General features: G+C 43.5%; 41 protein-coding genes and 1 other RNA gene (1 of these 42 running past the window's edge). 38 read left to right on the plus strand and 4 right to left on the minus strand.

All coding sequences use genetic code 11. The features are described from left to right. The first annotated feature begins 366 nt into the window (after positions 1-366). From ACHUFQ_RS06160 to ffs, 5 genes are all read left to right on the plus strand, one after another. Positions 367-1,353, plus strand: coding sequence for a fumarylacetoacetate hydrolase family protein (locus tag ACHUFQ_RS06160; RefSeq protein ID WP_394173967.1), 987 nt, complete (start codon positions 367-369; stop codon positions 1,351-1,353). Between the two features lie 212 nt (positions 1,354-1,565). Next, on the plus strand, positions 1,566-2,207 hold the full coding sequence (gene maiA, locus ACHUFQ_RS06165) for a maleylacetoacetate isomerase (RefSeq protein WP_394174068.1): 642 nt from the start codon (positions 1,566-1,568) through the stop codon (positions 2,205-2,207). Positions 2,208-2,409: 202 nt separating this feature from the next. Further along, positions 2,410-3,273: a DUF3014 domain-containing protein gene (locus tag ACHUFQ_RS06170; RefSeq protein WP_394173969.1), complete on the plus strand. Its 864-nt coding sequence runs from the start codon at positions 2,410-2,412 to the stop codon at positions 3,271-3,273. Positions 3,274-3,325: 52 nt separating this feature from the next. After that, positions 3,326-3,916 carry a lysophospholipid acyltransferase family protein gene (locus ACHUFQ_RS06175; RefSeq protein WP_394173971.1) on the plus strand — a complete coding sequence of 197 codons (591 nt, stop codon included), beginning with the start codon at positions 3,326-3,328 and terminating at the stop codon, positions 3,914-3,916. 231 nt (positions 3,917-4,147) lie between these two features. Then, positions 4,148-4,244, plus strand: an RNA gene (gene ffs, locus ACHUFQ_RS06180) — signal recognition particle sRNA small type. A 71-nt stretch (positions 4,245-4,315) separates the two neighbouring features. On the opposite strand, the gene priC is transcribed toward ffs, so the two are convergent. Together priC and ACHUFQ_RS06190 are read right to left on the minus strand one after the other, a co-directional pair. Next, positions 4,316-4,924 carry a primosomal replication protein PriC gene (gene priC, locus ACHUFQ_RS06185; RefSeq protein WP_394173973.1) on the minus strand — a complete coding sequence of 203 codons (609 nt, stop codon included), beginning with the start codon at positions 4,922-4,924 and terminating at the stop codon, positions 4,316-4,318. A 15-nt stretch (positions 4,925-4,939) separates the two neighbouring features. Beyond that, positions 4,940-5,713, minus strand: a complete 774-nt coding sequence (locus tag ACHUFQ_RS06190) for a TSUP family transporter (RefSeq protein ID WP_394173975.1) — start codon at positions 5,711-5,713, stop codon at positions 4,940-4,942. A gap of 575 nt (positions 5,714-6,288) precedes the next feature. Between ACHUFQ_RS06190 and ACHUFQ_RS06195 the strand changes: the two genes are divergently transcribed. From ACHUFQ_RS06195 to tviB, 28 genes are all read left to right on the plus strand, one after another. Continuing rightward, the gene (locus ACHUFQ_RS06195; RefSeq protein WP_394173977.1) at positions 6,289-9,141 is read left to right on the plus strand and encodes a TonB-dependent receptor domain-containing protein; all 2,853 of its coding nucleotides are present in this window, start codon (positions 6,289-6,291) and stop codon (positions 9,139-9,141) included. A gap of 130 nt (positions 9,142-9,271) precedes the next feature. Further along, the gene (locus tag ACHUFQ_RS06200; protein ID WP_394173979.1) at positions 9,272-10,195 is read left to right on the plus strand and encodes a class I SAM-dependent methyltransferase; all 924 of its coding nucleotides are present in this window, start codon (positions 9,272-9,274) and stop codon (positions 10,193-10,195) included. Positions 10,196-11,372: 1,177 nt separating this feature from the next. Continuing rightward, the gene (locus tag ACHUFQ_RS06205) at positions 11,373-14,249 is read left to right on the plus strand and encodes a TonB-dependent receptor plug domain-containing protein (RefSeq protein ID WP_394173981.1); all 2,877 of its coding nucleotides are present in this window, start codon (positions 11,373-11,375) and stop codon (positions 14,247-14,249) included. A 927-nt stretch (positions 14,250-15,176) separates the two neighbouring features. Further along, positions 15,177-15,950: a DUF3450 domain-containing protein gene (locus ACHUFQ_RS06210; RefSeq protein WP_394174070.1), complete on the plus strand. Its 774-nt coding sequence runs from the start codon at positions 15,177-15,179 to the stop codon at positions 15,948-15,950. After that, positions 15,950-17,299, plus strand: coding sequence for a MotA/TolQ/ExbB proton channel family protein (locus ACHUFQ_RS06215; RefSeq protein WP_394173983.1), 1,350 nt, complete (start codon positions 15,950-15,952; stop codon positions 17,297-17,299). Before ACHUFQ_RS06210 ends, ACHUFQ_RS06215 begins: the two co-directional genes overlap by 1 nt. Beyond that, positions 17,299-17,823, plus strand: a complete 525-nt coding sequence (locus tag ACHUFQ_RS06220; protein ID WP_394173985.1) for a MotA/TolQ/ExbB proton channel family protein — start codon at positions 17,299-17,301, stop codon at positions 17,821-17,823. The genes ACHUFQ_RS06215 and ACHUFQ_RS06220 overlap by 1 nt, the downstream gene beginning before the upstream one ends. A 12-nt stretch (positions 17,824-17,835) precedes the next feature. Continuing rightward, complete coding sequence (locus ACHUFQ_RS06225) at positions 17,836-18,240, plus strand: ExbD/TolR family protein (protein WP_394173987.1); 405 nt, start codon at positions 17,836-17,838, stop codon at positions 18,238-18,240. 2 nt (positions 18,241-18,242) lie between these two features. Next, positions 18,243-18,869, plus strand: coding sequence for an energy transducer TonB (locus ACHUFQ_RS06230; protein WP_394173989.1), 627 nt, complete (start codon positions 18,243-18,245; stop codon positions 18,867-18,869). Then, a complete protein-coding gene (locus tag ACHUFQ_RS06235) occupies positions 18,869-20,131 on the plus strand; it encodes a hypothetical protein (RefSeq protein WP_394173991.1) in 1,263 nt (420 codons plus the stop codon). Before ACHUFQ_RS06230 ends, ACHUFQ_RS06235 begins: the two co-directional genes overlap by 1 nt. Before the next feature lie 220 nt (positions 20,132-20,351). Beyond that, entirely contained in the window at positions 20,352-21,251 is a 900-nt protein-coding gene (gene cysD / locus ACHUFQ_RS06240; RefSeq protein ID WP_394173993.1) for a sulfate adenylyltransferase subunit CysD, read from the plus strand. A 101-nt stretch (positions 21,252-21,352) separates the two neighbouring features. After that, entirely contained in the window at positions 21,353-22,759 is a 1,407-nt protein-coding gene (cysN, locus tag ACHUFQ_RS06245; protein WP_394174072.1) for a sulfate adenylyltransferase subunit CysN, read from the plus strand. Between the two features lie 169 nt (positions 22,760-22,928). Further along, positions 22,929-24,659: an SLC13 family permease gene (locus ACHUFQ_RS06250; RefSeq protein WP_394173995.1), complete on the plus strand. Its 1,731-nt coding sequence runs from the start codon at positions 22,929-22,931 to the stop codon at positions 24,657-24,659. Between the two features lie 121 nt (positions 24,660-24,780). Further along, on the plus strand, positions 24,781-25,386 hold the full coding sequence (cysC, locus tag ACHUFQ_RS06255; protein ID WP_394173997.1) for an adenylyl-sulfate kinase: 606 nt from the start codon (positions 24,781-24,783) through the stop codon (positions 25,384-25,386). 308 nt (positions 25,387-25,694) lie between these two features. Then, entirely contained in the window at positions 25,695-27,770 is a 2,076-nt protein-coding gene (locus ACHUFQ_RS06260) for a M13 family metallopeptidase (RefSeq protein ID WP_394173999.1), read from the plus strand. Between the two features lie 207 nt (positions 27,771-27,977). Beyond that, positions 27,978-28,205 carry a hypothetical protein gene (locus tag ACHUFQ_RS06265; protein WP_394174001.1) on the plus strand — a complete coding sequence of 76 codons (228 nt, stop codon included), beginning with the start codon at positions 27,978-27,980 and terminating at the stop codon, positions 28,203-28,205. A 53-nt stretch (positions 28,206-28,258) separates the two neighbouring features. Further along, a complete protein-coding gene (locus ACHUFQ_RS06270) occupies positions 28,259-29,578 on the plus strand; it encodes a hypothetical protein (RefSeq protein ID WP_394174003.1) in 1,320 nt (439 codons plus the stop codon). A gap of 143 nt (positions 29,579-29,721) precedes the next feature. Continuing rightward, a complete protein-coding gene (locus ACHUFQ_RS06275; protein WP_394174005.1) occupies positions 29,722-30,885 on the plus strand; it encodes a nucleotidyltransferase family protein in 1,164 nt (387 codons plus the stop codon). A gap of 135 nt (positions 30,886-31,020) precedes the next feature. After that, positions 31,021-31,434 carry a hypothetical protein gene (locus ACHUFQ_RS06280; RefSeq protein WP_394174007.1) on the plus strand — a complete coding sequence of 138 codons (414 nt, stop codon included), beginning with the start codon at positions 31,021-31,023 and terminating at the stop codon, positions 31,432-31,434. 61 nt (positions 31,435-31,495) lie between these two features. Further along, positions 31,496-32,938 (plus strand): O-antigen ligase family protein, encoded by a 1,443-nt coding sequence (locus ACHUFQ_RS06285; protein ID WP_394174009.1) that lies wholly within the window; start codon positions 31,496-31,498, stop codon positions 32,936-32,938. A 128-nt stretch (positions 32,939-33,066) separates the two neighbouring features. After that, positions 33,067-34,320 (plus strand): outer membrane beta-barrel protein, encoded by a 1,254-nt coding sequence (locus ACHUFQ_RS06290; protein WP_394174011.1) that lies wholly within the window; start codon positions 33,067-33,069, stop codon positions 34,318-34,320. 65 nt (positions 34,321-34,385) lie between these two features. Further along, positions 34,386-34,955 (plus strand): polysaccharide biosynthesis/export family protein, encoded by a 570-nt coding sequence (locus ACHUFQ_RS06295; protein WP_394174013.1) that lies wholly within the window; start codon positions 34,386-34,388, stop codon positions 34,953-34,955. 9 nt (positions 34,956-34,964) lie between these two features. Beyond that, a complete protein-coding gene (locus tag ACHUFQ_RS06300) occupies positions 34,965-37,253 on the plus strand; it encodes a GumC family protein (protein WP_394174015.1) in 2,289 nt (762 codons plus the stop codon). Between the two features lie 99 nt (positions 37,254-37,352). Beyond that, positions 37,353-37,895: a hypothetical protein gene (locus tag ACHUFQ_RS06305; RefSeq protein WP_394174017.1), complete on the plus strand. Its 543-nt coding sequence runs from the start codon at positions 37,353-37,355 to the stop codon at positions 37,893-37,895. Between the two features lie 284 nt (positions 37,896-38,179). Then, the gene (gene rfbB / locus ACHUFQ_RS06310; RefSeq protein WP_394174019.1) at positions 38,180-39,283 is read left to right on the plus strand and encodes a dTDP-glucose 4,6-dehydratase; all 1,104 of its coding nucleotides are present in this window, start codon (positions 38,180-38,182) and stop codon (positions 39,281-39,283) included. After that, positions 39,270-40,190 (plus strand): glucose-1-phosphate thymidylyltransferase RfbA, encoded by a 921-nt coding sequence (rfbA, locus tag ACHUFQ_RS06315; RefSeq protein ID WP_394174021.1) that lies wholly within the window; start codon positions 39,270-39,272, stop codon positions 40,188-40,190. The genes rfbB and rfbA overlap by 14 nt, the downstream gene beginning before the upstream one ends. Further along, on the plus strand, positions 40,162-40,707 hold the full coding sequence (gene rfbC / locus ACHUFQ_RS06320; RefSeq protein ID WP_394174023.1) for a dTDP-4-dehydrorhamnose 3,5-epimerase: 546 nt from the start codon (positions 40,162-40,164) through the stop codon (positions 40,705-40,707). The genes rfbA and rfbC overlap by 29 nt, the downstream gene beginning before the upstream one ends. Before the next feature lie 87 nt (positions 40,708-40,794). After that, a complete protein-coding gene (gene rfbD / locus ACHUFQ_RS06325; protein WP_394174025.1) occupies positions 40,795-41,694 on the plus strand; it encodes a dTDP-4-dehydrorhamnose reductase in 900 nt (299 codons plus the stop codon). Between the two features lie 255 nt (positions 41,695-41,949). Then, positions 41,950-43,224 (plus strand): Vi polysaccharide biosynthesis UDP-N-acetylglucosamine C-6 dehydrogenase TviB, encoded by a 1,275-nt coding sequence (tviB, locus tag ACHUFQ_RS06330; RefSeq protein WP_394174027.1) that lies wholly within the window; start codon positions 41,950-41,952, stop codon positions 43,222-43,224. A 156-nt stretch (positions 43,225-43,380) separates the two neighbouring features. On the opposite strand, the gene mutS is transcribed toward tviB, so the two are convergent. Continuing rightward, on the minus strand, positions 43,381-45,963 hold the full coding sequence (gene mutS, locus ACHUFQ_RS06335; protein ID WP_394174029.1) for a DNA mismatch repair protein MutS: 2,583 nt from the start codon (positions 45,961-45,963) through the stop codon (positions 43,381-43,383). Positions 45,964-46,319: 356 nt separating this feature from the next. Between mutS and recA the strand changes: the two genes are divergently transcribed. Further along, positions 46,320-47,348 carry a recombinase RecA gene (gene recA / locus ACHUFQ_RS06340; RefSeq protein ID WP_394174031.1) on the plus strand — a complete coding sequence of 343 codons (1,029 nt, stop codon included), beginning with the start codon at positions 46,320-46,322 and terminating at the stop codon, positions 47,346-47,348. Positions 47,349-47,678: 330 nt separating this feature from the next. Here the strand turns inward: recA and ACHUFQ_RS06345 are convergent, their stop codons facing one another. Then, positions 47,679-49,613: an alpha/beta hydrolase family protein gene (locus ACHUFQ_RS06345; protein ID WP_394174033.1), complete on the minus strand. Its 1,935-nt coding sequence runs from the start codon at positions 49,611-49,613 to the stop codon at positions 47,679-47,681. A 191-nt stretch (positions 49,614-49,804) separates the two neighbouring features. On the opposite strand from ACHUFQ_RS06345, the gene metA reads away from it, so the two are divergent. The 4 genes from metA to alaS all read left to right on the plus strand — a co-directional run. Beyond that, positions 49,805-50,749, plus strand: coding sequence for a homoserine O-acetyltransferase MetA (gene metA / locus ACHUFQ_RS06350; protein WP_394174034.1), 945 nt, complete (start codon positions 49,805-49,807; stop codon positions 50,747-50,749). Next, a complete protein-coding gene (gene metH, locus ACHUFQ_RS06355) occupies positions 50,749-54,426 on the plus strand; it encodes a methionine synthase (RefSeq protein WP_394174036.1) in 3,678 nt (1,225 codons plus the stop codon). Before metA ends, metH begins: the two co-directional genes overlap by 1 nt. A 124-nt stretch (positions 54,427-54,550) precedes the next feature. After that, the gene (locus tag ACHUFQ_RS06360) at positions 54,551-54,988 is read left to right on the plus strand and encodes a regulatory protein RecX (RefSeq protein ID WP_394174037.1); all 438 of its coding nucleotides are present in this window, start codon (positions 54,551-54,553) and stop codon (positions 54,986-54,988) included. A gap of 55 nt (positions 54,989-55,043) precedes the next feature. Continuing rightward, positions 55,044-57,671, plus strand: partial view of an alanine--tRNA ligase gene (gene alaS / locus ACHUFQ_RS06365; RefSeq protein ID WP_394174039.1) — the 5' portion only. The gene runs 3 nt beyond the window's last position; 2,628 of the gene's 2,631 nt are visible here — the first part of the coding sequence; it begins with the start codon at positions 55,044-55,046; the stop codon falls past the right edge of the window.

Consider the following 57,671-nt stretch of genomic DNA (forward strand, 5'->3'; position numbering starts at 1 on the left):
GTCGCATGTTCGGTGACAGACTGACGTCGCTGGGAACTTGGCAAACGCTATGGTGCGATGACGCCTCGTTATTGTTTGCGAAGGAGATTAGCATCGGATAAGAACATGCGCAGTTCGTCGCATGTTCGGTGCAAACTTGGCAATGCCTGAGTTTTTCAATTAATGTAAAGCTAAGTATACGAAAGTCTGTTTTTTTTCGTAAACAAATAAACACATTATTCGCAACTTCTCGCTTACTGTGGTTTTGGTCAACCCTGCTTTTTCACGTACACTTTGCCCCAACATCTACAATCATCATTAAGTTGATTAACGACGGCTTTGTCCCAATATTCAGGTTAATCAGTAATCCGTGGAAGAGATAACGAAATGAAATTTGCAACATTGAAAAACAATACCCGTGATGGACAGCTAGTTCTGGTTTCTCGTGATTTGAGCAAAGCCGTTACGGTTAGTGATGTCGCTAGCACAATGCAGGCGCTTATCGATAATTGGGTCGAACTGTCTGCTAAGTTGGAGTCTCGTTATGAGCAGTTAAATGCCGGACAGTTGACCGAGGCCATTGAGTTTGTAGAAGCGGACTGTGAATCTCCATTGCCCAGGGCTTACCAATGGGCCGACGGCAGTGCGTATGTTAATCATGTAGAGCTCGTGCGTAAGGCGCGCAATGCCGAAATGCCGGAAACCTTCTGGACAGATCCACTGATGTATCAGGGCGGTTCAGATTCTTTCATTGGCCCGCGTGATGACATTGAAATGGCATCTACCGAATGGGGCATTGATTTCGAATCTGAAATTGCCGTGATCACCGATGATGTGCCTATGGGCGTGAGTCCTGAAGATGCACAAAACCACATTAAGCTATTAATGTTAGTCAATGATGTGTCATTGCGTAATCTGATCCCGGGTGAGTTAGCCAAAGGGTTTGGCTTTTTTCAATCGAAACCTTCAAGTGCATTTTCTCCTGTGGCTGTTACCCCTGATGAGTTAGGACAAGCATGGGATGGCAAAAAACTTGCGTTACCTTTAGTGACACATTTAAATGATGAGCTTTTTGGCAGGCCGAATGCCGGGGTTGATATGACCTTTGATTTTCCGACCATTGTTGCCCATGCGGCGAAAACACGTCCACTAGGGGCTGGTTGTATCGTCGGTTCGGGTACCATTTCTAACTATGATCGCAGCGCCGGTTCAAGTTGCCTAGCAGAAAAACGTATGCTGGAAATCATTGCTGATGGCAAACCTTCAACTCCGTTTATGCAGTTTGGTGATACCGTTCGCATTGAAATGTTTGATGCTAATGGTGACACCATTTTTGGTACCATTGATCAAAAAGTCGTTGAATATAAGAAATAGTAGATAAAGTGTCTAGGTTACCTAAGTCATCCGCGGCGTTAAGTTGTCAAAGGTGACTAAGGGTGTCTAAGGGTGTAAAAAGGTGACTAGAGGTGTCAAAGCTGACTAAGGTTGCTAGAGAGCAATCGCAACACGCCGTTATGCTAATTTTATTTGGCACATTGCATCGTCGTCACGGTTTTTAATTCATTAATCAAACTGGGAATATTATGATCTCATTATACGGATATTGGCGTTCATCGGCGGCATACCGGGTGCGCATTGCTCTGAATATTAAACAGATTGAACATAAGCTTATTTCTGTTCATTTAGTTAAAGATGGCGGCCAGCAACACAGCGGTCATTATAAAGCATTGAACCCCAATGAGTTGGTGCCCACACTCGTGGACGGTGAATTCAAGCTGAATCAGTCTATGGCTATCCTGGATTATCTCGAGCAAAAATTTCCCCATCCATCGTTATACCCGCAAGATATGCAAGCGCGTAGTCAGGTGCAGGCACTTGCCAACGATATTGCCTGCGATGTTCATCCGTTGAATAATTTGCGGGTTTTAAATTATCTGAGTGATAATTTAGACGCGACAGCCGAGCAAAAGCAACGGTGGTACAAGCACTGGATAGAGCTTGGCTTTCAGGCATTTGAGCAGCGTTTGCAGCATGTATCAGGAACTTATTGCTATGGTGATACGGTAACCATGGCGGATCTTTGTTTAATTCCTCAGGTTTACAATGCCAGGCGGTTTAATATTGATCTCAGCCCATTTCCACAAATTGTCAGAATTGATGGTAATTGTCAGAAATTAACGGCATTTGCATCGGCACTGCCTGAAAACCAGACTGACGCGACGGTTTAGATCTAACCCGCCTCTTACAAACCGAAATTAGTCGTTAAACTATTGATTTTACAGCTTTGTGATAAATTCATTTTTCTTTTTTTACTCCGTTAACTAAGCTAATAAAATAGCGTAGTATGCTTTTAATAGCCTTAATTTTATTGGCCTAAATTTTGGTGGTCGGAATTTTATTGGTTCCTTTTGGGGTCGATAGGTAGGAAAAATGAACACAGAACAAAAACAATCTTCGTCATCTCAACAGTCTGCACCACTGAGTATCATCGTTTTCATTATCGCTCTGGTGATATTAGGGGCCGGTTATTACATGGTATTTATCGATAACCCGACAACTAGGCCACAGCCGGAAATTGTTGATCTTAAAGATGAAAAGTTGCAACCTGAGCCAGAAATTTCTGAGCCGGACGATATTGAGGTTAAGCCTGAAGCGCCAGTTCAGGTACCAGAGCAACCCGTAACAGAGCCTGAACCCGCTGCTGAGGTTTTATTGCCAGAACTGGATAATAGTGATGAACTAACGGTATCTTTAATTCGCGATTCTACTACCACACCGCAACTGCTCGATGTTTTGGTGCCGAGTGACATCATCCGTCGCGCTGTGGTTTTCGCCGACAACTTTGCCCGTGGCGATCTAGCCGTTAGAGATGCGCCAGTTTACCCGCCAGAGGGTAAGTTTGAGGCTTCACAAATCAACGACCAGGAGTACGTGATTAGCCCCGAGAATTACGCTCGTTATATTAACTACATTGATTTACTTGCCAGCTTTGAACCTGAACAATTAGTCGCGATTTATCAACAATTATCGCCGTTATTTGAAGAAGCATTTCAGGAATTAGGCTTTCCTGAACGCACCTTTGATGATGTTGCTAAGGACGTGTTTTCCCGCATTTTAGCCATCGAACACCCTGAGGACAGCCCGGTGTTAACTCAACCCGATATGATATATAAATACCAGAGTGATGAATTGGAAAGCTTGTCTGATGCCGATAAGTTACTATTGCGCATCGGTAAAGAAAACTTACTGCAATTACAGTCTGTCGTGCACCAATTGCAATTGAAACTGGACTAAGTAAACAAATATAACGATGGGTGTTTAGCAACAGTGAAGGAGAAATGGATTTATGAGTACGTCCTTTCCGGTTATTCCTGACAATGTGCCACAAACCAAGGGTGGTTTTACCCAATGGTTGGGAAAAAAAGCGTTAGCGGTTTGTGGTTGGCAACTATCTGGGACCTTCCCCAATGAACCTAAACTCTTGCTCATTGTTGCGCCCCATACATCTAATTGGGATTTTTTTGTTGGACTTGCGGCGAAATGGGCATTAAACCTAAGGGTCAGCTTTCTTGGCAAAGATGCCGTTTTTAAGGGACCTATTGGTTGGTGGATGCGAAAAATTGGCGGAATCGCCATTGATCGAAGTGCGCCACATGGGGTCGTAGGGCAAATGGTTGAGGAGTTTAACAGCAGAGACGAACTACTTTTAGTGATTGCTCCTGAAGGAACACGAAAGAAAGTACCTGAGTGGAAAAAGGGGTTTATGTTTATTGCCCGGGATGCGCAAATACCGGTTCTACCAGTGGAATTTGACTTTAAGCATAAGCGCATTGTGTTCTATCCAACCTGTCATATTGACTCAGACGTTGAGTCTCAGTTGCAAACAATCAAAGCACTGTTTAGCGCCGAAAAAGCAAAACGTCCCCATTGTTTTTAATCCCTGAACGAGGTTGAATAAAGCAAATAGAGGCCGCCAGATTTCTAATGTATCGGCATCTCAGTTTCCGCACCGGCAAAACAGCGAAGCACAAAATTGTTATTCGTTGGCAACCGGTAGGCTTTTTTGAATTTTTTCCCGTTCAGGGCTTGCATGGCAGGTTCTGATTGCGCATAATGCGCCTCGCTGTAATTCTTTGGCAAACATTGATTACCGCCTCTGAGGTGCCTCTCTCGGTCCTCCCGCAATGATACTCTGTGAACTCGGCCAGGTCCGGAAGGAAGCAACCGCAGCAGACGACTCATGTGCCGGGATGCGGCTGAGGGAGGGGCCACCAATCTCCTGATTGACTTACCCCGTACATATTTAACACCCCAAACCCATTATCACTTTACCAAGTTAGCGCTTTTCCTGTCTTTCTATATCACTTTCCAGGCGAGCGATCGCTTGTCTACAGCGGCCTAATCGTTGATGCAGGGTTAACACGGTCTGCTGAAGCCCTGCATCTTGTTTGCTCGCTCGGTTAAGCTTATCCTGCTCATCGAACAACATTTGTTCGAGGCGTTTTTCAAAACCTTGGTATTCGGCTAGTTTTTGATAAAGTTGTTGAGTCGGCTGGATAAGCGTCTGCGCAACTTTTTTTACTTGCTTGGTTGATAAACGTTTGCGTCGTTGTAAACGGTATTCAGAATCTTGATGGCGGCTCTCATTGGCTTTAATTGCGGTGATCAGCGAGGATATCTGATGTTGTAATTGTTCAAGCAGGCTAAAGCCCAATTCCTGTTGTTTGTTATCTAACAGGGTCTGCAGCTGGTCAAGCTTCCTTCGAATACCTGGCAGGTAATCGCTGTAGTTGTCGAAGGAGCGATTAAACAAACGATCGTCAAATAACGCCTGGCGTTGCAAATAGTAATGGGACTTTCGATTTTTATTTCTCTCGTCAGCCACTTTTGCGTCGTCAACCAGGCGCTCAAGTAATTGATGAAGTCGCTGTATTTCTACTCGCATGAATTTTCCTGCTGTCTAAAACCAGGCATCAATTGCCAGTTTTATCGCCATAAGCATGACGACGAGAATAAATATTGGTCGGATAAAACGGTTGCCAAATTTGATCGCAGAATGAGCACCAAGCCATGAACCTAAAATCATAAATAGTCCCATCGACAAACCAAGAATAAAATTGACTTGTCCAAGGTAAATGAATGTCAGTAACGATGTAAAGTTACTGACAAAATTCATTGAGCGGGCAAGGCCAGAACTTAACAAAATATTCATTTTGTACAGGGCCAGTGATGACACAGTCCAAAATGTTCCGGTACCCGGACCGGCAACGCCATCATAAAAGCCCAGCACCGATCCCTGTATCCATTGCATCACTTTTAGTCGGGTAGTGACCTGCGGTAGCTGGTTAATTTTTTCCGTCGCGGATTTTACGGTCATGGTGTATATGGCGCAAACCAAAATTACCAAAGGTAAAACCTTTTCCAATGACTCCGCACTGATTTGATTCACGACGATTGTGCCAATTAACGCACCAATGGCTGTCGCAATTGCCGCTTGTACCCAAAATAATGGGTTGAATAAGCGTTTTTTGAAAAACGTCATCGACGCGGTGAATGAGGCAAAGCTCGCGGATAGCTTATTGGTACCAAGGACAATATGGGGCGGTAAGCCTGAGGTTAGCAGGGCGGGTACCGTTAGTAAGCCACCGCCGCCGGCGACGGCATCAATAAAGCCGGCAAGCAGGCCGACAACAGATAGCGTTACTATTAATGTTGGATCGGAAAAAAATTCCAATGGTCACCCGTAATCTTTATGCAAACTGGATATGAGCAGAACTAAAAGTGTCAGCGGCACCCTTAAAAATCGTTCTGAGGTTTTGGACCTGAGAATTGTATCAGGTCTGATTCATTGGCCCAAATGAATTATTGTTATGTTCAATAATCGTGCAAATTTGTACAGTTTGACAATTATTTTACGCTGAATAGGTAATTATGGATGAAATATATTAAACCGATGCATTTATTTACAGTTCCTTTCGATTATATTGGTTTTGTTTCAGTGTCTTACCTCTGTTTTTAGCGCGTTTTGCTCGAACTGTAAGGATTGGTTAACACCTATAAAGCCTAATAAAAATGTCGTTTTGGAGGTTTTTTATGCAGTTTTTATGTGGTCAAATGTATCTAACTAGCTTCAAATTGTAAAAAATCTTGTCTGTTTGTTATTTAACTAGTTGACCTGTTTGAGTTGATCGGTTTAATATCGAGACCGACAGATCAGGTCGTATGGCCTAATTATAAAAAATAATTACAGAGCAATATAGCTCTGAATTCTAACAAAACGAATCACGTTAAGTGGTCCAGGGAGTAAACATGTATAGCAATAATAAACTTGCTAAATCAGTTCGTCTTGCCCTTATGTTTGGTGCAAGCGCAACTGCGGCAATCTCTGCAAATGCTTTTGCAGCTGACGAAGTAGTTGAAGAAGAAGAAGTAGAACGCATTGAAGTTACAGGTTCACGCATCAAGCGTACAGACCTTGAAGGTGCTTCTCCAGTAACAGTTATGACTGCAGAAGATATCAAAATTGAAGGTAACTTCACGGTAGCTGATGCGCTTCGAAGCTCTTCATTTAACTCTTTCGGTTCTTTCTCTGAGCGTTCTGGTAGCTCTGCTCAATCTCAAGCGACAGTTAACCTTCGTGGTGCTGGCTCAAACCGTACTCTAGTTCTACTAGACGGTAAGCGTATGCCTGGTTCTCCAACGCTTGGTGGTCAATCAGCTAACCTAAACTCAATTCCTTTTGCTGCTGTAGAACGTATCGAAATCTTAACTGATGGTGCTTCTTCTACATACGGTTCTGACGCAATTGCTGGTGTTGTAAACATCATCCTTAAGAAAAACTATGAAGGTCTTGAGTTCAATGTTGGTGCAGGCCAACGTTCTGAAGATGAAGGCACTACGTCAAGTGAATTCTCAGTTCTAGGTGGTTACTCTACAGATAAAGGTAACATCACCTTTGCATTCGATCATCAGAAGCGTTTAGGTATTTCAGACGGTGCTCGTTCATATACTGCCGCTAAAATGACTGATTTTGATGGCGACGGTAATATTCAGGCGTACGCTGAAACTGACGGTTGGTCAATTTACGGTTCAACTGTAGCCGCTCCTGATTTCTCAAGCGCAATGGCATCAACTACATGTGATGACAAAGTGTCTGAGTTTGGTGAAGGTACGTTTAAAAAAGTAAGTGCAGATAGTGACTGGTCACCTGGCTCTACATACTGTATGTATGCTTACGCAAACGTTTCATATAACACGGCATCTATTGACCGTAACACATTATTCGTAGACGCAAACTATGAAATCGCTGATGGCGTTGAGTGGTTTGGTCGTGCAATGTTCGTTCAGAACTCTTCTTTCGGTCGTTATGCTCCACCAGCTGCACCATGGCGTAACATGGGTTATGAAAACCCAGAGAACCCTTATGGTATCTCAAATGACGAAGCTGGCTTCTATGACGCGAAACTAGACGGTACTGCGTTTGAAGGTAATGCTTGGTCTCCTATGTTCCAGGATAATAATGGCGATTACCAATATTACAATTACGATAGTGAAGGTAAGCCGATCGATAGTGATATTCAGAGAGTTGACGAAGATGGCGCTCCTGTATTTGACGAAGACGGTAACCCAGTATACGTTCCTGCAGTAGGAGCTTATGACCCAATGAATGCATACCAAAATACAACGGGTTACTACCGTTGGACTGGTATCGGTACTCGTGACGGTAATGTTGACGATTATAGTCAGGATTATTTGACTGGTTTCCGTGGTGAGCTTGATTGGGGTAATGCGACTTGGGAAGTTTACTACCACAAGAATATCGCTGATAACAAATCAGTGGGCGAGTATTACTTGTCTTACGGTGGCCTAGCGCACAATATCGCTAACGATATTGATCTTGCGTCTGAAGAAGGTGTTGCAAACATGAAAGCAACAACGCTTCAAAACTCGGCTTCATCATTTGACCAGTATAACTTCGGTATCGGTTTCGATTTATTTGAATTACCTGCCGGCGCAGTTGCTCACTTCTTTGGTGGTGAGTACATGGAGCAAACTTATGCTGATATCTATGACGGTCAATCTGAAACAGGTCTAATCGGTGGTTCTGCTGGTAACTCTGCAAAAGGTGAGCGTGATATCACAGCATTCTTCTACGAAGCAGCGATTCCGGTCACTGATTCAATCGAAGTTAACTTAGCTGCTCGTTACGATGATTACTCTGACTTTGGTGATAACATTGCACCTAAAGCTTCTGTTCGTTGGGAAATCCTTGACGGTCTAGTATTGCGTGCATCTTACTCTGAGTCTTTCCGTGCTCCTGGTCTAGATGAACTAAATGCTGCAACTACGTTCTCTGCAGAATCTGCAATCGACTATGCAGCTGGTGATACTGCCGCTAAGCAGTTTGATACTTATTACAAGTCAAACCCTGACCTAGGTGCAGAAACTTCTGAGTACACTAACATCGGTGTTGCTTGGGATATCACTGATGACATGGGTGTTAAGTTCGATTACTTTAACTTAGCAATCGACGATGTTATCTCAACTAAGACTGTTCAGTCTCTATTGACTGATGAAGCTCAAGGTGAGATCAAAGCTGTTGCCCCAGGTACAGATGTTTCTGACGAGACTTTCTACCTAATCCGTACGCTAGATGGTAAGCTTCTAGAAGCGGGTACTGGTTACTTTAACGGTGGTACATTGAACATTGAAGGTCTAGATGTGACTTTCAACGCTGGTTTCGAAACTGGTTTCGGTGACTTCCGCTTCAATACCATTAACTCTTTCATCTTCGACTACGGTGATGAGTACAACTATGCTGGTACTGAAGGTGCTCCAGACTTCAAGTCTGTAACCACGTTTGGTTGGGCTTTAGGTGACTTCTCTGCAGCTTGGACTATGAACTATACAGATTCTACATATGAGAACAGCTATGTAGATTCTGATACTCTAGACCTTGTTAAAGAAGGTGAGTTAGATTCGTGGTTAATCCACAACGTATCTTTCACTTATGATGCAGGTGACTTCGGTGCATTGACTCTTCAAGTTGTTAACTTAACAAACGAAGATCCTGTATTGAACTCTTTCGGTCAGTGGACAGACCAAAACCTATACAACAACTTTGGTCGTGATTACCGCGCCAACTATACTATCAAGTTCTAAAAACTGGACTTCCTAGTGTAAGTAATAAAAGGCCGCTTTAAGCGGCCTTTTTTATTATTATCGCTAGCATAAGGGTAAGTTCATTGTTATTTTAAGGGGCATTTTGTAAATAGAGTTGTGGAACGTTTTTATGAGTAATTATTGGACTCAATATTGGCAACAAGGTCACTTGACTTCTTTTGGTTTAGACATTGAAGCAAATTATCAGGGGCCGTTGCAGGAAATTTGGGACGAATTTTTCGCGTCGTTAACAGCAACAGATACGGTTGTCGATATAGGAACCGGAAACGGCGCACTACTTGACTTATGCGTCAATGGCAAGCCTCCGAGCGAAGTGCCTTTCCTGACAGGAATCGATTTGGCTTTAGTCTCATTACCCGCAACGTTAGCTGGTTACGAAAATAAGGTAACGATGATTGGAGGTGTTAGCGCAGAAAACATACCGGTTGAAGACGGCTCGATAACCGCAGTAACGTCTCAATTTGGACTTGAATATTGTCCTCCTGCAGAAACGATAAAAGAAGTTACCAGAGTGCTCGACCATAAAGGGAAATTCCAGTTTGTTTGTCATCACCCCGAATCAATCATCGTAAAGCCCAATATCGAAATTTTACAGATGTCACGAGCACTCAAATCGGATAAAGGACCACTGAGTGTTCTTAAACTGTTGTGCAAAGAGCTTATTCGACATGGCAAATCCAGTGTTAAGGCTGAGAAATTGAGGAAAAAATTGAATCTCAAAGTGGCTAAGCTTAGCGAAGATAACAAAGATGCATTTATCGCAACTAATTTTCCTATGTTTGCCAAGGCCGTGTTGGGGTGTCGGGATTTAAATATGATAAACACGTTCTTCAATAAATTTGAAAACGAATTGGCGGGCTCTATGGTTAGACTTAGTGACCTCGGTAGTGCTGCCGTCGATGCAAATAGCATGCAAAAATTGATGGCGCTATTCGCTAATAATGGCCTGTTAGTTAAAGAGTCTGAGGTATTTTTAGATGACAAACAGCAACTAATCGGTTGGAAAATTATTGGAGAGAAAGGCGGGCACTAGAACGGAGATGTAAAGACAGCGACTAAAGCTGTTTAATTATCTAGCACTAAGATTCAGTAAGCGGGTTATTCTTCAAGGTTATTTTTGATCTAACTTATCTGCTAAAGCTAAGGTATTGGTGATTTTCAATGCTACAGTAACTTTACCATTGGCTAAGAGTATTAACGGCGAATATACTTTCTTAACCCTCGTTACGTTTATAACAGGGCTCATCTCTTCAGTTTCGTTTTTTGTCTTTTTAATCTATCCATTGGTTAACCTTGCCAGAAGGTGCCCACAGAATGCTTAATCCTATGGCCAAACTTAGTTATGGCCTTTTAAAATAAGAAATTTAGTCTCAAGCGGCTATTTTTGTAGGCACGCTGTTAAAGCGATAAAAAGCTATATTTCGTTGCAACTGCTGAGTTTAATATCCTGTCTTGACACTGATTTCTGTACTGACTCATAAAATATTCAAACCAAATAGCCTGAATTTATCGAACTCTTTCAAATCCATCCGTAAATAATTTGCAAAAGAAACCAGGTCAATTTTGCCTGGATATTTATACCAATCACATTAAAGTATTGCTCACTCAGTGAGAATTTAAAGGCTTTTAGGCAAAGCTTTTATTGCAGAGGATGGTCGCTCCATTATCTCAAAATCTGTCAAAATCGGTAACGCAGGATAAATGGCTTTAAAACTCACCCGTAGGGAGTTTATCTTAAGGTCCATTTACGGCCCTATATTTCATTAATATAGAATGACTATATCAATAAAATCTATGTTGTAAGTGAACCTTTGCCCTAACTCTGAGTTGTGCACAAACTTAATGTGATTGGTATGACAATCATTTCACCCAATTTCCCATTGTTTTTTAATAAACGAGCAACTCTATGTGTAAAGTGCGGGCCGTCGGCTTTGTGCTTCTGTTTCCGTGGCTAAAGTGATCAGGGAATTTACTGTGCTCATGGCTGTGGCAAGGGTGGGAATGCGCGAATAATCAGTAGGTTATGGATATGAAATTTATTTTTAAGGTTGGTGGTCTGATAAATGTACGGACTAGTTTGTAAAAATGGTTCTCGAACCAATAATTTGGTATTTAGCCGAAGCTTTACTATGTTCTAGTTCGTAACACTCTGTTTTATCGTATTTTTATTTAAATAAATTATAAGACCAAAAAAGGTCCGGGGAGAAACTATGAATACTAATTATATTAGTTTTCACGGGTGTTCTTTGACGATATTAAGTAGTGCTGTATTAATCGCGTTAAGTTCACTGTCAACAACTGCTTACGCTCAGGAAGATGAAGTTGAAGAAGTCGAGCGAATTGAAGTTACGGGTTCACGTATTAAACGAACCGATTTAGAAACACCAGTACCTGTCACAGTCATCGGTCGGGATGATATTCTTGAAACCGGTGCGTTAAACGTTGCTGATGTGTTAAACCAATCGCCAGTCGCCATTGCTGGTTCCGATCAATCCAACACCTCATTCACTACCGGTTCCGTGGGTTTGAATACAACGGCATTGCGTAATCTTGGTGAATCAAGAACCTTAGTATTAGTTAATGGTCGACGCTTTGTATCTGGTGTCTCGCCGTCAGTTGGCTATGCGGTTGACTTAAATGCGATACCTGCCTCAATGATTGAGCGCATTGAAATCTTAAAAAGTGCATCTTCCGCAGTGTATGGTTCAGATGCGGTTGCCGGAGTCGTTAATATAATTACTCGCAAAGATTTTGAAGGGGTCGAGTTAAACGCCCAAACCGGCATTTCTGCGGAAGGCGACCGAGAAAAGTATACGGTGAACATGACCGCAGGTAACAGTTGGGATACTGGTAGCGTGACCATGGCAATCGGTTACGATGACGATAAAGGATTAAAGTCGTCGGATCGGGAGTTCTCCGAATTTGATCAGGCTATCGTTCTTGACGAGGGTAATGAAGTTATCGATTTGTTTTTCTCTTCATTTCCCCCCGCTGGACGCGTTGGCGGCTTCAATACCGATGGTACGCCCTTTGATGGTGCCCATGAAACGGACAGTAATCGATTTAATCGTGCCGAATATCGACAGTTAGTAACTCCGATAGAACGAAAATATGCAGCTTTTAATATTAAACAAGAGCTGTCTGATAATGTGGAAATGTTCACTGAGGTGAACTGGAATACATCAAAAACTAATGACTCAACCATTGAGCCTGTCCCTTTTGATGCTATCACCGACGTATATCTGCCAGATCGCGGCGGGGAAGTGGGTTTATTGATTGGTAATCCTATGGTTCCTCTCGGCTTGCAAGAAGCCCTACTAGCGCAAAGTACGCCCGAGAAGCCGGTAACTCTGGACAGCCCTTTACCTGGCCTAGTAAGGCGAATGGTGGAATTCGGGCCGCGTTCAACCGATGTCGAACGTGATACCATTCGTATCGCTTCTGGGTTTGACTGGGATATCAGCGATAGTTGGGTTGTGAATGCCTTTGTTAGCTGGGGCAAAACAGACCAACGTCAGGAGAATGGCGGTCAGGTTAACGTTGAACGGGCAGCATTGGCGTTTGATGTCGTTGAAGATGGCATGGGCGGCCTGAAATGTCGAAATGATCTTGCTGTATTGCAAGGCTGTGTACCGTTAAATCTGTTTGGTGCTGGGACTATTACACCGGCAGCGGTAGATTACATTAAGGTACCGGCGAAAGTGTTTGGTCAGGCAGAGCAGTTCGTTACGGGTGCAAGTATAGCGGGAGAATTGCCGTTTGAATTGCCTGGTGGATACATGGGGATGGCAGCAGGTGTCGAACACCGACTGGAAAAGGGCATCTTTCAACCCGGAGATTTAGCTCAGACAGGCGCTTCCAGCACCAATAAAGCAGAACCGACCGACGGTAGTTTTTATACCAATGATATTTACGCCGAGGTCAGTTTACCGATCCTCGATGCACTGATTGTTGATGCGGCAGCGCGTTATTCAGATCATGAAATTGTTGGCGGTCAAACCACCTGGAATTTAGGTCTGGAATTCTCACCGTTTGAGGATTTGATGCTTCGAACGTCTTTTGCAACTGCAGTGCGTACGCCCAATATCGCTGATTTGTATGGTGGCAGGGGTGAAACGTTTGCAGGTGTCACTGACCCCTGTAATAACCTTCAGGCTGATGGTTCCGATGCGATAGACCCTGATATTCGCGCGAACTGTTTGTCCATTCCGGAAGTTGCTGCTCGGGTCGCCGCTACCGGAAGTTTTGAACTCACCCAAATTGAATCACAAGGTACTGGCGGGACGATAGGCGGGAACCCAGGTGTTCAGGAAGAAACTGCGGATACCTTTAGTGCCGGTTTTGTCTGGCAGATTATCGATAGTCTATCAATGACCGTAGACTACTACGATATTTCTATCGAGGATGCGATTGCCACGACCGTGCGTTCAACGGTTCTGTCACGTTGTTACGATGTTGACCCGAGTGTTTTTGACTCGACCTGTAGTAATGAAGCGGGTGAGGTGGGCGCGGTAAGAGATGGAAATGGTGCCTTGACCGAAGTTAACTCGGGTACATCGAATGAAAACAATCTGGACACTCAAGGGATTGATATCGAGCTGTCTTATCGACTGGAAACCGGGGTTGGTGATTTTTCTGCGGACCTCGTCTGGAATCATTTGATTGAGTACATAGAGACCGGAATCAAAGACGGTTCTGAGATAGACTTTACCGGTCAGGTATTTACGCCTGATAATCGTGCTAACCTAAATCTTGGTTATCAACTCGATAGCTGGGCATTTGCGTGGCGGATGCGTTATTGGGACTCTTCAGTAGATTCGACCAATGGTGATAATTTCAATTTTACGAATTTTGAAGCATTGAAAGAATCTAATGTATTTCCATCGGTGGTATACCATGACATCTTTGCGACATGGTATGTTACCGACTCTACAAACCTGACCCTCAATGTGCGCAACCTGTTTGATAAGAAACCGCCGTTTGCTGGTCAGGGTTTTGCTAGTGGCGGTACCGGGATTAATACGGTATCCGAAGCCTATGATGTAACGGGTCAGTACTTTCAGTTTAGTATTACGACCACATTCTAATGGTTTTATGGAATTAAAAAACGCCAGTTATTCTGGCGTTTTTTAATTTTTTCAAACGTTGTTACCGTTGATCTAAAGCCGAGGGTTCGTTTGTTGTCAACCTTTTAGCAGGCTATTTGCTCACAATACGATTACGTGGCAATGAGATTCGCCTTGTCTAATTCCCATTGTCGGACAACGACTCCCGGTTTAATGGGCTTTGCGTACTCTTTCGGATAGTAATCGCGATTGTTGAATATTGGCCTCCCATCTGGTGGTTTAATTCGGTTGTAACGTGATTATCGTCTTACCGTGGAGGAGCATTAAAATGTACAAACTGAACGTTTGACCAATAACATCTTTCCGTCGTCACTCAATGTCATTTTTCACTTCAATACTTTTTGAACCAGACTAAGTGTCTTTGCTTGCGATTCTTTTTACGGACAAGGTGAAAAAATCCCGGCTTCAGGCTTAGCAAAAGCCTATTTGTTAAACTAGAGTTAACCCCACCAGACGATAAAACCGGGTTATTTTCGTCCATAATTTACCTGATATTGTGAGAATTTAGACTACCAATATTCTATTTAAATTTGACTTACTACGAACAAGTTAGTAAAAAAGGTTTATGTCAATATTGTTTTTGTGTGTTTATTGACAGATTTTAATAAAAAAAAAGCGATAAAAGGTTAATTTTTAAGCGCTAACGGTGTGCTAAGCAAATTGTTTGACTTTAACGTCAAGCTATTGTCTTATATACAGCTGTAATTTTAAAAAAGCAGAATAGAAAGAACAATTTTGGCAACTTGGTCGCATTTATTTGTTGCGATTAGGTTAACAAGATTGTGTTTCTATTTTACAACAACTGAGCACTGAATTACCTAAATTCAGCACCACCATTTTTGGTAGTGATTAAAGTTAAATAGCAATTGGTTGGGAACTATGTCCAAAATAAGCAAGAAAAGCCTAATCGCTTCGTCGATTGTTGGCGCCATGGCTTTGGCAGGTAGCAATTTTGCTTCCGCAGCCAGCCTGAACGAACTACAAAACGGCGAAGCTGCCATCGTTAAAGCTTCTGCTAAATCTCAAACTAAGATCAATAACATTTACGATCAAACTCAAGAGTTACTTGCTGAGTATCGTACTGTTGTTGACGAAACAGAGAACCTGAAAGTTTATAACGATCACGTTCAACGTCTTGTTAATGACCAGCAAGCTGGTATTGATTCCCTAGTACGTCAAATCGGTACAATTCAGGAAACCAAGAAAGGTGTGGTTCCTCTAATGTACAAGATGATTGAGTCTTTGGAGCAATTCGTAGAGCTTGATATCCCTGTGAACCTGAAAGACCGTACTGAGCGTCTTGCACGTCTTAATGACGTTATGTCACGCCAGGGTATCTCTGTAGCTGAGCAGTTTCGTTTAGTACTTGAAGCGTACGAAATTGAAACCGACTACGGTTCAATGTTCTCTGCTTATCAAGGTGACCTTGAATTTGAAGGCACGAACATTACAGTAGATTTTGTTCATATGGGTCGTACTGTCTTAGTTGCTCAATCTCTTGATTTGAAAAACGCATGGATCTGGGAACACAGCTCGCGTGAGTGGAAAGCTTTGGAAGATGAATACCTAAGCCCAATCACTAAAGCAATTCGTATGGCGCGTAAACAAACTGCTCCTGATCTCGTTAAACTACCAGTATATGCAGCGGGGGCTGGTGAATAATGAAAACTATGATTAAAAGCGCAGTAATCACTGCAACTCTAGTATTGACTGCAGGTATGTCTGTAGCATCAGCTAACACGCTTGACGATTTGTTAAAGCAAGTGAAATCAGATCGCGTATCTGAAGCCAAACTTGATAAACAACGTGAGCAAGAATTCCTATCAGCACGTGCCGACAAGCAAGCGTTGTTAAACAAAGCGAAAGCAGAGTTAAAAGCTGAGCAAGATCGTAACGCTCGCCTGACTAAGCAATTCGCTGACAATGAAACCATGTTGACCACCAGAGAAGCTGAGCTAGAAGCGGCTAAAGGTGACTTAGGTGAAATGTTCGGTGTTGTACGCCGTGCATCTGGTAATGCTTATGGTCGTATCGCTACGTCTATCGTAAGTGCAGAATATCCAGGCCGTGAAGCGGTTCTTGATAAACTGGCCAACGCGAAAGAAATCCCAGTTCTTTCTGAGCTTGAAGAACTATGGTTTGCTCTTCAAACTGAAATGACTGAATCTGGTAAAGTGTCTACGTTCGACGCTGAAGTTACTATGCTTGACGGTGGCAAAGCCAACCAAACGGTTACCCGTGTTGGTTCTTTCAACCTTCTATCGGATCAAGGTTACTTAAACTATAACGACGAACAGAAGCAAATTCAGCCGCTAGGTAAGCAACCTGACACTGCCGTTGGCGATGTTGCTCCTTTCCTTGATAACGCATCTGGTTATGCTCCGTTGTTCATTGACCCTTCAAAAGGTCAAATTCTAAAGCTTGAAACTCAAAAGGCTACCTGGTCTGAACGTTATCACCAAGGTGGACCGGTTGGTTACGTAATCACTGCAGTTCTTATTCTTGGTTTCCTAATCGCTATTGAGCGTATGGTATTCCTTGGCGCTGTTGGTGCGAAGATCAAGTCACAGCTTAAAAATACTTCACAACCGAATACAAACAACCCATTGGGTCGTATGTTGACTGTTTATGAAGAAAACAAAAACATCGATGCAGAATCTCTTGAATTGAAACTTGATGAAGCAATTTTACGCGAAACACCTAAGGTAGAGCGCGGAATTAACATCATTAAGATTTTCGCTGCAATTGCTCCTTTATTAGGTCTACTAGGTACGGTTGTTGGTATGATTGGTACGTTCCAGTCAATCACACTATACGGTACAGGAGATCCTAAGATCATGGCTGGTGATATCTCAATGGCTCTTGTTACAACGGCTATGGGTCTAATCGCTGCATTACCTCTAATTCTTGTACACAGCATCGTAGCTGGTCGTGCGAAAACCATTTTCCACATCCTTGACGAGCAAAGCGCGGGTATCGTTGCTTCAATCGCCGAGAAGGAGAAACAATAATGTTATTCCTGATAGAACTTTGGGAATCTGTCAGGGAATTTATTGCGACAGGCGGCTTCGTATTATACTTCGTCGCCTTGGCACTCTTCTTAATGTGGATCTTGATGATTGAGAAGTACTGGTTTTTGACTTCGGTCTACCCAAAGATGAAGCGTGATATTATCGCGCGTTGGGACGCCCGTACGGATACAACTTCCTGGTATGCACATCGAATTAGAGATGCATGGATTTCTGAAGCGGCAGAGATATTAGACGCACGTATGCTAACCATTAAAACTTTGGTTGCTATGTGTCCACTTATCGGCTTGTTAGGTACCGTAACCGGTATGATTGCAGTATTTGAGATTATGGCAGTACAAGGTACGGGTAACCCGCGCTTGATGGCTGCAGGTATTTCAATGGCTACAATCCCAACGATGGCTGGTATGGTTGCAGCCCTGTCTGGAGTGTTTTTCAGCTCTCGACTGGATGGCAAAGTTAAAATGGCCAAGGCCAAGCTTGTCGATAGCTTGCCTCATCACTAGAGAGATTTTCTAATGGGACGTAAACGTACTCGTGAAGAAGAAGAAGCGGCAATTGATATGACGCCGATGCTAGACATCGTCTTCATTATGCTTATCTTCTTCATCGTAACCACTTCGTTTGTTAAAGAAGCTGGTATTGATGTGCAAAAGCCGAAAGCGGCTAATGCAAGTAAGAAACCGTCTGCGAACATTTTTATTGCGGTTCGTGAGAATGGTGAGATTTGGATGGACAAGCGTGTAGTTGATGTTGAACGTGTTTCTGCGAACATCGAAAAGCTACTTGCTGAACAACCAACGGATATAGTAATCATCCAGGCTGACAAAGGCGCTCGTCACGGCGTCGTTGTTAAAGTGATGGATGCAATTAAGGATGCAGGAATCGATAAGATTTCTATTGCTGCAGCAACAGGTGCATAATTATGGTTCGCTTTTTAGTGTCAATACTATTGGGCGTGGCTGTAACCTTTGGTCTGTTTGTCTTCATGGCATTCCTGATTTCAGGTGGAGCAAAACGTAACGCTGGTGATCAAGAACAAGTGATCATCGACATCGTTTCTACGCCACCTAAATCAAGTGTTCAGGAGCGCAAACGCGTACCACCGCCGCCGCCACCGCCACCTAAGACTCCGCCGAAGCCACAAGCTCCGGAGCCTGACACAAGTAATAACAACGCAGGGTTGTCGTTTAACGTCCCTGGTGTTGAATTATCCGGTGCTTCTGCCGGGATGGAAGGTCCAGGTGCAGGATTTGGTCGCGACGGTGAAGCAACGCCAATCGTTCGAATTGAGCCTAAATACCCAATTCAAGCGGCTCGTGATGGTAAGGAAGGCTGGGTTCAGCTGAGCTTTACCATTAACGAAGTTGGCGGTGTGGAAGACGTATCGGTTATTGCTGCAGAGCCTAAACGTATTTTCGATAAGGAAGCTAAACGCGCCCTTCGTAAGTGGAAATACAAGCCAAAAATTGTTGATGGTAAACCTATCAAACAACCAGGTATGACAGTTCAGCTTGACTTCAAGATGAGCCAGGACGGAGGTGCACAGTAATGCTTAAAAAACTTATTAGTTCATCCTTACTGGTTGCTTTTGTTGCCACCGCAACTTTGCCAGTAGCGACGCAAGTCGCTGCTGCAGAGCAGCAGGCAAAAAAGCCAAAGAAAAAGACGAAAATCGTTGGTCAATCCGTAGGTAAGAAAGTTCAAAAAGCTTTTGAAGCCTATTCCGAAGACCGTATCGACGATGCGCTGGTGATTCTTTTGGAAATTGAAACGTCTAAAGAATACGACCGTGCCTATGTTGATCGCTTTATCGCTAATATGTACGCCACTAAAGGTGGTGACGCAAACAGTGCGAAAGCCGTCGAGTATCTTGAAAAAGCGACTAAAGACGACGTTCTTAACGATAAAGAGCATGCTGATTCTCTCAAGTTGCTTGCCGACTTGCAGATTCAACAAAAAATGTATCGCGAAGCACTTGGTAACTACGATGCCTGGATGAAATATACCGGCGAAGAAGATGCCAATGCTTACGTAAAAATTGCTCAGGCTCATTATGAGTTGAAAGAACTGGATAAAATGATTGCGCCAGCCGATAAAGCCATTGCTTTATTTGAAGAGCCAAATCAAAATCCATATATCTTGAAACTTACGTCGTTTTACGAGCGCAAGAAGTACCCAGAGTCGGTGAAAGTTCTTGAAGAAGTGTTGCAATTGTTCCCTGAGAACAAAACGTGGTGGACTCAGCTAGGTATGTTTTACACCTTAGTTGAAGACTATGACCGCGCATTGTACACACTTGACTTGGCTTACAAACAAGGTTTCCTGGAGAAAGAATCAGAAATCAAAATGTTAGCGAATCTATACGCTAATAACGATGTACCGATTAAATCGGCTAAGCTGATGGAAAAGTATATCGATAGTGGTTTGATTCCGCGCACGACTGAGAACATGTTTACCATGGCAAACTCATTCCATGCGGCTCAGGAAGTGAAGACGGCAGCGAAATATTTCGGTGATACGGCGAAGCTTTCTAACGATGCGAAACATTACCGACGTCAAGGTCTTTTGTTGCAACAGTCAGAGCAGTATGATGCAGCGACTAAAGCACTACAAAAAGCCATTGACTTGGGCATTGATAATAAAGGTTCTGTATACATGACCATGGCGGAAGCATACTTCTACCAGGAAAAGTTTAAAGAAGCTTATGCATCAATTAAAAAAGCTCAGGAAGACCCTAAATCCCGTAAAGCTGCTCGCAGCTGGGCGCAGTACATCAAAGATACTGCTGACCGTAAAAAGGTTAAGATTTAAGTTCTCCGTTGATGTTTGAACAAAAAAAACCAGCCTCCGGGCTGGTTTTTTATTTTTGTAGGCTTCAATTATTTAAAGCATTCGCTCTAGCAATGATTATGAGCTATAACATATACACGAATACAATAATTTGCTTCGAAACTTTCGTAGTATAAATGGGCAAATTATGGAATAATTTAAGCCATTCGAATTTGAATTTTAATAACAATATCGGTTACTCATGAACTTAACACATCTCAAACAGCTGGAAGCTGAATCTATTCATATCATCAGGGAAGTCGCTGCTGAATTTGATAACCCTGTTATGTTGTACTCTATCGGCAAAGATTCTGCGGTAATGTTGCACCTGGCGATGAAAGCCTTTTACCCGGCAAAGCCACCCTTTCCTTTAATGCACGTTGACACCACTTGGAAATTCAAAGAAATGATTGAATTTCGTAATAAAACGGCTGAAAAATATGGTATGGACTTGATCGTTCACACCAATGAAGAAGGGCGAGCAGCCAATGTAAACCCGTTCGATTACGGTAGTGCAAAATACACTGATATTATGAAAACTCAGGGTTTAAAGCAGGCGCTGGATAAACATCAGTTTGATGCGGCTTTCGGTGGCGCCCGTCGCGATGAAGAAAAATCTCGCGCGAAAGAGCGTGTTTATTCTTTCAGAGATAAAAACCATCGCTGGGACCCGAAGAGTCAGCGCCCTGAACTTTGGAATACCTACAATGGCAAGGTTAATAAAGGCGAAAGTATTCGTGTCTTTCCATTGTCAAATTGGACAGAGCTGGATATCTGGCAATATATCTATTTAGAAAATATCGAAATCGTTCCGCTTTATCTTTCTGCGAAACGCCCTGTGGTTGAGCGAGACGGTACGTTGATTATGGTCGATGATGATCGTATGCCGCTAAAAGAAGGTGAAGTTCCAGAGCAAAAAATGGTTCGTTTCCGTACCCTTGGTTGTTATCCATTAACGGGAGCTGTTGAGTCTGAAGCGACAACCTTACCTGAAGTCATTCAGGAAATGTTATTGACAAAAACCTCAGAACGCCAGGGACGTGTCATTGATCACGATTCTTCCGGTTCGATGGAAAAGAAAAAAATGGAAGGCTACTTCTAAAGCTCAGCGTTGATGACTTAAGCACACTAGGTGTTTAAGTTCGAGAAAACGACAGTATTGAGCAATAGAGCGACAAATTCACGGAAATTATGATGAACGCAATGAACGAACAAACCTTACTTGAGACCGATATTGAAGCTTACTTAAAAGTTCATGAAAATAAAGATATGCTTCGATTTTTAACCTGCGGCAACGTTGACGATGGTAAATCGACCCTGATCGGCCGCTTACTCCATGATTCGAAATTGATTTTTGAAGATCACATGGCAGCAATAAAATCAGATTCTAAAAAATTCAACACAACGGATGAAGAATTTGACTTAGCCTTGTTGGTCGATGGCTTGCAGTCAGAACGAGAGCAGGGCATTACCATTGATGTGGCGTATCGCTATTTTGCCACTGAAAAACGTAAATTTATCATTGCCGATTGTCCAGGCCACGAACAATATACCCGCAACATGGCGACAGGCGCATCAAACTGCGATCTCGCTATTGTTATGATTGATGCCCGTTATGGCGTACAAACACAAACCAAACGCCACAGCTATATCTGCTCTTTACTTGGCATAAAGCATATTATCGTTGCGGTAAATAAAATGGATTTGGTGGATTACTCACAAGACGTTTATCGTAAAATTAAAGAAGATTACAAAACCTTTGCCGAACAATTGGACATTCCTGATGTACGTTTCGTGCCTATCTCTGCACTAAAAGGCGATAATGTCGTAAACAAGTCTGATGATATGGAATGGTATCCAGGGGCAACCTTGATGGCACTACTGGATACGGTGAAAGTCGATTCTGACAAAAACACCGAAGATTTTCGTTTTCCGGTCCAATATGTGACACGCCCTAATCTGGATTTTCGCGGATTTTGTGGATCCATATCCGGTGGCATCATTCATGTCGGTGACGTGATTACCGCTATGCCGTCAGGAAAATCATCTTCGGTAAAGAGTATCGTGACAGCAGATGGTGATCTTGAATCAGCTTCCGTTGGCCAAGCGGTAACGATTACGCTAAATGATGAAATTGATGTATCCCGAGGCGATGTCCTGGTCAAATCCAACAAACTTTCCACTGCATCTGATAAGTTCAGAGCAACCATTGTATGGATGAGCGATGCTGCCATGCAACCAGGTAAGGAATACGAGTTTAAGATAGGCACCAAGAATACCTACGGACGGGTGAATAAGATCGACTATCGAATCGATGTCAACACCATGGAACACATTGATGAAAGCGAAATGCAACTTAATGAGATAGCCTCATGTGTCGTGCAGACGAATTCTCAGGTAGTCATCGATGAGTACACTAAAGTGCAGGGTACAGGTTCCTTTGTGATTATCGATCGTTTGACTAATATTACGGTCGGCGCCGGTATGATCACAGACACTGTCGTTGCAGATGAAGGTAGTAGCGATGTTCGCGAATATACCCAGGCAGAGAAAGATTTAAATGCCTTTATTCGTAGTACATTCCCAGAGTGGGACTGTAAAGCTATCTAAGTCAGGCTCGAGCGAAAGTTACTTAGGCCGGTTTGAGACCGGCCTTTCTCTACTTGCCACACCATTACTCATACGTTATCTTAAACGAATTATTACAATAAGTTAGAACTCAGGTCGAAAATTGTTGTCAGTTTAATGTACCGGTTCTGACAAGAGTCATAGGCTATTCATGCTAAATATTGATCAATGGTTTATGGTGGGTATATTTATCGCCACCTTTGCAGGATTGATTAAATTTCAAAATGTCCCCGAACGCGTTTTTGCAGTTTCTACTATCGTCTGTTTAAGTTTTTCATTTGTTAGTACCAAACAAATATTCACCAATGCCGTTAATCCAGGGTTAATTACCCTAATCTTGCTAATTACTTGCTCATTCGCGCTGGAACGCACAAGTTTTCTGCGCATTCTCGCAAATAGGATGATTTCTAAGCATAAATTTAAATCTTACCTGCGAACGTTGATAGGCACCGCACTGGCGTCAGCGATTCTAAATAATACCGCGGTTGTTGCAACGTTAATATCACCAATCAAAAACAACAAATTTATAAATCCAGGAAAGTTATTATTGCCTGTGTCCTATGCAGCGATATTGGGGGGTACTTTGACTCTGGTAGGAACGTCTACCAATTTGATTGTTAACTCAATGCTGATCGATCAAGGCTTGCCTGGGCTGAAATTTTTTGATTTCACCCTGATTGGTCTTACTGCGCTTATTGCTTGTCTAATAGTCTTGTTTATTCGCCTTAAAACGTTGCCGTTTACCGAAGCCACCACGAAAAGCGAAAAACATTATTTTGTAGAAGCCGAAGTTACCGAAGACTCTAAATTGATTGGCCAGTCGATTGAAGAGAATGGGTTAAGAAATATCGATTCACTGTTTTTGGTAGAAATCATTCGTCATGGGCATTTGATTTCACCGGTCACCCCGGAAGAGTTTCTGCGACCAGGAGACAAATTAATCTTTACCGGAGATATCTCAAAAGTCTTTATTTTGCAGCAATTTGATGGTCTGAAGCTGTTTGCTGAGCAAGATGGGCTATTGCGGGATAATCTGACTCAGGTGCTGATTAAGCCAGGTAGTGCGATTATTGGCATGACGTTAAAGCAAGCGGGCTTTCGCGCACGCTTCGATGCGGCTGTCGTAGCCATTCGCCGCGAGGGTGCTACGCTTTCCGGAAAACTTGGCGAACTGGTAATTCAATCAGGAGACTTTCTGGTGTTGGCGGTTGGTAAAGATTTTATAACCCGCACCAACTTAAGTAAGAATTTTTACATCATCACCGGGGTAAAACCGGACAACATGCTCACTGGTTGGCGCGATAAATTTACGCTATTTGGATTTTTGGGGGCGATTTCTACCTCGGTCATATTTGAAGTCCCGTTATTAAAATGTCTGATTTTTTTCATGGCGGCGTTATTTGCGACACGTTGTCTTAGCATTAACGAAATCAAACGAAGATTTCCGCTGGAAATTTGGGTCATAGTGGTTAGTGCATTAACACTGGCAACCGCGCTGGAATCGACAGGGTTATCTCAGGTTATTGCACTTCATGTTCACAACTTTTTGTCTGGACAAAGTGCGATATTCGCGTTTGCCGCAGTCTTCATTATCACCTTGCTTATGACCGAGTTAATCACCAATAATGCGGCGGCCGCGTTGATATTCCCCATCGCTTATAACATTGCAATTGGTCTGGGTGTGAATCCGCTACCATTTATCATGGCAGTTGCTTTTGGCGCAAGCGGCAGCTTTATCAGCCCTTATGGATATCAGACCAATGTTATGGTATTCAACGCCGGTAATTACCGTTTAAAAGATTTCGTTAAAGCCGGTATTCCGGTGTCCCTGACGTATATCGCGGTAGTGTTATTTATGATCCCGCAAGTGTTTCCGTTTTAACGAGAAACACTGCGAAGAGCTTTCAATTATTGATAGTTACTAACATTTGAACCGAATCCAAAGATTCATATATCGCTTTGCTTGGTTAAATTATTAGCAAGGTAATCGCATATAAAAAGGAATGAATATGAAAACAGAAAACACGGTTTGGCACCCTCAACAGGTGAGTAAATCTGATCGTGCCAGATTAAAACAACAACGCCCCTGTCTGCTATGGTATACCGGTTTAAGTGGTTCAGGTAAGTCTACGGTCGCCAATGCCGTTGATGATCTATTGTTTGAGCGAAAGTGTCACACCTACCTGTTAGATGGCGATAACGTGCGACATGGATTAAATGGTGACCTTGGTTTTTCAGACGATGATCGTATTGAAAACATACGTCGAATTAGTCAGGTAGGAAAATTGTTTGTCGATTCAGGTTTAATCGTGTCTACGGCCTTTATTTCACCGTTTCAGTCTGATCGGGATATGGCGAGAAACTTATTAGAGCAAGGTGAGTTTGTTGAAGTTTTTATCGATACACCCATCGAGATTTGCGAACAACGGGATCCTAAAGGGCTATATAAAAAGGCACGTGCAGGGGAAATAAAAGATTTTACCGGGATTGATTCAGACTACGATGTACCTGCGGCGCCCGAAATTCACGTAAAAACCGCTGAACAGGACATCCTGGCCTGTGCCACTCAGGTGGTAAATTATCTCATCGACAATGGTTATATCGATTAGATTTAATGTCTGTCCGCACAATTTAATCGGGAGACCATGGATGGTTTTCCGGTCGAAGATGTAAGCTCCGGGGTATTGCAAATACAGCGATGCCACATCGAAAACACACTCTGTATTTATCCGTTCGACGCGCAACGTATCTCCAACAATTAAACCTTATTACGACACGACGGTGGTTTTTAAATTCTCTCCATGCCTGTCCCTTTACCCTTTCTTTTGTAACAAAATTTTTGATCCCCTAGACCAACTTGATTGTTCAACGTAATATCAATCTCGACTAAATCCATGCATTAATTTGGAAGACAAAAATGAAAACCATGATCACGGGCGCATTATGCACGTCCTTTTTGCTGTTAAGTGGCTGCAATAGCGAACCTGCGAACAGTAATGTTAAACCTGAAACATCTGAAATAACGACACAAAAAACCAAGCTAACGTCAGGTATTGAAAAAGCTAATATGGATAAATCCGTACGTCCTCAGGACGATTTTTACTTGTATGTTAATGGTGGTTGGTTAGATTCGCATCCGATGCCAGCGGATAAAACGGCTATAGGCTCATTTTATGATTTGCGAGATAAAGCCGACGAAGATGTCAGGGCCATAATTGAAGAGCTGGCGGCCTCTGATTCTTTAGCAAAAGGCAGCGATGAGCAGAAAGTTGCGGATTTGTTTAAGTCATACATGGACGAGACCCGGTTAAATGCATTAGGTATGACACCGGTAAAGCCTTTGTTTGATGAAATACAATCACTTGCGAATAAAGATGAATTGGCCAGTTATTTTGCGAAATCGCAAATTACTGGTCTGGACTCACCTCTGTATTACTACGTCAGTATTGATGCAAAGCAATCTTCTCGTTATGCCGGACATATATGGCACTCTGGACTAGGCTTGCCGGATCGCGATTATTATTTTAATCAAGAACAGCGCTTTGAAGATATGCGTAACGATTATGTTGCCCATATCGAAAAAATGTTTGCCCTTGCCGGCATGAAAAACGGTAAACAGGCGGCTAAATCCATTATGGCGCTTGAAACCAAACTTGCAGAATTACACTGGACCCGGGTACAAACCCGAAATAGTGAAGCGCGATATAACAAGTTTGCGGTATCTGAATTAAACACCGCAACCGATAAGTTTAACTGGACTGCATGGCTGAAAACGCTCGGAGTCAGTGACCAAAAAGATATAATCATTAACCAACCTGACTTTGTTAAAGGGTTTGGCGAGTTAGTTAGTAATGTGTCGATGGAAGACTGGAAAACGTATTTAAACTGGCAAGTAATTAATGGTTACGCGTCCTATTTAACGAGCGAACTCGATCAGCAAAATTTTGAGTTTTATGGTAAAAACATCAATGGTCAGCAGGAGCAAAAACCTCGTTGGAAACGCGGTGTCAGCTTAATCAATGGCAATTTAGGGGAGATAATTTCACAAGTTTACGTGAAGAAACACTTTAAACCTGAAGCAAAGGCCAGAATGACAGAGTTGGTTGAAAACCTGCGCGTGGCTTATGGTGAAAGTATCGACGGCCTGGACTGGATGTCTGCAGACACCAAAAAAGCCGCACGTGTTAAATTAGCGGCCTTTACCCCAAAAATCGGTTACCCAGATAAATGGGAAGATTATTCTTCCATTAACATTCATGCAGATACCTTGATTGCCAACTTACAAAGTGCGGATTTGGTAGGCTTTGAAAAACAATTGGAAAAGCTTGATGGGCCAATCCGTAAGTGGGAATGGCATATGACCCCGCAAACAGTGAACGCTTACTATAATCCTACGGTGAACGAAATCGTATTCCCGGCGGCAATCCTGCAGCCACCGTTTTTTGATATGCAAGCGGATGATGCGGTCAATTACGGTGGCATAGGTGCGGTCATTGGCCATGAAATGGGACACGGCTTTGATGATCAAGGGAGTCGTTATGATGCCGAAGGTAACCTGCGAAACTGGTGGACCGAAAATGATTTAGCGGAGTTTAAAAAGCGAGCTAATCAATTGGTTGAACAATACAATGGTTATCAGGTGTTTGACGATTTGAATGTTAACGGTGAACTGACACTCGGTGAAAATATTGGTGACTTATCCGGTCTGACGATAGCATATCGTGCCTATCAAAACTCTCTAAACGGCCAACAAGCGCCGGTTATTGATGGCCTAACCGGTGACGAGCGATTCTTTATGGGATGGGCACAGGTTTGGCGCGGCAAGCGTACTGAAAAGGGCATGCGCCAGCGCGTAGCTACCGATTCCCATTCTCCAGGCCAGTTCCGGACATTAGGCTCGTTATCCAATATGCCGGAGTTTGTTGAAACTTACGGTATTAAGGAAGGCGACAAGATGTATATTGCGCCGGAAAAACGGGTGAAAATCTGGTAGTTAAACGGGAGCTTAGGCTCCCTTTTTTATTAACCTACCTTTTATGTTGGCGAAATTACGGGCAAGGTCTATCTATGTGCATGCTAGGTTACTTATCATGCGAATTTCTTAGTCCTTGCTTTTCAACAGGATCCTTTTTAAGATAGTGCAGCATGAGGTTAACCCCCATAAGTTTCAATAAGTTAAACTTATAACGAGAGTGCGGTAATGAAAAATAGCGAACAACAACAAGAAAATACCAATATTGACGAGCTGACACCCGAGCAAGCGCGGCGTCAGTTTATGAAAAAATATGGAAAGTTGGCGGCTATCACACCTTTAGCGGTCACAGCGTTAATGACACCTAAAACATCGGCTGCGCCAAGCTCAACAGCCTGTTCCAGGCCTAATCCTCCAGCCGCATGTTCTAATCCGAAGCCGAAGGGGTTTGGTTAATCATTATTGTCTAGAATAAAGTACTGCTCTCCAGTTGTATGCAAAGGTATGCCATGCAAATTGTTTCATTGGCAAATAAACAATTAAGTCTATTTGTCGAAGAGGAAAAGGGATTACTATATTGCGCAACTACTCAGACTTTACATAAACTCCAATCGTCAAGCATAGCGATTTTACTTGCTATCGATCTTGGCTTTGATGAAAGCCAATGTCTTATTGAAGTTTCCCGGTTAGGTGGTGTTTCCAAGAAAGATATCATAGCTAGCTATCGTGTAGTTTCGGATATCTATGAATCATCCAAAGACGTTAACCATTACCCTAGTGAAATCCAGACTACACAAGCCGAGACATATTCTGATGGCTTGTATCCTGAAATTAAAAATATCCCGTATCAACCTTTAAATCCCTTATTTACTGATTCAGGCAATAAAGATGAATTCGTGGAACCATTATGTATTGAAATTGGCGCTGTCGGGTTTAAGCTTTTTATCGAACAACAAAAATTAAGAAATGTTCTGGCTGCTTTATTAGAACCCGTATTGCTAACTAGAGAGCTTTCTTCGCAATCGGTGATGATGGAGTTTGTTGTTCGAAACTATCGCAAGACTTACGAAGTGGCTAATGATTGTAACGCTTGTGAAGTAGAACTCTTCGAATTCGTTTCAAACTCTCAAGTAATCGAGTCTAAATTGGCATTCAATCAAGTTGCTCCCGTGTTAATTGAGCGGATGCAAATACTGACGTTTCAAAGCACGCCTTTTCGATTTTGCTTTCATGGCGCGGCGCTGTCAAAAGGGGAGCATGTATTTTTATTACCAGGTAAATCAGGGGTGGGTAAGTCAACCTTGACGTCGTATTTAGCCAAGCGAGGTTTTTTCGTTCATTCCGATGAAATGATTGCATTTAATGACGAATTTCAACCCCTAACCATCCCGATGCCTATTGCCATCAAACGCGGTGCCTGGCAACAAGTCAGGGCAGAGTATCCACATATAACGCAACAACCTGTGTGGCATCTAAAAGATGGCAGACAGGTCAAATACGTTTGGCCTGATTGTGATGGATTCATCGAGCCAAAACCGGTTGTATCAAACGCGCAACCACAAACATTACATTTTATTGCGCCCAATTTTACGCCGGATCAGGATTTGAAGGCAAATCCACACCATCCACAACAACCATTGATCACGCCACTAACGGTCATTGATACAATAGAGCTGATGACCCAGGGCGGTTATCAGGTAGGTAAAGAATTGGCATTTGCTGATGTTATGGCAATAGTCACACTATTTTCCAAGTCGAGCTGCGAAACCTTAACCTATACATCTTCAAAAATGGCATATCGAAGATTTGAACAAATCCTGGCCAGATAACAAAAAGCGCCTTTTTCTCTTTAAATATCGGGCCTGAAAGGGTATGTTAAAACCATGAATACTGACATTTAATGGCAGTAATGCCCCCAATAATACCAGCCCCTGATCCGATTAGAATAAATTATTAATATAGGCAATAACTTATGGGCGCTAAGCACATCAAAATAACGCGACGGACCTTTTTAGATTTAGGGTTGTTGATTTCAGCAAATACTAAGCCTACGGATATCGACCATGATTTAATCATCGCACTGCAAACCGAAGAGCTGTATCTGCCGATCATCGAATTATCCAATCATTACTGGCTTACCAGTGCCTTGTGCTATCGTTTGAAAAAGCTCAATATATTCGTGCAACTTCCTCACATCCTGCAACAATATTTAAATGAAGTCAGTACCTTATATCGCCAGCGCAATATCGATATAAAAAAAGAAGCGCAAAGCGTCTGTCAATTATTGGATGATGCCAAAATCGAACAAACGTTACTGAAAGGCGCGGCAAGTTTGTTTAATTCTACCTATCCATCGCCTGGCATAAGGTATATGTGCGATATCGATATTCTGGTCCCAGACGATAAACAGCAGCAGGCGTTTGAATTGTTGCAAAGCCATGGTTATCAAACTGATGAGTCGCCCCACGCGCTGCATTCGCCTAATCACCATCATGCACCGTCACTTTGCTTACCAGAGAGTATGTGTCGGGTTGAAATTCACAAACAAGCGCTAAAATACCCGGCGAGCACGGTACTGAGCAATGCACAGATATTACAATCGGTGCAGCCATTAGCACTTGGACAAGCACTTTATGTGCAACAATTAAGTCCTACCATGCAAGTCGTCATGTGTATCGCTCACAGTGAAATATCGCATTTAGGGTATGCTGAAAAACAATTGGATTTAAGACAGTTTTTTCATTTGCACAGCTTACTAGCTCATTATCATGACGATATCGATTGGCGTTTAGTTGAAAAGCATTTTCAAATGGCAAACCAGGAACATGTATTACATGCAGCTTTGTTAGGTTTACAGCTGTTATTTAACGATTCGACAGCGGTGACTCGGGATTATCAAAAAAGTGCACAGCATATCGAAAAACGTATTGAGTTGTTCTGTAATAGCTCCAGACTTCGAAAATCCTGGTACAAGGTGCGTCGGTTATTATCTGGGTATAGCGCCGGGCAAATTGCTTTCACCTACGATGTTAATGGGATAATTGGTATTTTAAAGGGGCGAATGAGACATTTTGCTCGTCATTTAAAACTGGCTTCGGATCGCGAAAGCAGGCAAAATTTTTGGGCGGGTGAGTAACGAATGACTCATCTGCCTGGTTTAAGTGCAGCGTCAGGTTAAAATTGATTTTGTTAGCATGAGTTTTCAATCACAATATTTCTTGTTAGACTGAAAAATAATCAATCACAATTAATAATAATTAGAGCCCCTTGTATGTCAGTGATTAATCTAAATAATGCGAAAAACACGTTGCTTCCAATGCTCGCAAGCTTATTTGTTGGGGCTGTGTCATTACACGCAAATGCCGAGCAAACATCGAACTCTGAAGAGGTTGCCGCACAGGTAACCGCGTCCGCTTTGTCAGCGACCGAGTCTCAGCCAGTCAATGCTCAGCAGACAACGCCTCAGACAACGCAACAGACTATGTTGCCTGAATCTGCAGCGGTAGCGCAGGAATCAGAAAGTCCTGAGAGTCAGAAAAAAGAAGATGAGCGCACCGCCAAAGAAAGAATCGACCAAACTCGACGTAAATTGAATTTAGCACCACCGCATGCCCCTAAATCATTAGGGGGCGGGAATGGTAATGGTGGTTTGGGTTCTGGGCAAATTACCGTGTCTTCAAATTAATGTGTTGGTGGATTAACGCCTTGCATTATTGATGTAATCGTTACCTGGTGGAGTATCTTCGATGAAGATGATTCTTAAATCGTCTCATGGGTTACAGTTTTATCTGCTCCTCGTTTTAATCTTCTGGTTGCCCATTCCGTTAGGATCTAATCGCCCTTGGGCGTGGGCACTGATGGAAGTGCTAAGCTTTATGCTGTTGCTTTGGTGCCTGGCTACTTCTGATTGGCAGCGGTTAAAGTCTCGGTTACGTCCTTATCGGTGGTTTTTATTTTTACTCGCGTTATTTTGTGCTTGGCAGCTTTTTCAAGGCTTGCCGTTACCTTCCTATTTCGTAGAATTCATTAATCCAGAAGCGGTGCATTTGCACAGTTTAATCGCACCTGGTGGATTAGAAAATCAATCCTCAGTTTGGCTCCCCATCTCTCTTGACCCTTATCAAAGTCAAGTTATGACAATTAAATCGTTGTCTTATCTGAGTATTGCCTGCTTAGTCTTTTGGCACATCGATTCCATCGCTAAACTTCGTTATCTGTTATTCGTACTCATCAGCGCCGGCGTATTTCAAGCGAGCTATGGTGTGATGACGCTTTTAGAAAGCAACGGTTATGCCTGGTTTTATGACATCAGCCTAAAAGGCAATGCCAGCGGCACGTTTATCTATCGCAATCATTTTGCCAACTTTTTGCTGTTATCGGCCAGCATGACAACCGGTTGGCTACTCTCCCATATATTTGCCCATTCAAAGCGAAGCCAAAAGAGCGCTTTGATGCGGTTTTTGCAAAGCTATTCATCGGGAAAACTGATTTTGCGGTTAAGTTTAGCCATGATGGTTATCGCCTTAGTGTTATCCCATTCGCGCATGGGAAATGCCGCTTTCTTTGTTTCTTTGACCTTAACCTTAGGGTTATGTATCTGGGTGCATAGAAATAAGCCAGGCACAGAGCGTAAACCCATGATCCTATTATTTATCAGTGTATTAATTATTGATTCACTGATCCTGGGGAGCTGGTTTGGCCTTGAAAAGGTGAAACACCGTATTGAAAATACCAGTCTGGCTGCGGAAACTCGGGACAATGTCGCATTCGACAGTTTAACCTTGATGGGAGAATTTCCATTAACCGGTACCGGTGCCGGCAGTTTTTATAGTGTCTATCCGCGGGTTGCACAACAGGAGGTTAAAGGGTTCTACGATCATGCCCATAACGATTATGTTCAGTTTGTTGTGGAATATGGGATTATCTTCACGCTGATCATCGGGGCGCTTGTTGTATTGTCGTTTTTACATGCGTTTTGGGCAATGAAGCATCGCAAGCGCAGCTTGATCCGCGGCACTTCGGTTGGATGCCAGATGGCAATAATCGCGATGTTATTGCATATAAGTGTTGACTTTAACCTGCAATCCCCAAGCAACTCTGTTTATTTTATTATTATTCTTTGTCTGGCCTGGCTTTGCCGCTTCGATTTTAATCAAATGCCGCTCAAGGACAAGTTTAGCCGACCTTAAAAACCTCAGACGAAACACCCGCAGTACCAGTAACCAAAGTCTGTTTGATGTTTTTTTAATCGTTGCGATTGCCTCTCTAATTAATTACCATACACTTAAGCGCTAATAATAAGAATGTCACCCCCAATATGATGTTGCAAAAGAATAATATTGTTCTGCTTTTCTTGATGGCTTATTCGGGAATGGTAGCTGCGGTAGAGCCTCAGGTAATGAAACTTGGCGGATTTGATTTCATGCCAACGGTTGCCGTTGAGCAGAGCTTTGATTCTAATATTTTAAACGCCGGTTCCGGCAAAGAAGAGATTGACTCCTGGATCACCCAAATCAAACCAAAATTTGCTTTGGAGAAAGATTATGGTGGCGATCTTTATCAGTTTTCCTATGAAATCGATAGCGCTTATTACTATGCAAGTTCTGATGATAATTATACAAACCAGGCCCTAAACGGCGATATTAAGTGGGTGCTTGATCGTTATAATCGGTTCCGTATTTTTGGCGATTATATCATTGATCATGAGCAACGTGGCGATGGTTATTCGATTGGCTTTGGCGAATATTATAAAAAGCCTACACAGTTCACCGTCAGCGAGGCCGGAGCGGTCTATAGCTATGGCGCGTTGTCGGCGGTTGCCAGAATTGATTTGAAAGCCAATGTCCGGGATGTGTCCTGGGAAAGTGTTTATGAATCTGACCTCAATATTGACATTCTTGAAGTTGGTAACGGATTGGATCCAGGTGAAATCGATTTTACCCGTTGGCGGGAATATTCGATGAACGAAATTGGCGCAACCTTCTTTCGCCGCCTTACCGGCAAAACTCAGTTAACCGCTGATTTAAGCATTCGCAACTTCAATTATGCGGATGATCCATTTCAGCCGGATAACTTAGATAGCAAACAGGATGGTTTTTATTTGGGAGTGGAGTGGGAATCAACGAGGTTAACCACAGGTTATGCGAAGTTAGGTTACGAGCGTAAAGAATTTGACTCTCAAAATCGCGGTGAAGCATCCGGGGTGCGCTGGCTTGTTGGTGTACTTTGGACACCTTTAACTTATTCGAATTTTGATTTTTCAACCTCAAGACAGACCACCGAACAAAAAGGCCAGGGTAATTCCATTGATAACACCTATTTTGGCTTAAGTTGGCATCATAAATGGCTTGAACGATTGTCGACCACGATTAATATCGCTTCCAGCCATGATAAATATAATGGTTCAGTGCGCGAAGACGATAATGGCGTGTATAACCTTAAAACGCATTATCATATGCGACGAAACATCGATATTATCGCAGCTGTAAATTATACCGACCGAGACAGTAATCTGGAAATTTTCGATTACTCGGGTACGCATTTTACCGTGTCGGTATTGTTATCTTTGTAACCATAAATAGATTGGCTTTTTTATTTAAAGCCTTAGTCGTAGAAAAATAGAAGTTGGTACATTCCATGATAGCTCACTCTTCTTGCTCAACTTACCTTTCTAAAGCCCTGGTTTTCACCTGGCTGTTGATTATCATTTTTTCAGGATTTAGTGCTAACGCTTCGAAAATCCAGGTCCAGGAATATCGTATCGATAGTGGCGATAAAATTGCCATCGAGGTGTATGGTGAACCAGAACTTTCCCGGGAACTGCTATTAAATGACAGTGGTAAAATTAACTACCCATTTTTGGGAGAAATTACCATTCAGGGGTTAACTCTGTATCAAGTAGAACAGGCTATTCATCAAGGGTTAAAGGGCGATTACCTGATTAACCCCAATGTGTCGGTAAGTATCATTACATATCGCCCTTTTTTTATTGACGGTGAAGTTAAAAAGCCCGGAGGCTACCCTTATCAACCTGGGCTGACTGTCGCCAAAGCTGCCGCGTTGGCCGGTGGGTTTACCGAACGGGCTTCGCTGGACAAAATCTATATTGTCAAAAGTGGTGTTGATGATAAACGTCCACAACCCATAGACCAGCACACCCTGATTGGTCCGGGTGACATTATTTCCATTAAGCAAAGTTTCTTTTAGGAGTTGCCTGTGACGTTAAGTAATAAGGGGCATCATACTCCAGCCAATATAACCTCCGAGTCTGGCGGCGATTATGTTAATCATGACGAAATTGATTTAGGGAAACTGATCCGCGTCGTCTGGCGCCATAAACTGGTTATTATTGGCTTCTCGGCAATGGTTACCATGCTAACGGCTATGGTGATGTCATCAAAAACCCCCATTTATGTCGCATCGGCCAGTTTGCTATTAGAAGCGGAACAAAATCGAGTGTTACAACTTGACGATGTCTATGGCGAATCGACCAATGCCCAAGAGTATTATTATTCACAACTTGAGATTATTCGCTCCCGTAAGGTGGCGCAAAAGGTTGTCGATACCCTGAATTTGACGGAGCATCCCTTCTTCAACCAGCCCCAAGAATATAAACCAGGCCTTAAAGAAACGATTGTTAACTTAGTCAATCCGCAACCACCGGCACCGGCCTTATCGACGGCAGAAAAAGCTAGTCTGAAACGCGACGCAGTAATTGGTTATGTCTGGGGCAATATGTCAGCGTCACCCGTGTCAAAGACCCAGGTGGTGACGATTGGTTTTGAGTCTGAATCGCCGGAACTGGCTGCAACCTTAGCCAATGCCATTGCCAGAGCGTATCTTGATAATCATATGGACGTAAACCTTGATCGCATTGAAAAATCCGCGACCTGGTTAAATGCTAGTATGTCAGGCTTAAAACAAAAGCTTGAGACGGCAGAGGAGCGATTGGCAGCGTTTCAGGAACAAGAATCGCTGGTAGATGTACGCGGCATTAAAAGCCTGGCGGCTCGAGAATTAGAAGAGCTTTCTGGAGAGCTTACCCGCGCTCAGCAACTGGTCGATCAAAGTGAATTAATTAGCTCATTGCTGCAAAACACGCAAATGGAAAACGGCTTGTCATTGGACTACATCAATAGTGTGCCGGAGATTTTCAATCACCCATCGGTTCAAAACCTGCAGCAGCAAAAATTATCGATAGAAGCGAAAAAACAGGAGTTAGCGTTTGTCTACGGACCTAAACATCCGAAAATGATCGCGGTAAATGCTGAGCTTGCCAAAGCACAGACCAATATTGAGCAACAAGTGTCGTTGTTAATTCGCAGCCTGGGTACTGATACAAGTCAGGCGAAACAGCGAGTGAGGCAAATTAATCAGGCCATTGAAACCGCAAAAGCAAAGTTTCAACGTTTGACCCGGATTGAAAACCAGCATCGTGATTTACTTCAGGATGTTGAGACCAATCGCAATTTATATGAGGCCTTCTTCTCAAGATTAAAAGAAACCGCTCAACTAGAAGGTTTTGAAACGTCGGTTGGTCGTATTATTGATCCAGCGACAACGCCATATGCTCCGTCCAAGCCTCGCAAGAAGTTGGTCGTGGTATTAGCGATGATGCTATCGTCGATGCTCGGTGTGGCCTGCGTTCTGCTATTAGAGGCGTTAAACGCTACCATTCGTAGCGCCGAAGACGTCGAACAAAAGTTGTCGCAAACCTTGTTAGGCATCATTCCTTTGATTGCGATGCATAAAGATGGCAATCAATCGCGGACATTGCGGGAAATCATTAACGGACAGAATAAGCAAGACCCTGCGTCGCTGCCAGCGGATTATTATTTGCAGGACAAAGAGCATGGGTTTAGTGAAGCGGTGAGGACTATCCGTACCAGTTTGCAAATGTTAAATATTGAGTCTCAGGCAAAAACTATCGCGGTTACTTCGACACTGCCCGGTGAAGGCAAAACGCAATTGAGCTCGAATTTGTTTTATGCGATTGGTCAGTTACAAAAAACCATTATCATTGATGCGGATATGCGCCGCCCAAGTATTGCGAAGAACTTTTCTATCGCGAAAACACAACCTGGACTGGCAAATTATATTGCGGGTACCCACGAATTAGAACAATGTATTGTGCATGATAAACATAATCAGATGGATATTATGGTGGCTGGAGATATGGCGCCAAACCCGCAAGAATTATTATCCTGTGCGAAATTCAAATCCTTGATTGCCAATCTGAGAAGCAACTATGATCGAATCATTATTGATACTCCGCCGATTTTGGCGGTAAGTGACGCTATTTTGATTGCAGGCGTAAGTGATGCCCTGATTTATGTGGTCAAAGCGGAAGCGACCAAAGAACAGCAAATCAAAGCAGGCCTGAAACGTCTGCGCACTTCTGGCGTGGATATCTCTGGGGTTGTATTGAATCGGGTTGATATGAATAAAGCGCAAGCCTATCAGGCGTTTGAAGGCTATTACGATCAATATGGCTACAATAGTTAAGTGCTTGACAGGCCTAAGTGTGCCCATTGTTGAGCACGGTGCTTGGCGATATGTATTGTGATGGGCAAAGGTACGCGCTTTGATGGGATTTTTGAATCAATGAAAAAAGCATGTTTGATTATTCCATTATTGATTTTAACGCTGCTGGCAAGCTCTTATGGACTTGCAAACATTTATTTCAAGCAAGCGGAAGTGCGAGTTAAGCGCTGGCAAATTGACACCCAGCTCATCAATGAGGAAGACTATCGTCAGGCCCTGGATTATGCCAACAAAGCGTTATTGTTTCATTCTGGCCACAATCAATATCTGGAGATCAAAGCGCAGATACTAGAGTGGGGGGCAGATGAGGGAATAGGGCAACCCAGAGCGACAGCGTTGCGCCAAGCCAAACAGCTATATCTGCAATCTACTTCGACGCGACCAACCTGGCCGGGTACCTGGGCCGCATTAGCCATGTTGAAATGGCGAATGCAGGAATTTGATATGGAAATGGTTAGCTATCTGAAAAATGCCTATGCCGTCGGTAAAAACAGCCCGGAAGTTAAATTAGCATATCAACAATTAGGTCCCGTACTTCGAGACTATTACCCGCAACTTTTCGCTTCTGTCGAGGCCTCATACAATCTTCTTGGAAATAAATAAAAACACTTAAATCCAACAACTTAAAGCGTTTGCTCTGTGATTTTGTAGGATGATTATGGCGTTGTTTATGGCGACTTCTGTTATCTCTTCTATACTGTTTTTAATAACAAAAAACGGGCTTAAGGGATAAGTCATTACAACGTAGTGGTCTATATTCAGGTTTCTTTGAATAGCACATTGGATCACAACTACCTCCCTTGAAAAACATTCCCTGTTTGTAACGTGATTATTTTGCATAACGAAACACTTTTTCGTTTCAATGCTTCGTTTGGTATGGACATTTTATGAAAATCATCGTGACAGGTGGCGCCGGATTTATCGGTAGCGCCGTGATCAGGCACATTCTGCAACACACATCAGATCAGGTGTTGAATTACGATTGCTTAACTTACGCCGGCAATCAGGAATCAATTCCTGCCTATCTAACGACACAAAAAGATGCAAAAACGGGTGAGCCACAATATCAATTCATCAAAGGTGATATCTGTGATGCGGAGCTTTTTACGGCTTTGCTTAACCAATATCAGCCAGATGCCATCATGCATCTGGCTGCAGAATCCCATGTCGATCGCTCCATTGATGGTCCGGCTCTGTTTATTAAAACCAATGTTGTTGGCACCTGTAACCTTTTAGAGTGTGCCAGAAAATACTGGCTAAGCATGGCTGAAGAACGTAAATCTACGTTTCGATTCCTCCATGTTTCCACCGATGAAGTATTCGGCGACTTAGAGTCTGACGATTCCAAATTTACCGAAACAACCCCTTATGCACCGTCCAGTCCATATTCAGCTTCTAAGGCTGGTAGTGACCACCTGGTTAGAGCCTGGGGGCGAACCTATGGGTTTCCGGTATTAATCACCAATTGCTCGAATAACTATGGCCCTTATCATTTTCCCGAGAAACTCATTCCTCACATTATCTTGAATGCACTGCAAGGCAAACCTTTACCCGTATATGGCGATGGCAAGCAAGTCCGTGACTGGCTTTATGTAGATGATCATGCCCAGGCGTTATTGACCGTTGTCAAAGAAGGAAATGTCGGTGAAACCTATACCATAGGCGGCAATAACGAGAAACAAAATATCGAAGTCATAACGTCGATTTGCGATATTTTAAATCGCAAGGTCTCAGCCAAGCCTGATGGTATATCAGATTATGCGCAATTAATTACCTATGTTCAGGACAGGCCTGGACATGACAAGAGATATGCAATCGATGCGTCAAAGATTGCAAATTCATTACATTGGCAACCTAAAGAGTCATTTCAATCGGGCATTGAAAAAACCGTTCAGTGGTATCTGGACAACCCGGATTGGTGGCAGCGCGTACTTTCGGGAAAATATCAATTAACCAGGCTAGGAGATAGTCAGTATCATGAAACCTTATAAAGGAATTATTCTTGCCGGAGGTTCGGGAACCCGATTGCACCCCATTACGATGGGTGTATCGAAGCAGTTATTACCGGTTTATGACAAGCCGATGATTTACTATCCCTTATCGGTTTTAATGCTGGCGGGGATCAAAGAAGTGTTAATTATTTCAACCCCGGAGGACATGCCGGGATTCAAACGCTTACTTGGTGATGGCCAACAGTTTGGCCTTGAGTTGCAATATGCGGAACAACCCTCCCCAGATGGTCTGGCACAGGCATTTATTATTGGTGAGCAATTTATCGGTGACTCCAATGTTTGTCTGGTACTCGGCGATAATATCTTTTACGGCCAGCATTTTACCGACAAACTTAAGTTAGCAACAGAGTTTGAAACCGGTGCCATGGTGTTCGGATATCACGTCAAAGATCCTGAACGTTTCGGTGTGGTTGAGTTTAACGCCGAAGGCAAAGCGACCAGCATTGAAGAAAAGCCGAAAATTCCTAAATCCAGTTATGCGGTGACCGGTCTGTATTTTTACGACAATCGGGTTATCGATATCGCCAAGAACATTAAACCATCTCCGCGTGGCGAGCTGGAAATCACTGAGATAAATAATGAATATTTGCGCTTAGGCGAACTCAACGTGACTATTTTAGGTCGAGGCTGTGCCTGGTTAGATACCGGGACTCACGACTCCCTCGCAGAAGCCGGCCACTTTGTACAGGCCGTAGAAAAACGTCAGGGCCTGAAAGTGGCGTGTCTGGAAGAAATTGGTTTTCGAAATGGTTGGCTTTCCTCACAGCAACTACAAACGTCGATTAACCGTTATCAGAAGACAGAATATGGACAGTACCTGGCATCGCTTATGCCGATGGGGTTAGGAGCGGATTACAATGAAAGTTATCTCTACAAAAATATCTGACTTAAAAGTCATTGAACCGGAAATCTATGGTGATGATCGTGGATTTTTTCTCGAAACCTTTCAATCAAATCGCTACCGGGAAAAAGTTGGTATTGAACAGGAGTTTGTACAGGATAATTATTCAAGGTCGCGTAAAGGGGTTTTGCGCGGACTGCATTTTCAAGTAAAAAAACCGCAGGGCAAGTTAGTAAGAGTTGTACGTGGCGAAGTATTTGACGTCGCTGTCGATATTCGAAAGGACTCCGCTACATTCGGTCAGTGGCATGGCGAGATCCTTTCCGAGGAAAATAAACGGCAGTTTTGGATCCCACCTGGTTTTGCCCATGGATTTGTTGTCTTATCCGACGTTGCCGATTTCGAATACAAATGCACAAGTTTTTATGATCCTAATGACGAAGGCGGGCTGCTTTGGAATGACAAAGATCTTGATATCCAATGGCCGGTCGAGCAATTAGGCAGCGTGCAGCTTTCTGAAAAAGACAAATGTGCCTTACCTTTGCAAGATCTGCCCCGTTAACTGTGTATGGCTTTTGCGCTAAGTGCTGATCCCTGCGACCTAAAAGAGTCGCGAAAATTAATAATGACATTCTAAGGAAAGAACACGATGAATATTTTGGTCGTAGGAAAATATGGACAATTAGCATCTTGCTTAAGAGATGTTGTCGATGCGGAAAAAGAGCACGATGAGCGGATTACCTGGCATTTTCTATCATCGCAGCAATTAAATATTGCCGACAGAGCATCGGTGCAACAGGCGTTTGCTATGGTGAGCCCTGATATGGTGATTAATACAGCCGCCTATACACAGGTCGATGAAGCGGAACAAGACCGTGATCAAGCCATTGCCGTGAACCAACTAGGATGTAAGTACCTGGCTATGGCCTGCGCGAATCTAAACGTTCCTTTGATCCACATTTCCACCGACTACGTGTTCTCAGGCAATACTGATATTCCATACACGCCAGGCGAAAAGACTGATCCACAAAGCGTTTATGGGATGAGTAAATTTCTAGGTGAACAGGAAGTCATGACCTATCTGAGCCGTTTTGTGATCATACGTACTGCCTGGGTGTTTAGCGAATATGGCAAAAACTTCGTGAAAACCATGATTCGTCTTGCCCGGGAAAAACGTCAGTTTAATGTCGTTAATGATCAAGTCGGCAACCCAACCTACGCCGGCCACCTGGCTTTAGTCATCTATCAAATGGTTATCGCTATCCAAAACGGGACCAAGCAGTGGGGAATCTATCATTACAATGGTTGTTCTTCAGTAACCTGGTATCAATTTGCCCGGGAAATTGTTGATATGGCCAAGGATCAAGCGCTGATCCAACAGTTACCTGACATCGCACCGATAACGACAACTCAATACCCAACATTGGCAAAACGACCGGCTTTTTCTGCGATGAGTAACGATAAAATCATTCAAAAGTGGCAGGTTAGCCCAAGTGACTGGAAGCAAGGACTGGCAAAAGTCATGGCGAGCGAACAACGAAAAACCTGACTGATAAACACGCCTGTGTATCAGCCCGTACAGCGATGCACATACAACATTGAACATAACTCAAGACAAAAGGGTTCAACAATAAAGTCTTTCAGCATCGCATAGTGATGGGGCGTCGGGCTATTTTAACGGTGCTTTAACCCTAGGAATTTATTGGCTTTATCGTTAAAAAAATTGACAGTAGAAATGGCAGGTTGCGGTTTCTCTTCTATACTCATCATTAATAAGAACAAACAGTAACATTAAGAGTCTGCTATGCCTTTTACAACTACAAAAATCGCAGTTATTGGCCTTGGTTATGTCGGGCTGCCTCTCGCCGTAGAGTTCGGTAAAAAGTATCTGACCAAAGGTTTTGATATTAATCAATCTCGCATTGACGAACTCAAATCCGGTGAAGACAGTACCCTTGAAGTCAACCCTGAAAACTTAAAAAGCGCTTCTCGCTTAACCTTTACATCGGACGTAGAAGATTTACGAGCCTGTAACTTCTATGTAGTAACGGTACCCACGCCAATCGACAAACATAAACAACCAGACTTAACACCTCTGATCAAAGCCAGTGAAATGCTCGGCAAAGTGGTGGAGAAAGGGGATATCGTTGTTTATGAATCAACGGTATATCCGGGTGCTACCGAAGAAGACTGTATTCCGGTTATTGAAAAAGTATCAGGATTAACTTACAACCAGGACTTTTTTGCGGGTTACTCGCCAGAGCGTATTAACCCAGGCGACAAGCAGCATACGGTTACTCAAATTTTAAAAGTCACATCAGGATCAACCCCTGAGATCGCTCAAAAAGTTGATGAGATTTATCAGTCAGTAATAACCGCGGGTACCCATCTGGCGTCGTCCATCAAGGTTGCTGAGGCGGCTAAAGTAATTGAAAACACTCAGCGGGACGTTAATATCGCATTGATTAATGAACTGGCGATTATCTTTAATAAACTCAATATCGATACTCTGGAAGTCTTGCAGGCTGCTGGTACAAAATGGAACTTTTTGCCGTTTCGCCCAGGGTTGGTTGGCGGCCACTGCATTGGCGTTGACCCTTATTATCTTACCCAAAAAGCCCAGGATATTGGTTACCACCCGAAAATGATCCTCGCTGGTCGTCACTTAAACGATGGCATGGGCGAATATGTTGTTAGTCAATTGGTGAAAAATATGATGAAGCAGCATGCTAAGGTTGAGCATGCTAACGTATTAGTGATGGGGTTAACATTCAAGGAAAACTGTCCGGATCTTCGTAATACGAAAGTGATCGATATTGTGAAAGAGCTTCATGAATACAACATGAACGTTGATGTTACCGATCCCTGGTGCAATAAAGAGGAAGCGAGATCACTCTATGGTATCGACGTGGTGTCTCGCCCTAAACATGATCACTATGATGCGATTATTCTTGCCGTTGCCCACCGTGAATATCTGGAATTGACTACGGATGAAATTCGACAATGGGGAAGACGGGGTCATTTCATTTATGATTTAAAATATGTACTTCCCCGAGACGAAGTAGACCTCAGGCTATAAGACCTTTTAAACGGCTATAGCCTCGATAGGTATCTTAGAGAGTTTAGCCGTTTTTGCTACGCAAGCTGTGCAGATAAGGTAAGTGCCGCCGATTATCTGAATTGTTCGCCTTCCTGAAAAAGATAACTTTCGTTCGCGGCTCTTTCTTATCGCTTTTTATAGCGTTTCTTTTAACTCATACAAATATTGTAAGGCCTGACGGGGACTTAATGCGTCCACATCAAGGGCCTGCAGCTTATCAATGACCGGATGGTCTTCATTGAAGCTGAATGTAACTTGCGGCGTATCTGTTGATGCTCTATCCGGCGCTTGTAACGTTGCACGGGTATCCGCGGCTTCCAGTTCTTTAAGTCGCTGTTTTGCCCGTTTCACTACCGACTTAGGAACACCCGCTAATTGCGCAACCTGAAGGCCAAAACTCTTGCTGGCAGCACCGTTTTGCACCGCATGCATAAAAACGATATTGTCATCGTGCTCTACCGCATCCAGATGAATATTCGCCAGTGAATCTAGTTGTTCCGCAAGTTGGGTTAACTCGAAATAATGGGTTGCAAATAAGGTGAAGGCTTGGGTTTTTTGCGCCAGATACTCAGCGCAGGCCCAGGCTAGTGACAAGCCATCGTAGGTACTGGTACCACGACCAATTTCATCCAACAGGACTAAACTCTTTTCGCTGGCATTATGAAGGATGTTTGCGGTTTCAGTCATTTCCACCATAAATGTTGAACGTCCTGAGGCGAGATCATCCGAAGCGCCAATGCGGGTGAAAATTCGATCGACCATACCAATTTTAGCTCGTTGTGCCGGTACATAACTGCCAATATGGGCCAACAAAACGATCAACGCGGTTTGTCGCATATAGGTGGATTTACCACCCATATTCGGTCCGGTGATGATTAACATCTGTTGTTGTAAGTTTAGTGAAACCGGATTGGCAATAAATGGCTGTTCGCTGACCTGCTCAACGACCGGATGACGGCCATCGTTAATATCAATGACGCGGGTTTCACACAATTCTGGTGGCTGGTAATTTAAAGTGATTGCACGTTCACTCAGGTTTGCCAATACATCTAATGTCGCAAGCCCATCAGCACATTGTTGCAGTGTCTCGATGTTCGGTAACAATTGATCGAACAGCTCATCATAAAGACGCTTTTCCAAGGCAAGGAAGCGACTTTGCGAGCTTAATACCTTCTCTTCGTGCTCTTTAAGCTCTTCGGTGATATAGCGTTCGTTATTTTTCAAGGTTTGCCGGCGGATATATTCCTCAGGCACTTGCTCGGATGAGGCCCGACTGATTTCGATAAAAAATCCATGGACTTTATTGTAACCAACTTTCAGGCTGCTAATACCGGTGCGCTGGCGTTCTTGTTCTTCCAAATCGGCGAGAAACTGACTGGCTCCCTGACTTAAGTCACGAAGTTCATCCAATTCCTGATGATATCCTTCCCGGATCACACCGCCATCTCGAATCAACACCGGAGGGTTGTCGACAATGGCTTGTGTCAACAGGTCATGTAAATGATCAATTGGCTGACAGGCGAGTTGTAATTCCTGTAACAGAGCAGGTAATTGTGCATCCGCTAACAACTGTTGAATCTCGGGTAGTAAACCTAACGCATTGCGCAGCCTTGCTAAATCTCGTGGCCGGGCACTGCGCAGAGCGATACGCGCGACTATTCGTTCAACATCACCTACGCCTTTAATGACATCGTGTAAATCTGCAAAGATATCCTGGTCAATCAAGGTGGATATGGCGCCTTGTCTGCGTTGTAATTTATCGATGTTGGTAAGCGGGCTGTGTAACCAACGCTTAAATAACCGTGATCCCATAGGCGACGCGGTTCTATCGAGAACGCTGGATAAGGTATTGTCATAACCTCCCGCCAGGTTGACGGTCAATTCCAAATTACGGCGCGTGGCCGCATCGAGGATCACCGCTTCCTGATAAGATTGTGCGGTTAGGGTGCGAATATGAGGCAGAGCGGTTCGTTGCGTGTCATTAACATATTGCAGCAAACAGCCACTAGCACAAATACCCCTTGGATAATGTTCAACACCAAAACCCTGCAAATCACGGGTTTCAAATTGCTTGGTTAGCAATTTATAACTTGTTTGGTGATCAAATTCCCAGTCAGGTCGGCGTCGAAGTCCTTTATACTGGGATAAAAGTTCTGGGTATGGAAACGATTCCGGATACAGCAATTCTGCCGGAGCAAGGCGCTGTAATTCTGCGCTTAATTGTTCCTGCGTTTGTGGTTCGCACAAATGAAATTTTCCTGAACTCATATCCAGGTAGGATACACCGAACGTATCATTTTGCGCGAATACGGCAACCAGAAGGTTGTCCTGGCGATCTTGCAACAATGCTTCATCACTCAATGTGCCGGGGGTGACGATCCGCACGACTTTACGTTCGACCGGACCTTTGCTTGTGGCAGGATCACCAACTTGCTCACATATCGCCACGGACTCACCAAGGGCGACTAATCTGGCCAGATAATTTTCTACCGCATGATACGGAACACCAGCCATAGGGATAGCATTGCCACCGGTTTTGCCTCTGGCAGTTAATGAAATATCCAGTAAATCCGCTGCTTTTTTGGCATCGTCAAAAAACAATTCATAAAAATCGCCCATTCGATAAAATAACAGGATGTGTTCGAATTCGCTTTTAATCGATAGATACTGGCGCATCATAGGGGTGTGATTTGAAAATTGTTCGGGATTCTGGGTCATTAATTTTTCTATTTGTCAGGAGTCTTAGACACCCGTTTTCTAGGCGCTGGACTGAGATTTTATCACTGAAATTGATGTTAAAAGATTTGTGACTCGATAGAAAGTAATAAATACAAATTCCAAGGATTTGAACTACTGGATAACAACACTGTAAATAACGCTATAAAGAGCCGTAAATAGAATGTAAACAGCAGGGCGGATGTTTTGGCTTGAGCCTAACCCATTGATTTTCAATGTATTAGTTATGGTTGTATTGCTTTTTTATAATTTTTTCATAATTAGCTATTGATACTGTACGATTATACAGTATACTGAGCAAAGTTACGGTATAAATAAGAATACGATTGGAGAGACTAATGGATACGAACAAAGAAAAGGCCTTATCAGCGGCGTTAAGCCAGATTGAGCGTCAGTTCGGTAAAGGTTCGATTATGAAGCTGGGTGAGAACCGTAGCATGGATGTAGAGACCATTTCAACGGGTTCGTTGGGATTGGATATCGCATTAGGTGCGGGTGGCTTGCCAATGGGGCGGGTAATTGAAATTTACGGTCCGGAATCCAGTGGTAAAACCACACTAACTTTAGAAGTTATTGCCGAAGCACAACGCAATGGTAAAGTCTGTGCTTTCGTCGATGCGGAACATGCGCTGGACCCCATTTATGCTGAAAAGCTAGGCGTAAATATTAACGACTTATTAGTTTCTCAACCGGATACTGGTGAACAAGCATTAGAAATCTGCGATATGTTGACTCGCTCTGGCGCCGTTGATGTTATCGTTGTTGACTCGGTAGCTGCTCTTACACCAAAAGCAGAGATTGAAGGCGACATGGGTGACAGCCATATGGGCCTGCAGGCGCGGATGTTGTCACAGGCGATGCGTAAGTTAACCGGTAATTTGAAACAATCGAATACCATGATGATTTTCATCAACCAAATCCGTATGAAGATTGGTGTAATGTTCGGTAATCCAGAAACCACTACAGGTGGTAATGCCTTGAAATTCTATGCGTCAGTGCGCCTTGATATCCGTCGTATTGGTGCGGTTAAAGAAGGTGATGAAATCACCGGTAATGAGACCCGCGTGAAAGTGGTGAAGAACAAGATTGCACCACCATTTAAACAAGCGGAGTTCCAGATTCTTTATGGTGCCGGGATTAATAATTTGGGCGAGTTAATCGACCTGGGTGTTAAGCACAAGTTGGTTGAAAAGGCGGGTGCCTGGTATAGCTGCAGTGGTGAACGTATTGGTCAGGGTAAAGCCAATGCCTGTAAATACTTGCAGGAAAACCCGGCTATGGCGAAAGATATCGATGCCAAACTCAGAGCCATGTTATTGACGGCTAATCAGGTAAGCGAAGAACAAGAAGCTGAAACCGAAGATTAAACTTTAACTTTCTTTATAAAAAAGCCGCTCAATTGAGCGGCTTTTTGTTTTATGACGTTATTGTTATTGGGCATCGATATCGTTATGAGCCATATAGTTAATACCAATCACACTAAGTTTGTGCACAACTCAGAGTTAGGGCAGAGGTTCAGTTACAACATAGATTTTATTGATATAGTCATTCTATATTAATGAAATGGTATAACGCCATACTGAAGGCGTTTGCTGGTCTGTATTTTTTGTGCCTCCTGCCCATCGATAAAGAAATAGTGTCGATGCGCTGCACGTTTACATTAAGCAAAACCACAGCGCATGACTTTACCGATGAGGTTAGCTTCCTATGTGTTTATCAAGGAAGTTAACGATAGTTTCTGCGGCTTTTAATCGGTTTTCTTCAACGATAAAGCCATGATATTCGTTATCAATATAAAGCTTTTCGTAAGGGATATTATGCTCTATCAGTTTTTCTTCCAGAGCCTCGGCCTGTTCGATTGGTGTGCGCACATCGGCACTACCATGAATTAACAGAACTGGTGCTTTTAGTTGAGACACAAGATTAACGGGTGACTGATTTTGTAGTATTTCAGGACTTTGCCCTACTGCTTCATTTAAGTAGGTTGAACCATAAAGGCCGCCAGGTATGTCACCTTTGCTGTGCATCATTTTTAAATCATAAACACCTGATGATCCAATAGTACATTTGAACATGTCAGGTTCTATTGAGCTACTTTGTAATGCAGAATATGCTCCAAAACTGCCACCAGAAATACAAATTCGATTAGCATCTGCGATACCTGACTTTATTGCCCATTTTGTGGCATCGATAATGTCATATTGAACGTCAGAGCCCCAATGTTTGTCACCCAAATGCATGATCTTATCGCCAAAACCCGCTGAACCCCTAAAGTTAACTTTCAGTACCGCATAGCCTTTAGCCGCCAGATACTGACTTCTGAAATCATATCCCCAGTAGTCGCGAGCGCGAGGTCCACCATGAGGCATAACGACTAGAGGTAGGTTTTTTACTTCTTTACCATTTGGTAGCGTTAGATAGCCGTTTAATGTCAAGCCGTCACGGGTATTGAATTTAAAAGGTTCAACAACCGCCAGATTTTCTTTTTTCAGCCAATCCGCGCGATTAAATAAGAATCGTGCCTGGTTTTTATTGGTATTGTATAAGTAGTAAGCGCCAGGATTGCGATCGCCACGCACGTATACAATCAGATTTTCACCATCTTTTGTTGAGCTGGCAATATCAACAGAGTCGCCTTTGAACGCTTTATATAGATTCTGATGTAACTTTGCATGCTCTACTTCATTATCGAAAATAATATAATTCGAATAGTCTTCATCAATTCGAATACCATAGGGCACATTTTGGTAGTTGCTGAGAAAATATGTAGGAATGACAAAGTCATTTTTATAAATTTTATTGGCTGTTTTATGCTTAAGATCATATGCATACAGTGTTCCTGTGTCGCCATCATTGTACGCGGTGAAATAAACCTTATTGTTATCGGCGCTAAACCCTCGAATAATGGTTTCATCTGCCTCGATATCCGTGACAAAATCTTGCCATTCGCCCTTAGGTTCACGGTAGTAAACTCGACTTTCGTCATAACCTTCAATGCCCGTTGCGAATCGAACAACATCGTTATGGTCGAGTAAAATGTCATTACCCCGTCCAGGTGAACGCATGATTTTTTTCTGGTTACCATTGTAAACATTGAGCTTAATAACATCTGCCGGACTAGGCTCTAAATAACGACTTTTCCATGGCTGAATACTAATAATGATTTCTTTATCGCTTTTATCATAGAGGGAGAGAAGGCTAGCCCAACCGTTACCCACTTTTTTCCTTCGGGTGATTTTACCTTCGGTAACTGCTTGGTTCATACCAAAAATGGCTTTAGGGCGACGACCATCATAGTTGATCGCGAACAAACGCCCGGTGTTATAGGTTTGCCCCAAGACTCCGTAAGTGGATAATACTTCAATAACAACGCGCTCATTATTTACCCAGTGGTAATCGCCGACCTGTTGCTTACCAGACATTTTAAATGTAAACGTCATTTTTTTATCATCTGTGCGAACAAAAGCAAGAACGTACTCACCCTCGTGTAATGTGCGAATCGCGATGTGTTTACCATCTGGTGAAATTTTTGCCTGTTCATTTTGCATGTGGCGGGTAAAGTCCGCCAACTCAAGCGCTGTTGCGCTTGAGATGCTTAACACTAAGCAAAATAATAGAGTTATGTACTTCATAATGTAGCCTTAATTTTCTTGTTTTATCCGAGGGTATATTGAATGCATAAAATAGATTTGCAGTTTTACATATTTTAATCAGTTTGTTTACAGTTTGATAAAAAATGCTTTAGACGTCTATACGTTTAGATGTTGAAATGTCTCATTCGATTCAGTAGTATGGGCTCTTCGTTTTTCCGTGGAGATCCCGCATGCCAATAAAAATTCCCGATCAGTTACCAGCCTTGGAGGTATTGGGGAATGAAAATATCTTTGTCATGTCCCACAATCGCGCCAACAATCAAGATATTCGACCGATGCAGGTGGCGATACTGAATTTGATGCCAAACAAAATTGAGGCAGAGATCCAGATCCTCAGAATGTTGTCCAACACGCCGCTACAAATCAACATAGAATTGGTGCGACTGCATTTAAATGAATCGAAAAACACGCCAAAGGCCCATCTAGATCAATTCTATCGTCTGTTCGATGATATCAAACACAAGCATTATGACGGCCTGATAATTACCGGTGCGCCGCTCGGACAAATCGATTATGAGCAAGTGTTGTACTGGGATAAAATTTGCGAGATGTTCGAGTGGGCGAAAACCAACGTGACCTCAACCATGTTCTCTTGTTGGGCTGCCCATGCTGCGCTATACCATTTTTACGGGATCAATCGAGAATTAAGAGCTGAAAAATTATCAGGGGTCTATAAACATTGGACCAAACTTCCTAATGAAGAACTCACGCGCGGGTTTGACGAATCGTTTTTGGTGCCGCATTCTCGTTTTGGTGAAGTTAAACCTGAGGTTTATGGCGGTATCGAAGATCTATCGATTCTTGCCCAATCGCCAGAAGCAGGCGTATATCTGGTTGCTAGCCATGACAAAAAACTGGTGTTCGTCACTGGCCATCCAGAATATGATGCAACGACGTTAAAGGACGAGTATTATCGTGACTTAGAGGCTAAGTTATCCCCAAAAATTCCGCTAAATTATTTTCCTGAGGATAACCCTGCGCAACAACCCGCTAACAGTTGGCGCAGCCATGGTAGTCTGCTATTTAGCAACTGGTTAAATTATTACGTTTATCAAATTACCCCATACGTCCTGGATGTCGATGGTCCATTTTCAGAAACAGGAAATTCGCAGTAATGTCCAACACCACTAATCTTTTTCAACAACAATTAGATAACCGAATTTTGGTGCTCGATGGAGCGATGGGCACCATGATCCAAAATCATAAATTATCCGAAGCGGATTTTCGCGGCCAGCGGTTTGAAGATTGGTCGTGTGACTTAAAAGGTAATAATGATCTTCTGGTATTGACCCAAGCTGAGATAATCGCGGATATCCATCGCGAGTATCTGTTGGCAGGTGCCGATATCATCGAAACCAACACATTTAATGCAACATCCATTGCGATGGCTGACTATGAGATGGAAAATATCTCTCGTGAAATTAATTTGGTGGCAGCGCAAATCGCCCGTCAGGTAGCCGATGAAGTGACCGCTGCGCAACCGCACAAACCAAGGTTTGTCGCTGGTGTGTTAGGACCAACTAACCGCACGTGTTCGATTTCTCCAGATGTTAATAACCCCGCATTTCGTAACGTAGACTTTGATCAACTCAAAGATGCTTACATTGAATCTACCACTGCCCTAATAGAAGGTGGAGTGGACTTGATTATGGTGGAAACCATATTTGATACGCTAAACGCAAAGGCCGCCATTGTCGCTTTAGAAGAAGTGTTTGAGGCTATGGGGCAGGCCTTACCGGTGATGATTTCCGGTACTATAACCGATGCATCCGGTCGCACCTTATCCGGGCAAACCACAGAAGCGTTCTACAACTCTCTGCGACATGCCAGGCCGATATCGTTTGGCCTGAACTGCGCTCTTGGCCCGGTAGAGCTGCGTCAGTATATCGAAGAGTTATCCCGCATCAGCGAGTCGGCCGTTAGTGCCCACCCGAATGCGGGTTTACCAAATGCTTTTGGTGAATATGATTTTACCGTAGAAGACATGAATGCACACATCAAGGAATGGGCAGAATCGGGTTTTCTAAATATTGTTGGTGGCTGTTGCGGTACCACGCCCGCACACATTAAAGGCATTGCTGATACGGTAGCATCAATCGCACCACGAAACGTTGCTGAAAAGCCAGTCGCGTGTCGTCTATCTGGTTTAGAAGCATTAAATATCAACCAGGACAGTTTATTTTTAAATGTTGGTGAAAGAACCAATGTTACCGGCTCTGCGATTTTTCGGCGTTTGATAACTGAAGAAAACTATGATGAAGCGATAGCTGTTGCGCTGCAACAGGTGGAAAACGGTGCGCAGATTATCGATATCAATATGGATGAAGGCATGCTGGATTCCAAAGGCGCAATGATCACGTTTTTAAATCTCATCGCTGGTGAGCCGGATATCGCCAAGGTACCGATTATGCTCGATTCGTCGAAATGGGACATTCTTGAAGCGGGATTAAAATGCATTCAGGGTAAAGGTATCGTTAACTCCATTTCCTTAAAAGAAGGAGAAGCATCGTTTCGCGAGCAGGCAAATATTATTCGCCGCTATGGTGCTGCGGTTATCGTGATGGCGTTTGACGAAGTCGGTCAGGCCGACACCCGGGATCGAAAAGTTGAGATCTGTCAGCGTGCCTATCATATTCTGGTCAATGACATCGGCTTTCCGCCTGAAGATATCATTTTTGACCCGAATATTTTTGCCATCGCAACGGGTATCGAAGAGCACAATAACTACGCGGTAGATTTTATAGAAGCCACCGCACACATAAAGAAAACCTTGCCCCATGCCATGGTTTCCGGTGGTGTATCCAATGTCTCATTCTCATTTCGGGGTAACAATCCGGTTCGCGAGGCCATTCACGCGGTATTTCTCTATCATGCCATAAAGCAGGGCATGGATATGGGAATCGTTAATGCCGGGCAACTGGCGATTTATCAGGATATCCCCAAGGATCTGTTAACCGCGGTAGAAGATGTAGTGCAAAATAAAGATGACGGCGCTACAGAACGGCTACTGGATGTAGCTGAGCAATATCGGGGGCAAAAATCTGGGAGTACCAGTAAAGCGGATCTTACCTGGCGAGAGCTGCCGGTAAACAAGCGTCTCGAGCATGCTCTGGTTAAAGGCATCAATGAATTTATTGTTGAAGATACCGAAGAGGCGCGCGTTCAGGCAACGCGACCTTTGGATGTGATTGAAGGCCCATTGATGGACGGGATGAATGTCGTGGGTGACCTGTTTGGGGAAGGGCAAATGTTCCTGCCGCAGGTGGTTAAATCTGCCCGGGTAATGAAACAGGCCGTGGCTCATCTGCAACCTTATATAGAGCTGGAAAAAACCGAAGTGAGCTCCAATGGTAAGGTGCTGTTGGCAACGGTTAAAGGTGATGTCCATGATATTGGGAAAAATATTGTCGGTGTCGTACTGCAATGTAATAACTTTGATGTGATCGATCTTGGGGTTATGGTTCCTTGTGAAAAAATCCTGCAAGTGGCCAAAGAAGAAAATGTCGATGTCATTGGATTGTCCGGTTTAATCACCCCTAGCCTTGATGAAATGGTTCACGTGGCGTCGGAAATGCAGCGTCTGGACTTTGATATTCCGCTGTTGATTGGCGGGGCTACGACGTCAAAAGCACATACCGCGGTGAAAATTGAGCAAAATTATGATCATGGTGTTGTATACGTCCCTAATGCCTCGCGCAGTGTATCCGTAGTCGGATCCTTGCTATCTAACGAGTTAAAAGCGCCGCTGCTGGCGCGTATGAGTCGCGAATATGAAACGGTTCGTGAACGTCATCAGAAAAAAGGACCACGCTCTAAACTGGTGGATATCAGCACGGCTCGGGACAATCGCTTCCCGTTATCATTTGCTGATTACACGCCGAAAAAACCGAATAAGCTAGGTATCACCGTTATCGACGACTTGGATTTGAGCGTTATTCGTAATTACATCGATTGGACGCCTTTCTTTTTAACCTGGCAACTGTCGGGTAAGTACCCAAAAATACTGGAGCATTCGTTAATCGGCGAAGAAGCGACGAAACTTTTTAATGATGCCAATGCCATGCTCGATGACATCATAGCCAAGCAATTGATCCAAGCTAAAGCGGTTATTGGCCTGTTTCCCGCCTACCGCGAAGGCGATGATATCCAGGTGTTTAGCGACGCTGATAAGCAACAGTCATTAATGACGTTATGCCAGCTTCGTCAGCAAACTGAGAAGAAGGCCGGTCAGTTTAATCGCTGCTTAAGCGATTATATCGCCGACAAAGATCAGGATATTGAAGACTATATCGGAGCATTTGCAGTATCGGCAGGTTTTGGTGCTGACGAACTTGTCAAAGCCTATGATGAAAAGCATGACACCTACAATAGCATTTTGTTAAAAGCCGTCGCCGACCGATTAGCGGAAGCCAGTGCTGAGTATTTGCATGAGCAGGTACGTATTCACTATTGGGGCTATGCGGTTGACGAACAATTTGATAACGAAGCATTAATTCGCGAACAATATCAGGGCATCCGTCCAGCACCCGGCTATCCTGCCTGTCCAGAGCACACCGAGAAAGGGAAACTTTGGTCGTTATTGGATGTCGAAAAGCACATTGGCATGGAGTTGACCTCCAGCTATGCCATGTGGCCAGGGGCCGCTGTCAGTGGCTGGTATTTCGCCCATCCAGACAGCAAGTATTTTGCTGTGGCCAAAATTGATAAGTCGCAGGCAGAAAGTTATGCCAAGCGTAAACAGATGAGTGTTGAAGAGGCCAAACGTTGGTTAGGCCCTAATCTGGACGATTAGAATCAATAATTGTTACTAAAGAGCCGGGTCTGACCCGGCTTTATCTTTTCATTTACCGCAAAATCCGAGTAGAATATGGCCACCATTGGCTTTTTAATTGGCAATATTTGGTGTATATAAGTTCGTGTTCAATAAAGACGTGAAAAAAGCGGCCTATCGAATGCTTGCCAGACGAGAGCACTCCAAGGCTGAATTAAAACAAAAACTGTTGCAAAAAGACTTTACTGGCGATGATATTGATGACGTGCTCGATGCTTTGCAAGAGCAAGATATTCAAAGCGATTTGCGTTATGGCGAAGCGATGTTTCGCCAACGTGTCCAAAAAGGCTTTGGTTGGCAGTTTATTCGCGCTGAATTAAAGCAGAAGGGATTATCAGCCGATATTATTCAAGCCGTATACCATTCACAGGAACTTGATTGGTTTACCCTGGCAGCCAACGTTTATGAAAAACGTTATGGTGTGGCTCCTGCGTTGGACGACAAAGAACGTGCTAAACGCTCACGGTTTATGCTGTACCGTGGCTTCGAACAACATCATGTTATTGAACTGATTACCAGTTAGCGCGATGAAACACATTATTTTATTTACGTATTATCAGAAAGACAGAGACGATTAGATGACTACAACGGTTAGATCCAGTGCCGAAATTCGTAAGGCATTTTTAGATTATTTTGCTTCCAAGCAACATCAGATAGTGCCCAGTAGTTCACTGGTTCCAGGTAATGATGCGACCTTGCTATTTACCAATGCCGGCATGGTACCGTTTAAGGATGTGTTTTTAGGCGCAGAGTCCCGCAGTTATACCCGGGCAACCTCATCGCAGCGTTGTGTCCGTGCCGGTGGCAAGCACAATGATTTGGAAAACGTTGGCTATACCGCTCGCCACCATACGTTCTTCGAAATGCTGGGTAATTTCAGCTTTGGTGATTATTTTAAAACCGATGCCATTCACTTTGCTTGGCAGTTCTTAACGCAGGTATTGCAACTTCCCAAAGATAAGTTATTGGTTACCGTTTACGAAACCGATAATGAAGCGTTTGATATCTGGGCCAAAGAAATTGGTGTGCCAGAAGAAAAAATCATTCGTATCGGTGACAAGTCAGCAGATAAAAAATACGAATCAGATAATTTCTGGTCGATGGGCGATACGGGCCCTTGCGGTCCATGTACGGAAATCTTCTATGATCATGGTGACCATATCTGGGGTGGACCTCCAGGTAGCCCGGAAGAAGATGGCGATCGCTTTATCGAAATCTGGAATCTGGTGTTTATGCAGTTTAACCGTCAGGCCGACGGTACCATGGAAAACCTGCCCAAACCCTCCGTGGATACTGGGATGGGGCTAGAGCGTATTGCTGCAATAATGCAAGACGTGCATTCTAATTATGAAATCGATATTTTCCAGGGCTTGATAAAAGCTGCGGCAGAACTTCTTGGCGTTGACGATTTATCTCACAATTCACTCAAAGTTATTGCCGATCATATCCGCTCTTGTAGCTTTATGATTGCCGATGGTGTGATGCCCTCTAACGAGGGCCGCGGCTATGTATTGCGCCGTATTATTCGCCGTGCAATTCGTCATGGTCACAAGCTCGAAGCGACCACGCATTTCTTCCATAAGTTAGTTGCCGCGTTAGCAGAGCAAATGGGTGAAGCTTACCCTGAGTTGGTGAAGCAGCAGGCGGTTATCGAAAAGATTTTACGCATTGAAGAAGAGCAGTTTGGTCGTACTCTGGATCGTGGAATGGCGTTGCTTGAAGATATTATCGCCAATCTTGATAGTAAACAAATTGCCGGCGCCGATGTCTTTAAACTATATGACACTTACGGATTCCCTGCGGATCTCACCGCCGATATTGCCCGCGAACGGGACATACAAATTGATGAAGCGGGTTTTGAACAACACATGCAGGCACAGCGAGAGCGTGCTCAGCAAGCGAGCCAGTTTGGTACCGATTACAATGAACAGTTAAAGTCGGAGCAACATACCAGCTTTAAGGGCTATACCAACAGCGACTATTCCGCCACTGTGGTTGAGTTGTTTAACGAAGACGGTAAAGTGTCTACGTTAACAGCCGGCCAAAAAGGCGTGGTTGTTCTGGATAACACGCCGTTTTATGCGGAGTCTGGTGGTCAGGTTGGTGATACCGGTGTGATCAGCACTGGCAGCTGCGAATTTACCGTAACCGATACCGTGAAATTAGGTAATGCATTTGCCCATCATGGTATTGCTCAAGGCGATATTCAATTAAATGCTCGTGTAAAAGCCAGCATTGATACCGAGCGTAGAGCAGCGATCACAAAAAACCATACAGCAACCCATTTACTACACGCGGCGTTGCGTCAGGTATTAGGGGAGCATGTTACCCAGAAAGGTTCTTTGGTCGATAACGAAAAACTTCGTTTTGACTTCTCTCATTTTGAAGGGGTGACGAATGAAGAGCTTCGCACCATCGAACAGTTGGTGAATCAGCAGATTCGCAACAACAGTGAACGTGAAACGGCGTTGATGCAGATTGATGAAGCCAAAGCCAAAGGCGCGATGGCGCTATTTGGTGAAAAATACGATGATGAAGTTCGAGTGGTTACCTTAGGCGATTTCTCAACGGAATTGTGTGGTGGTGTTCACGTTAATCAAACTGGCGAAATCGGCTTATTCAAAATTACTTCTGAAGCAGGTATCGCTGCTGGTGTTCGCCGCATAGAAGCGGTTACCGGCGCAGCTGCACTGGCGTTTATTGATGCTCAGGCTGACACCTTAGATGCCATTTCTGCTCTGGTCAAAAGTGATAGTGCCAATACACTTGGCAAAGTCGAGCAAATGATCCAAAAAGCGAAACTGCTCGAAAAAGAAATTACCCAACTGAAGCAAAAGATGGCGGCACAGGCCGGATCGGATTTAGTCAGTACAGCTGTGGACATCAACGGTGTCAAAGCGCTTATCGCCAATGTTGAAGGCAGTGATCCAAAAGCCTTGCGCGATATGGTCGATGATCTTAAGAATAAATTGGGCAGCGGCATCGTGATGCTTGGCCTTGCCAATGGTCCTAAAGTGAGCCTAATTGCGGGTGTGACCAAAGATTTAACCGCTCAGGTGAAAGCCGGAGAGCTGGTTAATATGGTTGCGCAACAGGTCGGTGGTAAGGGCGGTGGCCGCCCGGATATGGCTCAGGCGGGCGGTAGCCAACCTGAAAACCTGGATGCAGCGTTAGCGTCGGTTCAGGCCTGGTTAACGGAAAAGCTT

The sequence above is a fragment of the Thalassotalea litorea genome, assembly GCF_043642205.1.
GTDB lineage: Bacteria > Pseudomonadota > Gammaproteobacteria > Enterobacterales > Alteromonadaceae > Thalassotalea_A > Thalassotalea_A litorea.

Coding starts and splice junctions, on each gene's coding strand:
- ACHUFQ_RS06260 (WP_394173999.1), top strand. CDS start 25,695: ATGAAAACCATGATCACGGGCGCATTATGCACGTCCTTTTTGCTGTTA.
- ACHUFQ_RS06205 (WP_394173981.1), top strand. CDS start 11,373: ATGAATACTAATTATATTAGTTTTCACGGGTGTTCTTTGACGATATTA.
- ACHUFQ_RS06285 (WP_394174009.1), top strand. CDS start 31,496: ATGAAGATGATTCTTAAATCGTCTCATGGGTTACAGTTTTATCTGCTC.
- ACHUFQ_RS06215 (WP_394173983.1), top strand. CDS start 15,950: ATGAAAACTATGATTAAAAGCGCAGTAATCACTGCAACTCTAGTATTG.
- cysD (WP_394173993.1), top strand. CDS start 20,352: ATGAACTTAACACATCTCAAACAGCTGGAAGCTGAATCTATTCATATC.
- cysC (WP_394173997.1), top strand. CDS start 24,781: ATGAATATGAAAACAGAAAACACGGTTTGGCACCCTCAACAGGTGAGT.
- recA (WP_394174031.1), top strand. CDS start 46,320: ATGGATACGAACAAAGAAAAGGCCTTATCAGCGGCGTTAAGCCAGATT.
- ACHUFQ_RS06235 (WP_394173991.1), top strand. CDS start 18,869: ATGCTTAAAAAACTTATTAGTTCATCCTTACTGGTTGCTTTTGTTGCC.
- rfbA (WP_394174021.1), top strand. CDS start 39,270: ATGAAACCTTATAAAGGAATTATTCTTGCCGGAGGTTCGGGAACCCGA.
- priC (WP_394173973.1), bottom strand. CDS start 4,924: ATGCGAGTAGAAATACAGCGACTTCATCAATTACTTGAGCGCCTGGTT.
- cysN (WP_394174072.1), top strand. CDS start 21,353: ATGAACGAACAAACCTTACTTGAGACCGATATTGAAGCTTACTTAAAA.
- ACHUFQ_RS06160 (WP_394173967.1), top strand. CDS start 367: ATGAAATTTGCAACATTGAAAAACAATACCCGTGATGGACAGCTAGTT.
- ACHUFQ_RS06265 (WP_394174001.1), top strand. CDS start 27,978: ATGAAAAATAGCGAACAACAACAAGAAAATACCAATATTGACGAGCTG.
- ACHUFQ_RS06250 (WP_394173995.1), top strand. CDS start 22,929: ATGCTAAATATTGATCAATGGTTTATGGTGGGTATATTTATCGCCACC.
- ACHUFQ_RS06305 (WP_394174017.1), top strand. CDS start 37,353: ATGAAAAAAGCATGTTTGATTATTCCATTATTGATTTTAACGCTGCTG.
- ACHUFQ_RS06175 (WP_394173971.1), top strand. CDS start 3,326: ATGAGTACGTCCTTTCCGGTTATTCCTGACAATGTGCCACAAACCAAG.
- ACHUFQ_RS06200 (WP_394173979.1), top strand. CDS start 9,272: ATGAGTAATTATTGGACTCAATATTGGCAACAAGGTCACTTGACTTCT.
- rfbB (WP_394174019.1), top strand. CDS start 38,180: ATGAAAATCATCGTGACAGGTGGCGCCGGATTTATCGGTAGCGCCGTG.
- ACHUFQ_RS06220 (WP_394173985.1), top strand. CDS start 17,299: ATGTTATTCCTGATAGAACTTTGGGAATCTGTCAGGGAATTTATTGCG.
- ACHUFQ_RS06225 (WP_394173987.1), top strand. CDS start 17,836: ATGGGACGTAAACGTACTCGTGAAGAAGAAGAAGCGGCAATTGATATG.
- ACHUFQ_RS06195 (WP_394173977.1), top strand. CDS start 6,289: ATGTATAGCAATAATAAACTTGCTAAATCAGTTCGTCTTGCCCTTATG.
- ACHUFQ_RS06280 (WP_394174007.1), top strand. CDS start 31,021: ATGTCAGTGATTAATCTAAATAATGCGAAAAACACGTTGCTTCCAATG.
- rfbC (WP_394174023.1), top strand. CDS start 40,162: ATGAAAGTTATCTCTACAAAAATATCTGACTTAAAAGTCATTGAACCG.
- ACHUFQ_RS06230 (WP_394173989.1), top strand. CDS start 18,243: ATGGTTCGCTTTTTAGTGTCAATACTATTGGGCGTGGCTGTAACCTTT.
- tviB (WP_394174027.1), top strand. CDS start 41,950: ATGCCTTTTACAACTACAAAAATCGCAGTTATTGGCCTTGGTTATGTC.
- ACHUFQ_RS06270 (WP_394174003.1), top strand. CDS start 28,259: ATGCAAATTGTTTCATTGGCAAATAAACAATTAAGTCTATTTGTCGAA.
- metA (WP_394174034.1), top strand. CDS start 49,805: ATGCCAATAAAAATTCCCGATCAGTTACCAGCCTTGGAGGTATTGGGG.
- ACHUFQ_RS06275 (WP_394174005.1), top strand. CDS start 29,722: ATGGGCGCTAAGCACATCAAAATAACGCGACGGACCTTTTTAGATTTA.
- rfbD (WP_394174025.1), top strand. CDS start 40,795: ATGAATATTTTGGTCGTAGGAAAATATGGACAATTAGCATCTTGCTTA.
- metH (WP_394174036.1), top strand. CDS start 50,749: ATGTCCAACACCACTAATCTTTTTCAACAACAATTAGATAACCGAATT.
- ACHUFQ_RS06290 (WP_394174011.1), top strand. CDS start 33,067: ATGATGTTGCAAAAGAATAATATTGTTCTGCTTTTCTTGATGGCTTAT.
- ACHUFQ_RS06295 (WP_394174013.1), top strand. CDS start 34,386: ATGATAGCTCACTCTTCTTGCTCAACTTACCTTTCTAAAGCCCTGGTT.
- ACHUFQ_RS06345 (WP_394174033.1), bottom strand. CDS start 49,613: ATGAAGTACATAACTCTATTATTTTGCTTAGTGTTAAGCATCTCAAGC.
- mutS (WP_394174029.1), bottom strand. CDS start 45,963: ATGACCCAGAATCCCGAACAATTTTCAAATCACACCCCTATGATGCGC.
- ACHUFQ_RS06170 (WP_394173969.1), top strand. CDS start 2,410: ATGAACACAGAACAAAAACAATCTTCGTCATCTCAACAGTCTGCACCA.